A 56,636-nucleotide genomic window follows, 5' to 3' on the forward strand; every position below is an offset into this window, starting at 1 on the left:
TGGTCGTTGCGGTCACCCAGGTGACCCAGGTTCTCCAACTTCGACTCCTGCAACGCCGTCGCGATCGACACCACCGCGGCCCGCTCGTCCATACCAGCCTTCTTCGTCGCCGCGATGATCGCCTTCACATTGCCGACCTGCTCGTCGTTGAGGTCGACGTGGGACTGGTTGCTCGGGGTGCCGTGCGGCAGCAGCTTGCTGGTGTCGGGCTTGTCGGCCTGGATGGCGGCGATGGGGGTGGCCGGGGTGGGCTCGCCGACGGTGTGGTTGAGGGGGCCGGCGGCGAGTCCGGCGGCGGCGGTGAGGCCGGCGATGCCGAGGATGCTCTTGCGCAGGGTGGTGTTCATGAGGACTCCTTCGCGGTGGGGGAGGTCCCGGGCCTGCCTGGACAGGGGGTGGCGGGTGGGACCGTGCGCGGTGGGGTGCCACAAGACGTGGTGGACCGTCGGCCGCAGGGGTCGGGCCGGGCGGGGTGTCGGGGTGGGGTGTGCTGCCCCGGAGGGGGTGGCGCGCGGGGCGGGCGGGCGCTTCCATCACGCGCCGGACCATGTCCAACGACCCGGCGGGGCGGATCATTCCCGGGCCCGCCGACCCACCAAGGGTGGGTGGGTGCTGCTTGGTCAGCCACCGTCTACAACGCCGACCGACCGCCGACGATTCCCCCCGACCACCCTCCATTGGTTCTTCAGAACCGGACACCCCGCAATCTTGGTCCCGAACCGCCCACCAGAGGGCCGAACTGCAACAAGATCCGAACGGACGTTCCGGTTGCTGTCGGGGAGTTCGGCACCGCCCTGAGGGGTGTGGGGTGAGGGCCTAGGGTGGTGCGAGTGGCGACACTTCTGCTCCTGCGGCACGGACGGACCACCGCGAACGCCGACGGTGGCCTCGCCGGTCGGCAGCCCGTCGAGCTGGACGAGACCGGCCGCGCCCAGGCCACCGCGGTCGGTGAACGGTTGCGGGCGGTGCCACTGACGGCCGTGGTGACCAGCCCGCTGATCCGTTGCCGGCAAACCCTGGAACTGGCGCTGCCCCAGGCGTCGCCGGTGGTGGACGACGGTCTGATCGAGTGCGGGTACGGCAGTTGGGAGGGTCAGCCACTGAAGAAGCTGGCCAAGGAGCCGCTCTGGCCGGTGGTGCAGCAGCACCCCAGCGCGGCGGTCTTTCCCGACGGGGAGGCGATGGCGCAGATGGCGACCCGGGCGGTCGCGGCGGTACGCGCCTGGGACGCCCGGCTGACCGCCCAGCACGGCCCCGAGGCGGTCTGGCTGGCGTGCAGCCACGGAGATGTGATCAAGGCCATCGTCGCCGACGCGCTCGGCGTACACCTGGATCTTTTTCAGCGGATCGTGGTGGACCCGGCGTCGGTGACCGCGATCCGCTACACCCCCCTGCGGCCCTTCCTGGTACGCCTCAACGACGTGGGCGGTGACCTCGCCGGCCTGGTGCCACCACCCGGTAAACGGCGACGGCGGGCCAGCCGGTCGACGGACTCGGACGCCGCGGTCGGCGGTGGCGCGGGGGCGTCCCGATGAGCCGCCCGACCCGGCGTCCCGCCGTGCCTGGGTGCGTCGCCATTCGGGTCGGTGGGGTGCGCGCTGCGTGGGACCGCCGGATAGGGTCGTGGGTATGACCCACCAGGTGCACGCCTTCGAACCGCCGGAGCGGTTCGTCGCCGGGACCGTCGGGCCGCCGGGGGAGCGCACGTTCTTCCTCCAGGCGCGCGGCGGTGGCCGGCTGGTCAGCGTCGCGCTGGAGAAGGTCCAGGTCTCCCTGCTCGCCGAGAAGCTGGAGGAACTGCTCACCGAGGCCCAGCGTCGGTTCGGTGTGGAACTGCCCGAGGCCGCTGCCGTCCCGGTCGGTGACAACGACCCGCTGGAGACGCCTGTCGACGAGGAGTTCCGGGTCGGCACGCTGGGACTGGCCTTCGACGCGGACACCGCGACCGTGGTGATCGAGGCGATCGCGGTCGGCGATGCGGAGACCGAGATCGAGCTTGGCGAGTCGGAGGAGGAGGACGAGCCCGACGACGTCGAGCCCGACGAGGATCTCGACCGGCTCCGGGTCCGGTTGACCCCCGAGGCGACCCGCGAGTTCATCGAGCGGGCCCGGCGCGTGGTCAACGCCGGCCGGCCGCCCTGCCCGCTGTGCGGCCAGCCCCTCGACCCGGCCGGCCACCTCTGCCCCCGGAACAACGGCTACCACCGGTGACCTCGTCCGGCGTGGCACCCCGGCAGGACGGGGGTGCGGCGCTGCGCCTGTTGCGGGACGGTGAACTGACCGTCGAGGGGCGACTCGTCGACGCGTCGAACACCACCCTGCGAGGTGTGCTGACCCTCGACGACATGTCGGCGCGGTGTGTGTACAAGCCGGTGCGCGGGGAGCGGCCGCTGTGGGACTTCCCGGACGGCACCCTCGCGGGCCGTGAGGTGGCCGCCTACCTGGTCTCCGAGGCCACCGGTTGGGACCTGGTACCGCCGACGGTGCTGCGGGACGGGCCGTTCGGGCCCGGTTCCTGCCAACTGTGGATCGACGAGCCGCCCGACGCCGAGCCACTTGTCGGGTTCGTGCCGGCCGCCGCGGTGCCGCCGCGCTGGTTCCCGATCGCGGCGGCCCGCGACGACGACGGCACCGCGTACGCCCTGGCCCACGCCGACGACCCGCGACTGGCCCGACTCGCGGTGCTCGACGCGGTGATCAACAACGCGGACCGCAAGGGTGGCCACGTCCTGGTCGGCCCGGACGACCGGATCCACGGGGTCGACCACGGGGTGAGTTTCCACGTGGAGGAGAAGCTCCGCACGGTGCTCTGGGGTTGGGCCGGCCGGCCGCTGCCGGCCGACGCGGTCGAGATGCTCGGCCGCCTGACCCGTCAGATCGCCGGCCCGCTCGGCGAGGAACTGGCCGAGCACCTCACCCTCGGTGAGATCAGCGAGTTGGCCGCCCGGGTTGACCGGCTGTGCGGGAGCTGTCGCTTTCCGCAGCCTTCCCAGGACTGGCCGGCGGTGCCCTGGCCGCCGATCTGAGCCTGTCGCGTTGATCACTCGCGGGCCGGCGTGACGTCGCCCAACGGCTGGTTAGGCTGACGGTCATGGAGTCTTGGGTGGGGCACGAGGTGCCGCGGCTGCCTGGCAGGAGCGAGCCGTTGAGGTTGTTCGACTCGGCGCGCGGCGGCGTGCAGCCGAGCGAGCCGGACGGCACTGCGACCATGTACGTCTGTGGCATCACCCCGTACGACGCCACCCATCTCGGTCACGCCGCCACCATGATCACGTTCGACCTGGTGCAGCGGATGTGGCGGGACGCCGGCCACGAGGTCCGGTACGTACAGAACGTCACCGACATCGACGACCCGTTGCTGGAGCGGGCCGAACGCGACCGCGAGGACTGGAAGGTCCTGGCGATGCGGGAGACGGCGCTGTTCCGGGAGGACATGGAGGCGTTGCGGATCATCCCGCCGGCCCACTACGTCGGTGCGGTGGAGTCGATCCCGGACATCGCCGAGAAGGTGTTGGTGCTGCTCAAGGACGGCGCCGCGTACCGTCTCGACGACGGCACCGGCGACGTCTACTTCGACATCTCGGCCGCGCCGAGCTTCGGTTACGAGTCCAACCTCTCCCGCGAGGAGATGCTGGAGATCTTCCCCGAGCGCGGCGGTGACCCGGACCGCGCCGGCAAGCGCGACCCGCTGGACCCGTTGCTGTGGCGCGGCGCCCGGGACGACGAGCCCTGCTGGCCCGGCGGGGACCTCGGCCCGGGCCGTCCCGGCTGGCACATCGAGTGCGCGGTGATCGCCCTCGGTCTGCTCGGCTCCACCATCGACGTGCAGGGCGGCGGCAACGACCTGCTCTTCCCGCACCACGAGTGTTCCGCCGCGCACGCCGAGCGGCTGACCGGCATGGCTCCCTTCGCCGGTCACTACGTGCACGCCGGCATGATCGGGCTGGACGGCGAGAAGATGTCCAAGTCCCGAGGCAACCTGGTCTTCGTCTCCCGGCTGCGGGCCGACCGGGTGGATCCGATGGCGGTGCGGCTGGCGCTGCTCTCCGGGCACTACCGCGCCGACCGGTCCTGGACCGACGACCTGCTCGACGCCGCGCAGCAGCGGCTGGGCCGGTGGCGGCGGGCCGCCGCCGCGACCGCCGGGCCGTCCGGCGAGGCCTTTCTGGCGGGGCTGCGCGAGCGTCTCGCCGACGATCTCGACACTCCCGGTGCCCTCGCCCTCACCGACGCCTGGGCCGGCGCCACCCTGGCGGAGCGGGGCGACGACCCGGCCGCCCCGCCGCTGTTCGCAACGGCGGTGGACGCCCTGCTCGGCGTCCGACTCTGACGGCGTGACGCTCCGGCGCCCGGTGAGCGCCGGCGGCCCGCACGGCCGGCTCGTCGGCAGCGCCGAGGGCACCGGCGCTCAGCGGGGCCGGCCGTAGACGTCCAGGTCGCCGTTGTCGTCGCCGGGTACCAGGTTCGTGGCGAGCGAGGTGAACACCAGGTACCGGCCGTCGGCGCTGAGCCGCGGGTCGCCGGAGGGCTCGTCCGTCTGGCCGCCCGTGATCGTCACGCTGAGCCGCTCGACCCGGTCGGTGAGCCGGTCCCGGACGAACACGTCCTCGACGTGGTTGGTGTCGCCGGGGAGCAGGTTCGTGGCGGCGGAGTAGAAGCCGACGAACCGGCCGTCCGCGCTGATCGTCGGCCGGTCGCTCGCCCCGCCGCCCGGTGCGCTGCCCGGGCGCGCGCTGACCCGCTCGGTCCGGCCGGTGAGCCGGTCCCGGACGAACACGTCGGTGACCCGGTTGGTATCGCCGGGCACCAGGTTGGTCGCGGCGGAGGCGAACGCCACGTACCGGCCGTCCGCGCTGATCGCCGGGGAGATGCTGTAATCGTCCGCCGACCCGCCGTGCCGGGCCACACTGACCCGCTCGGTCCGGCCGGTGGCGCGGTCGCGGACGAACACGTCCTGCTGGCCGTTGGTGTCGCCGGGTACCAGGTCGGCCGCGGGGGAGGTGAACGCCACGTACCGGCCGTCGGCGCTGATCGCCGGGTCGTTGCCGCCGCCACCGGCCGGTCCGCCCGTGGCGGAGACGCTGATCCGGCCGGTGGTGCCGGTGACCCGGTCCCGGACGAACACGTCGGACGTGGCGTTGGTGTCGTCCGACACCAGGGGCGCGGTGGAGACGAAGGCGACGTACCGGCCGTCGGCGCTGATCGCCGGGGTGCCCGCGCCGGCTTCGGCCTCGGTGCCGTCCGCCGCGAGGCTGACCCGGGTGGTCACCCCGGTCGCCCGGTCCCGGACGAACACGTCCTCGGCGTGGTTGGCGTCACCGGGGACCAGGTTCGTGGCGGTGGAGGCGAAGGCGACGTACCGGCCGTCGGCGCTGATCGCCGGCAGGTAACTGTCCCCGTCACCCGCCCCGCCCCCGGTGGCGAGGCTGACCCGGGCGATGGCCCCGGTCGCCCGGTCCCGGACGAACACGTCGTCGGCGTGGTTGGTGTCACCGGGGACCAGGTTCGTGGCGGTCGAGGTGAAGGCGACGTACCGGCCGTCGGCGCTCGGCACGGCAGCGAAGCTGGCCCCGTCGCCGGCATGGCCTCCGAGCGCCGTGCTCAACCACTCGGTGCCCGCCGCTGTGGCGGCAGCCGGCCGGGCCACCGCCGGCGGCGTCACGAGGATCGCGGCGACCACCGCGACCGTTGCGTACTGTCGTCCACCCATGGCGTCGCTCCCTCGGACCGGCTGTCCCCCGCACATCCTCGCCGGGCCGGCGCCGCCGGAAACGTCGAGTGTCGCGGACACGACCATGCGTGGTCGTCGACCGGTGTCGGAGGACGCAGGGCCCGCCAACCGGAACCGACCGGCCCGGGCGGAGTCGCCGGAGCATCGCAGGGTCAGCCGAGGACGAGGCCGGGGTCCGGGTCGGGGTGCTCGGCCGGGGCGGGGATCTGGTACTCCTCGGTCAGCGTGGTGACCGGGCCGGGCCAGGTGGCCTGGGCGACCTCGATCGGTTTGCGCTGCGGGTCGTACGCCACGTGCAGCAGGTGCAGCACCGGCGTGTCCGGTCGGATCTGCAAGGTCTCCGACTCCTCGCGGCTGGGCTGGCGTGCGGTGATCGTGTCGGTGGCGGTCGCGTACCGCCGGCCGGTGGCTTCCTCGGCCTCCTGGTAGAGCGGGCGGCCGAACGCCTCGGCCCGCTCCAGTGTGGTGCCGGCGGTGTCGGCGGGCAGGAACCAGGAGGCGCCCACCTCCACCGGTGAGTCCTCGGTGCGGACGAGGTGACGGCGGCAGAGCAGTTCGGTGCCGTCGGGTACGCCGAACGCGTCGGCCACCTCGGGCGGCGCGGGGGAGCGGCCGACGGAGACGAGCTGTTGGCGGTAACGGGCCGCCAGGTCGGTGTGGTAGCCGCGGAAACCGCCGTAGCGGCCTCGGGAGAGCCGGTTGAGCCGTCGTCGGGTGCCCCGTACGTACGTACCGGAACCGGGTTTGGTGATCAGGACGCCCTCGACCCGCAGCTGGTCGACGGCGCGCTGCACGGTCTGCTTGGCCACGCCGAACATCTCGGCGATCGCCGGGATGGACGGCAGTCGCTCGCCCGGTGCCCAGTCGCCGCGCCGGATCTGGCTCTTGAGCTGCGCGGCGATCTGCCGGTGCGGAAACTCCGCCGCCCCCGGGTTGATCTGCATCCCCCGCCTCCTCGTTTCAGCTAGGTTCCTAGGATGCCGTACGCGGAGTGGGCTTCGCCACCCCGACCCGCACGACGAGACCCCGGGCAGGTCATGCCCGGGGTCTCGGAAGCGGAACTGGGGGAGGAGTTACCAGGAACCGGCGGTGGGGCCGGCGGATCCGCCCCGGCGGCGCAGGTACTTCTCGAACTCCTGGGCGATCTCGTCCCCGGTCAACGGGGTGATGCCCGCGTCGCCAACGCGTTCCTCCAGCTCGCGAACGTACTCGCCCAGCTCGGCGTCCTGCTCGGCGGCGCTGCGGACCCGCTGCTCCCACTCGGCGGCCTCCTCGGCCAGGTCGGCCATCGGCACCGGCAGGTCGAGCACCTCCTCGACCCGGTGCAGCAGGGCGAGAGTGGCCTTCGGGCAGGGCGGGTTGTTCGCGTAGTGCGGCACGTGGACCCAGAACGAGACGGCGTCGACCTCGGCGCGGGTGCACGCGTCGTGCAGGACGCCGACGATGCCTGTCGGCCCGTCGTAGCGGGTCGGGGTGAGCTGGTAGCGGCGCGCGGCGTCGGCGTCGGAGGCGCTGCCGCTGATCGGCAGCGGCCGGGTGTACGGCACGTCGGCAAGCAGGGCACCGAGCAGCACCACCCGCTCGACCTCCAGGCTGTGGCAGATCTCCAGCACCTGTTCGCAGAAGGTGCGCCACCGCATGCTCGGCTCGATGCCGCGGATCAGCACCACGTCCCGCTCGGTGCCGGCGGGGCTGGCGACAGTGAACCGGGTGGTGGGCCACTCCACCCGGCGGGTGGCGCCGTCGGACATGGCGATGGTGGGCCGGCTGACCTGGAAGTCGTAGAAGTCCTCCGGGTCCAGCTCGGTGATCGGCCGGGCCTCCCACACCTGTTCCAGGTGCTCGACCGCCGCGGTGGACGCGTCCGCCGCGTCGTTCCACCCCTCGAAGGCGCAGATGGCGACCGGGGACCGCAGCACCGGCAGCCCGTCGAACTCGGTCACGCCGTCACCTCCTGCTCGTCACCGGCGGTCCGGGGCGCGGGCCCGGTCGTCCGCCCACGGTGCGTGGTGGTGTCGCTGTAGTCCTTCACGTCAGTCAGCCTACGTGCCGTGCCCGGACCCGGCCCGTCGGCCGCGCCGGATCGGCCGAGCGTCGGCACCGCCGTCGGGGGCCGCCGACACCGAACGGTGGTGCACGGTCTGGGGCATTGACCACCAAAACGGGCAACGTGATCCCGATGACACAATGTGGGATCGGACGGTACGCCGGGGCGCGGGCCCGCCTCGCCGCACTAACCTGAGGTCGTGCGGACTTCGTTGCTCGACGCGCTGGCAGACCGGATCCTCGTCACCGACGGGGCGATGGGCACGATGTTGCAGGCTGCTGACCTGACCCTTGACGACTTCGACGGTCTGGAGGGGTGCAACGAGATCCTCAACGTCACCCGGCCGGACGTCGTACGCGGGGTGCACGAGGCGTACCTGGCGGCGGGCGCGGACTGTGTGGAGACGAACACCTTCGGTGCGAACCTGCCGAACCTCGCCGAGTACGACATCCCCGACCGGATCTGGGAGCTGTCCGAGGTGGGGGCGCGGCTGGCCCGGGAGGCCGCCGACGCGTACTCGACCCCGGAGCGGCCCCGCTGGGTGCTCGGTTCGATCGGCCCGGGTACGAAGCTGCCGACCCTCGGCCACGCCTCCTACGCCAGCCTCCGCGACGCGTACCAGCAGAACGCCGGCGGTCTGATCGCCGGTGGCGCGGACGCGTTGATCATCGAGACCTGCCAGGACCTGCTCCAGGTCAAGGCGGCGGTGATCGGATCCAAGCGGGCGATGGCCGAGGCGGGCCGCCCGGTGCCGATCATCTGTCACGTGGCGGTCGAGACCACCGGAACGATGCTGCTGGGCAGCGAGATCGGTGCGGCGCTGACCGCCATCGAGCCGCTCGGCGTGGACCTGATCGGCCTCAACTGCTCGACCGGGCCGGCCGAGATGGGCGAGCACCTGCGCTACCTCTCGCAGCACTCCCGCATTCCCGTGTCGGTGATGCCCAACGCCGGCCTGCCGGTGCTCACCCCCGACGGCGCGTACTTCCCGCTCGGCCCCGAGGAGATGGCCGACGCTCTGGAACGGTTCGTCGTCGACTACGGCGTCGCGCTGGTCGGCGGCTGCTGCGGCACGACCCCCGAGCACATCCGGGTGCTCGCCGAACGGATGCGCGACGTGCGGCCGGTGGCCCGCGAGCCGCGTACCGACCCGGGTGTCTCCTCGATCTACCACCATGTGCCCTTCGCGCAGGACGCCAGCGTGCTGATGGTGGGGGAGCGGACAAACGCCAACGGCAGCAAGGCGTTCCGCGAGGCGATGCTCGCCGCCGACTGGCAGTCCTGCGTGGAGATCGCCCGTGGCCAGGCCCGCGACGGCTCGCACCTGCTGGACCTCTGCATCGACTACGTCGGCCGGGACGGCACCACCGACATGCGCGAGCTGGCCGGCCGGTTCGCCACCGCCTCCACCCTGCCGATCATGCTGGACTCCACCGAGCCGGCGGTGATCGAGGCCGGGCTGGAGATGCTCGGCGGGCGCTGCGTGGTCAACTCGGTCAACTACGAGGACGGCGACGGCCCGGAGTCCCGCTTCGGCCGGGTGATGCCAGTGATCATGGAACACGGCGCGGCCGTCGTGGTGATGTGCATCGACGAGGAGGGACAGGCCCGCACCGCCGCGGACAAGGTCCGTATCGCCTCCCGGATCGTCGACGACCTGACCGGACGCTGGGGGATGCGGCTGCCGGACATCATGGTCGACGCGCTTACCTTCCCGATCTCCACAGGTCAGGAGGAAACCCGCCGCGACGCCATGGAAACCATCGACGCGATCCGTGAGATCGCCCGGCGCTACCCGGGGATCAACTTCACCCTGGGCATCTCCAACGTCTCCTTCGGACTCAACGCCGCCGCCCGGCAGGTGCTCAACTCCGTCTTCCTGCACGAGTGCGTGCAGGCCGGGCTGACCTCGGCGATCGTGCACGCCAGCAAGATCCTGCCGATGTCGAAGATCCCCGACGAGCAGCGCGAGGTCGCTCTCGACATGGTCTACGACCGCCGCCGCGACGGCTACGACCCGTTGCAGCGGTTCATCGAGTTGTACGAAGGTGTTGACGCGGCCTCGGCGCGTGCCACCCGGGCGGAGGAGTTGGCGGCCCTGCCGCTCAACGAGCGGCTCAAGCGGCGGATCATCGACGGGGAGCGCAACGGTCTGGAGGCCGACCTCGACGCGGCGATGGCGGCCGGTACCGCCCCGCTGCTCATCATCAACGACATCCTGCTGGACGGCATGAAGGTCGTCGGTGAGTTGTTCGGCTCGGGGCAGATGCAGCTGCCGTTCGTGCTCCAGTCCGCCGAGGTGATGAAGACCGCGGTGGCGTACCTCGAACCGCACATGGAGAAGGCCGACGACGGCGGCAAGGGTCGCATCGTGCTGGCCACCGTCAAGGGCGACGTGCACGACATCGGCAAGAACCTGGTGGACATCATCCTGTCCAACAACGGCTACGAGGTGGTGAACATCGGCATCAAGCAGCCGATCTCCGCCATCCTCGACGCCGCCGAGCAGCACCGCGCCGACGCCATCGGCATGTCGGGCCTGCTGGTCAAGAGCACCGTCATCATGAAGGAGAATCTGGTCGAGATGGCGTCGCGCGGGGTCGCGGAGCGCTGGCCGGTCCTGCTCGGCGGCGCGGCGCTGACCCGGGCGTACGTCGAGGACGACCTGCGGTCGATGTTCCCCGGCCAGGTGCACTACGCCCGCGACGCCTTCGAAGGGCTGTCCCTGATGGACCGGGTGATGGCCGCCAAGCGCGGCGGTGCCCCGGTGGTGGACGCCGAGCGGGAGGCGGCCCTGGCGGCGCGGCGGGCCCGCCGGGAACGGCAGCGCGCGGTGGTCGCCGAGTCGCTGCCGGAGTTGCACGACGCCTCGGTACGCTCCGACGTCGCGGCCGACGTGCCGGTGCCGATCGCGCCGTTCCACGGCACCCGGGTGGTCAAGGGGGTGCCGCTGGCCGACTACGCGGCGCTGCTGGACGAGCGGGCCACCTTCATGGGCCAGTGGGGGCTTCGTGGCGCGCGCGGCGGCAAGGGCCCGTCGTACGAGGAACTTGTGGAGACCGAGGGCCGGCCGAGGCTGCGTTACTGGCTGGACCGGCTCATCGCCGACCAGGTGTTGGAGGCGGCCGTGGTCTACGGCTACTTCCCGGCCTACTCCGAGGGCAACGACCTGGTGCTCCTGGACGAGAACGGGCACGCCGAACGGGCCCGGTTCACCTTCCCCCGGCAGCGGCAGGAGCGGCGGCTGTGCCTGGCCGACTTCTTCCGCCCGCGCGGCGAGGAACTGGACGTGGTCGCGTTGCAGCTGGTCACTGTGGGCCAGCCGGTGAGCGAGTACGCGGCGAAGCTGTTCGCCCGCAACGAGTACCGCGACTACCTGGAGGTGCACGGCCTGTCGGTGCAGCTCACCGAGGCCCTCGCGGAGTACTGGCACAAGCGGGTCCGGGCCGAGCTGAGGCTGCCCGACGGCCGTACCGTCGCCGACGACGACCCGGCGGACCTGGCCGGTCTGCTGCGCACCGACTACCGGGGCTGCCGGTACGCGTTCGGCTACCCGGCCTGCCCGGACCTGGAGGACCGGGCGAAGATCGTGGAGCTGCTCGGTGCCGAGCGGATCGGTGTGCAACTGTCGGAGGAGTTCCAGCTGATGCCGGAGCAGGCCACCGACGCCATCGTCGTCCACCACCCCGAGGCCAGCTACTTCAACGCCAAATGATCACCGCGACTGGGTGGAGGGATCGAACACCCAGTGGCTGGTCTGGAAGATGCGCCCTGCGAAGGCCGTCTCTTCCTGGCCGACGAGGGAGAATCCGGCCGAGCGGCAGATGGCGTTGGATGCTGCGTTCGTCGTGCTGGGGAACGCGTGGATCAGCCCCCAACGCCCGTCCGCGCGGGCCAGGTCGAGAAGCGTGCGTACGGCTCGGCTCGCCAGGCCTCTGCCCTGGAACTCCGGCAGGACCATCCAACCGATCTCGGAGATGCCTCCGTGGGGGTACAGCGTCACGGTTCCGGCCACCTGCGGGCAGTCACCGGGAACGATCATCTTGATCCAGGCGCTGTCCTCGCGGACCGTCTCGAGGTCCCGCGTCAGCTCACCGGCGATACGCTCGCGCGGCTGCGGTCCGCCGAGTTCCGACATCATCACCGGATCGCCGCGCATCCGGACGTACGCATCGAGGTCAGCGGGCTCCAAGTCGCGCAGCAGCATCTCGGGAGCCTACCGGTCCGAGGTGGTCGGTCGGGCTCGGTGGACCGTGGCTTGCGGGTGGTCTTGCCCAAATTATCTTAGCGATTAAGATAACTACATGAACGCATCGACCGACTTCTCGGTGGCAATCGCCGGTGCCGGCCTCTCCGGCCTCTGCCTCGCCCAGTACCTGATGCGCGCCGGCGTCGACGTGCATGTCTACGAGCGGGATCCGGGCCCCTTCGTCAGACGGCAGGGCTACCGGATCATTCTCAACAGGTACGGGCTGGAGGCCCTGCGCGAGAGTCTGCCCCGCCCGCTGTACCGCCTGGCGCTGACCACCGGTGACGAGCCCGGCGGGCACCTGCGCTTCACCGACAGCCGGCTGCGGGACGCATTCACCATCAACTTCAAGGACGAGCCACACGCGACCCGCCAGGTCGACCGGCTGACCCTGCGGTCGATCCTGCAGTCCGGACTGGACGGGCGTATCCATTACGGCAAGGCCGCAGTCGCGGTGGACAGCGGCGGCCCGGCAGGGGTGCGGCTGCGGTTCGCCGACGGCGGGGCCGCCCCGGCAACAGTCGTCGTGGGCGCCGACGGCGTCGGCTCGGCGCTGCGCCGGCAGATCATGCCGGATGCGGACCCGGCGAGCACCCCGATGGTGGGCATCTACGGCCGGTCACCCCTGTGGCGCAACGGTGCGAGCGTCATTCCGGAGGCACTGCGTACCAGCGGGGTCCTGGCCATCGCCGACCGGCCGGGCCGTGCCTTCTTCTTCACCTCCATGCGGTTCGGCGAGAGCCCGGGGCGGGCGTTCGCCCGGTTGGCCCCGGGCAGCTACGCGCCCACCGGCGACGACTACGTCATGTGGGCACTGCTGCTCCGCCAGGAGGAGGTGCCCATCGACGTACGCGGCAGCCTGCTGGCGCTCTGGAAACAGGCTGCGGTGATGAGCGCGGACTTCCATCCGCTCATCCGACGGCTTGTCGACACGGCCGAACTGGACGCCACGGTGCTCAATGTCTTCGCCACCGGCCAACGCCCGCACCGGTGGGCGGTACCCCGGGCGACGATGATGGGTGACGCCGTGCACGTCATGCCGCCGTTCGGCGCTCACGGCGGCAACACCGCGCTCCGCGACGCCGCCCTGCTCGGCCACAAGCTGGTCGAGGCCCGGGGAAACGGCACGCCGGTGGAGGAGGCGATCGCCGGCTACCAGGACGAGATGGTGCCCTACGCCTTCCACGCCGTCGACACCGCCGCCAAGCTGATGCGGCGCCTCACCGGAGGCGCGGCCGCACCCCACTGGGTGCTGACCCGGTTGTTACCTCGGCTGCACCGGGTCACCGTGCCGGAGGCATGATTGCCGACATGTCCCACGAGCTGGCCCGTACGTCCGCGATCGCCGACCTCATGCGTGCCGGGCGGGAAACCTCGCGGCTGTCCATGGTGTTCCGGTACGCCATCGCGGAACGGCTGGGCCTCACGGTGAGCGACCTGGAGTGCCTGGACTACCTGGCGGACGTCGGATCCGCCACCGCGGGACAGGTCGCCGAGCGCACCAACCTCACCACGGGGGCGGTGACCAGCATGCTCCGCCGGCTCCAGCAGGCCGGCTACGTGACGGCCGAACGGGATCCGGCGGACCGGCGACGAGTGATCGTCACCCTGCGGCCGGAAAGGGTCGCCGAGTTGACGCGACCGTACGAGCGGTTCGCCGAGCGGGCGGAGCGGCTCGTCGAGGGCTACCGCGTCGAGGAGATCATGCTGCTGGTCCGGCACTACGACCGCATGCAGGAGATGTACCTCGCCGAGTTGGACCGCCTACGCAGCGGCGACGCGCAGCGGTCTGCCTGAGCGTAGGCCGGTACTCCCGAGGTGCTTGTGTGACCAAGAGGTCGGGCGGAAGTCCGGAGGCCGGGTCGAGGGAACGTACGAAACTCTGCTCGATGCGTCGCGGCGCGTGGGCGAGGATCTCTTGGGCGAGTCGGTCTTGCTCTCCTGGGATCCTCTCCAGGTTGGGTTTCACCCGGCCAGGATGGCAGAACCGCGCGAGGTCAGCACTCGGCCCTGCCGAGGCGCGCGAACTCGTCGAGGGAAACGTACTTCGGTACCTCGTCGTTGTTCACGATGGCGGTGATCATGACCGATCCTGGTTGCAGGCCGGCGAGTTCGGGCAGCCGGAAGGTCACCGAGTGGGTGGTGAAGCTGTTGTTGCCGGCGACGCCGTACATGCGGAAGGTGGCGCGCCGATCAGGAGCGGGATCGGGCGGAAATCCCGGCAGTTGGACGCTGGCCGGCGAGGTCACGTCCCCGGGTACGTCATAGTCCCGGCCCGGCCAACTCGGCCAGTTCGCGGACGGTGCCGGAGCGCCGGACGGAGTGGGCGAGACCGCGTCTTCGGTGGCAAGGACAATCACGTCCGGCGGCTTGTCCGCGCACCAGGTCAGTGCCGCGAGCGGCCGGCCGTCAGCATCCACGGTCAGGCCGGTGATGCCCTTGATCTCTGGCGTGCAGGAGGTCAGGCCGGTCAGGACGAGCAGCGCGGCGGCCAGCGTGGCGACGATCCGCCGTGTCCTCGCGCGCGTCGGGGCGACCATGCTCTGACGATCGCAGAGCAGGGTCGACCTCCGAGCTCGGTTGAGTCTCGGGCCGATGACGATGACGCGGCGTCGTGCCTCCGCCGATGACCGGATTCGACAGGTCTGCGCGAGCCGCCATGTCGCCGACACGGGCCTGGCTCGTCTGACGTTTGCTGCCGCTGCATGTCGGAGCCGGGTACCGTCGATTGTGGCGGCTCGCGGGTGTGGGGGCCAGCGGATCGCCGCACAGTCCTCCACCTGGGAGCTTCGCCATGCCGCCGAGCGCGCGCACCATCGTTGACCCACGGTTCCCCGCTGAGCTTGCCCGACTTCGACGTGTCCGTGGCCTGTCACTGCGCGATCTGGCTCGCCTTGCGTACGTCGGGAAGAGCTACGTGCACGACCTCGAGACGGGTCGTACTCGACCGTCCCGGGAACTCGCCGCACACCTTGACGACACCCTGCAGGCCGGCGGGAAGCTGGCCGCGATGGTGGTCGATGCCCCGACCGTGACCACCCCCGACGACGATGACCGCCTGGCGTACGTGCTCGCCGAACCGACCCGCCTCGACGCCGCTGCGGTGCGGTCGCTCGCCGAGGTGCTGGCTGCGCAACGCCGCCTTGACGACGTTCTGCCGGCTCCGGTGACGCTGCCGGCCATGGTGGCGCAGCAGTCCGCTGTGCAGCAACTCGCCGAGCGGGCCGCCGGGCCGTACGTCGGCCAGCTGCACGAGTTGGTGGCGGAGTGGACGCAGTTCGTCGGCTGGTTGCATGCCGAAGCCCGCAACGATGGCGAGGCGATACAGGTGCTGACCGAGGCCGCCAGGCAGGCCGACGCCGTTGACAGTGGCCCGCTCGCGGCGCAGGTGGAGAACTTCCGAGGCTACCTGGAGCGGCAGCGGGGCAACCCGCGCGGCATCGTGCGACACTTCCTCGCCGCGTACCACACACCCGGGGCGACGGCCCTGCAACGCGTCGGCGACGCGGTCCAGGCCGCCCACGGGTTCGCGCTACTCGGCGATCGGCACTCAGCGGCAGGGCTCCTCGGTGCGGCGAGTGACCTCACCGAGGCGGCCGAGCGCGAGCAGGCACCGGTCCTGGCCTACTGGCTGACGCCCACGTTCAGCAGGATGGGCCTCGGGCTGGCCTATCTGGCGCTCGGCGACACGTCGGCCGGCATCGACAATCTGCGCGCCGGGTTGGCTGGGTTGCCGCCTGACCAGCGGGACGCCGCATGGACGCAGGAGTATCGGCAGGCACTCGCGGTCGCTACCGGCTGAGCTGTCCGTCAACCGTCCCGGACAGGACGCCGGACGCCTCGCACCTGCCCTGAGTGCCCACGGCCATCGCACGATTCTTGTGGGTGGTGGCGGTGCGCCCCCACGTACCGCCGCCCCCGTCCTCGAACTTCGGCGGAGGTGATGGCGTGAGCAGGTGGCACAGGTTCTGGTGGTGGCTGCGGCAGCGGCCGATACCGCTGGCTGACGGCGGGCAGCGGCGGGAGACCGTCGAGCAGGAGGCCGCCCGGCAACGCCTGCTCGACCAGGCCCGGCGCAAAGCCCGGTGGCCGGCATGACTGGGCGTGCCGTCAGCTATCGGGACGCGATGGCCGCCGAGGCGGTGCGAATCGGCCGGGCCGTCGACGCCCTGCCCGCCCGGCTCGCCGACGAGCACCTGCCCCGCCGGCCGGAGTGGACGTGCGCCAGTTGCGAGGGCGAACCGTCGTGGCCGTGCGCCCCAGCGCGGGTGCGGCTTGCCGAGGCGTACGGCCGGGACCGGGTGGGCCTGTCGATGTACGCGGGTGCCTTGTTGACGGCGGCGTTGGACGACCTGCCGCGTGAGGACCCCGGCGAGCTGACGACCCGGTTTCTCGCGTGGCTGCGGTGTACCTGCGGGGCGGGTAGCCACGCCGGGGCGTGGCCGACGATCAGGACCCCGTCGCATCCGCCGTCCTCTTCGTACGCCCGCCTGCCTGCGACCGGTCAAGCACGCACCGGCCGGACGGCGTAGCCGGATGTGACATCTGTTGCAGGACTCGCCGACACACCATCTGGTGTCTTGCGTTCGTGGGTGACCCATATATGGTGTCACCTGTAGCTGGTTCGGGCGCCCATCCGGGGCGGCCGAGGCAAGAGGGAACCCGGTGCGAATCCGGGACTGCCCCGCAGCGGTGAGTGGGAACGACAGCCGTCACAACGCACTGGGCCCCGGCCTGGGAAGCGACGGCCAGTAGGAGCGCGTGAGCACGCCCACGAGTCCGAAGACCTGCCAGCACGCCGCCCGCACTCGTGGGCGGCGGCCGCAGGCCGCGTGGGACGGCCGACGCCATCAACGGCCGCGCCCTCGGCGCGGGTCCGTGGCGTCCTCCCGCGTGTCCGAGGCCCTCAGCAGACGGCGCGAGGAGAGAGACGTGACGGTCGTGCGGGAGATGCCGGCCTCCGACGCAGGTGTGTCGGAGCAGCGCCGGCATGTGATGCAGGTCCGCAAACGCGACGGCGCCACGGAACCGGTGGACGTCAACAAGATCGTCCGGGCGGTGGAGCGGTGGGTGACCGACCTCGACGAGGTCGATCCGCTGCGGGTGGCCACGAAGACCATCAGCGGCCTGTACGACGGTGCCACCACCGCCGAGCTGGACAAGCTGTCCATCCAGACGGCCGCCGAGCTGATCGGTGCGGAGCCGCAGTACTCGAAGCTGGCGGCGCGGCTGCTGGCCGCGTACGTGGACAAGGAGGTCCGGGGACAGCAGGTGGCCAGCTTCAGCCAGTCCATCCGGTACGCGCACGACCTGGGGCTGATCGGGGACGCGACTGCGGCGTTCGTGGCCCGCAACTCGCGCAAGCTGGACGACGCGGTCGACCCGGACGGCGACCTGCGGTTCGAGTACTTCGGCCTGCGTACGGTCGCGGACCGTTACCTGCTGCGGCATCCGCAGACCCGCCTGGTGGTGGAGACGCCGCAGTACTGGCTGCTGCGCGTCGCCTGCGGGCTGTCGCAGACACCGGGCGAGGCGATCGGGTTCTACCGGCTGATGTCGAGCCTGGCGTACCTGCCGAGTTCACCGACGCTGTTCAACTCGGGCACCCGGCACACCCAGATGTCGTCGTGTTTCCTTGTCGACTCGCCGCGCGACGAACTCGACTCGATCTACGAGCGCTACCACCAGGTGGCGAAGCTGTCGAAGTTCTCCGGCGGTATCGGCATCTCCTGGTCGAGGGTCCGGGGTCGGGGCGCGCTGATCCGGGGCACCAACGGCAGGTCCAACGGCATCGTGCCGTTCCTCAAGACCCTCGACGCGGGGGTGGCGGCGGTCAACCAGGGCGGCCGTCGTAAGGGCGCGGCCTGCGTGTACCTGGAACCGTGGCACCCGGACATCGAGGAGTTCCTGGAGCTGCGGGACAACACCGGCGAGGAGTCCCGGCGTACCCACAACCTGAACCTGGCCAACTGGATTCCCGACGAGTTCATGCGGCGGGTGGAGGCGGACGGCGACTGGTCGCTGATCGACCCGTCGGACGCGCCCGAGCTGCCGGACCTTTTCGGCGAGGCGTTCGACGAGGCGTACCGGGCGGCGGAGAAGAAGGCCGTGCGGACGGTGAAGGCCCGGGACCTGTACGGCCGGATGATGCGTACGCTCGCGCAGACCGGCAACGGCTGGATGACGTTCAAGGACGCGGCGAACCGACTGTCCAACCAGACCGGTGCGCCCGGCAACACGATCCACCTGTCGAACCTGTGCACGGAGATCCTGGAGGTCAACAGCGACACCGAGACGGCGGTGTGCAACCTCGGGTCGGTGAACCTGGGCGCGCACGTCACCGCCGACGGCGTCGACTGGGAGAAGCTGCGCGCCACGGTACGCACGGCTGTGGTGTTCCTCGACCGGGTGATCGACATCAACTACTACCCGGCCGAGCAGACGGCGGTGTCGAACCCGCGCTGGCGTCCGGTCGGGCTCGGGCTGATGGGCCTGCAGGACGCGTTGTTCACGTTGCGTCTGCCGTTCGACTCGGTGCCGGCACGGGAGCTGTCGACCCGGGTACAGGAGGAGATCTTCCTGACCGCGCTGGAAACGTCGGTCGGGCTCGCCGAACGGTTCGGCCCGCACCCCGCGTACGCCGAAACCCGGGCCGCGAAGGGTGAGTTGCATCCCGACCTGTGGGGCGCGGAGGTGACGCAGGCCCAGCGGTGGACGGAGTTGCGGGAGCGGATCTCGCGCCACGGACTGCGGAACTCGCTGCTAGTCGCGATCGCGCCGACCGCCACGATCGCCTCGATCGCCGGATGTTACGAGTGCATCGAGCCGCAGGTGTCCAACCTGTTCAAACGCGAGACGATGTCCGGTGAGTTCCTTCAGATCAACACCTACCTGGTGCGGGAGCTGAAGACGCGCGGACTGTGGACCGCGCCGATCCGGGAACAGATCAAGCGGGCCGAGGGGTCGGTGCAGGGCATCGGCGAGCTGCCGGCGGACGTGCGGGAGCTGTTCCGGACCGCGTGGGAGCTGCCGCAGCGGGCGCTCATCGACCTGGCCGCCGCCCGTGCCCCGTTCATCGACCAGTCACAGTCGCTCAACCTGTTCCTGAGCGCGCCGACCATCGGCAAGCTCTCCTCGATGTACCTGTACGCCTGGAAAGCCGGGCTCAAGACCACCTACTACCTGCGGTCGCGTCCGGCGACCCGGATCCAGCAGGCCACCGTCGCCATCAAGCCGGTCGTCGCGGTGAGCGACGACGAGGCGTTGGCCTGCTCCCTGGAGAATCCCGAGAGCTGCGAGGCATGCCAGTGACCACCCTTTCCGAGACCAGCACCGACAAGCGGCAGATGCTGCTCGACCCCGGCATGGACCTGACCCTGCGGCCGATGCGTTACCCGCAGTTCTTCGACAGGTTCAAGGACGCCATCAAGAACACCTGGACCGTCGAGGAGGTCGACCTGCATTCCGACCTCGCCGACCTGGCCAAGCTGTCCCCGGCGGAGCAGCACCTGGTGTCCCGGCTGGTCGCGTTCTTCGCCACCGGCGACACCATCGTCGCCAACAACCTCGTGCTCAACCTCTACCAGCACGTCAACTCGCCGGAGGGTCGGCTCTACCTGTCGCGGCAACTGTTCGAGGAGGCGGTGCACGTCCAGTTCTACCTGAACCTCCTCGACACCTACGTGCCGGACGAGCGGGAACGGTTCGCGGCGTTCGCGGCGGTGGAGAACATCCCGTCGATCGCCCGCAAGGCCGAGTTCTGCTTCAAGTGGATCGACTCCATCTTCGAGCTACGGGAGCTGGAGACCCGCGAGGACCGGCGGGCGTTCCTGCTGAACCTGATCTGCTTCGCCGCCTGCATCGAGGGACTGTTCTTCTACGGCGCCTTCGCCTACGTGTACTTCCTGCGGTCCCGGGGCCTGCTGCACGGCCTGGCCTCGGGCACCAACTGGGTGTTCCGGGACGAGTCGATGCACATGGCCTTCGCCTTCGACGTGGTCGACACCGTACGCGCCGAGGAGCCGGACCTGTTCGACGCCGAGATGGCACAGCAGGTCCGGGACATGCTGGCCGAAGCCGTCGAGTGCGAGGTGCAGTTCGCGGCCGACCTGCTCGAACAGGGCGTGTCCGGGCTCTCCCTGGTCGACATGCGCGAGTACCTCCAGCACGTCGCCGACCGCCGGCTGGCGCAGTTGGAGATCGAACCGCTGTACGGGTCGAAGAACCCGTTCGCTTTCATGGAGTTGCAGGACGTGCAGGAGTTGTCCAACTTCTTCGAGCGGCGGGTGTCGGCCTACCAGGTCGGGGTCTCCGGCACTGTCGCGTTCGACGACGACTTCTGACGGCGGCCCAGCCGCAACCCGCTGACCCGGTCCGGCCCGGCGATGATCCTGCCGATCACCGCCGGGCCGCCCGGTTCGCGGGTCTGCCTCAGACCCGACCGGCGATCAGGTACTGCATCCGGTGCTCGTGGTTCGGGGCGACGCCGAACCGCCGGTCCAGCTCGAAGATCGACGTCAGCGACGTGGCGGTGACCCCGGTGATTCCCGCCCGTTCGAGCACTGCCACGGTCTGGTCGATGGAGGTCGCGGCGGCCAGCGGCAACACCGCTCGGACCTGACCGTCGTAGTGGTCGGCGAAGTTCTCCGAGGCGTTGTCCAGGCCCTCGGGGAACCAGGTGCTGTCGACAACGGCGACCGTGCCACCGGGGCGCAGCAGGCGGGCCCAGTTCGCCACCGCGGTCTCCGGCTCGCGCAGCGTCCACATCAGGTAGCGGCTGACGACGGCGTCGAAGCTGGCGGATGGGAAGTCCGGGTGCACGGCATCGCCGTGCCGGATGACCGGACCGTCCGCGATCGTGGCGGCGTGGTGGCGGGCCTGGGCGAGCATGCCCTCGGCGAGGTCGATGCCGGTGACCCGGTGGCCGAGTCCGGCCAGCACCATGGCGACCTGCCCGGTGCCGGTGCCGACGTCGAGCACCTCCAGCGGTGCCGGGGGCAGCGCCTCGGCCCAGATCTGCGACCAGGCCCGGGTGTCGGCGGTCAGGCGGTCGGTGCGCTGCTGGTACTCGTCGTAGCCGGGCGCCCGGCCGGTCCAGTACGTGTTGATGCGGTCCTGTGCGCTCATGACGGCACTGAGTTGAGGATTCGCTCGCTGACGCTCGCTCATGCGGCGCTCCTTTCGACGGCGTGTTGACCGTGCGGGTGGTACAGCAGGTGAATGGCGCCGTCGAGGTCGAGACGCTGGATGCCGATGCCGTAGACGGGTTCGAGAACGGCGGGGTCGAGGACCTCGTCGGTGGTGCCGGCGGCGGCGACCCCGCCCTGACCGAGCAGCACCAGGTCGTCGCAGTAGCGGGCGGCGAGGTTCAGGTCGTGCAGCACGACGACGGCGCAGGTGCCGAGGTCGCGTACCAGCCGCAGGATCTCGTGCTGGTAGCGGATGTCGAGATGGTTCGTGGGTTCGTCGAGCAGCAGGTGAGTGGCCTGCTGGGCCAGCGCCCGGGCGATGAGCACGCGTTGGCGTTCACCGCCGGAGAGCCGGGCGAACGCGCGTGACCCCAGGTGGGCGGCACCGACCCGGATCAGGCACTCCGTCGCGATCTCGTGATCGGCCGGCCCGGTGCGCTGGAAGGCGTTCAGGTGCGGGCCGCGGCCCAGCAGCACCAGTTCCGCCACGGTGAGGGCGGTCTCGCCGCCGGTCTCCTGCACGACCACTGCCAACCGGCGCGCGGCCTCCCGCGACGGCAGCGCGGCAAGGTCGTCACCGTCCACGATGATCCGCCCGGTGCCGCTGCGCAGCGCGCCGTAGAGCAGCCGCAGCAGGGTGGTCTTACCACTGCCGTTGGGGCCGATCAGGCCGAGCACCCGGCCGGGGCGCGCCGTCACGCTGACTCCGTCGATCACCGGGTTGGCGCCGTAGCGCCAGGAAACCCGGGTCGCCTGGATCACGAGCCGACCCGGAACCGTTGCACGATCCGCGCCAGGCCGTCGATGGACAGCGGGGTCGGCGGCTCGGTGAAGTTGAACAGCTGGGTCATCACCGTGCCGTTGCGGACCGCCTTGAGCTTCTCCGCGCCGGGAAGACCGGTCAGGCCCTGCTCGACCGCAGCGGGGTCGCCGTCGCTGTAGAGCAGAATCAGCACGTCGGGGTCACGGCCGAGCAGTTCCTCGACGGTGACCTCGAAGACCCGTTCCGGTGTGTCGCCGAAGACGTTGCGGAAGCCGGCCGCCTCCAGTTGCGGGTGGGCCATGCTGGCGGAGCCGTACGCGTACGTGGTGCCGCCGCCGACAGTCGGGTACAGAACGGCGGCGGTACGACCGGACGCCGTACCCGCGGTGGCCCGGATCGCCGTCATCCGGTCCTGGAGCGCGCTGACCGCGGTGGCCGCCTCCGCCTCACGGCCGAACACCCGACCGTAGGTCTCCATCTGCCGGTAGATGTCGTCGAAGCTGGGGGTTGCGGTGTTGTCCGGGCACATGGCCGGTTCCTCCAGCAGCGGGATGTCCACCGCCGACAGGGTGTCGCGGGACAGGTTGTCGACCTCCCCGAGCACCAGGTCCGGCTCCTGGCTGATCACCACCTCCGTGGAGATCTGCAGGTGGCCACTGGTGTCGGTCTTGTCGGTCAGCAGAGGGATCCGGTCCAGCCCGGCGAGGGTCGCGGCGTCGTAGTAGTCCCTGGGGTACTGCCCGGCCCGGGCGGTGACCCGGTCCAGCACGCCGAGCGCGTGCAGGTACGGCACGGCCGCGCTCTTGAGCAGCACGACCCGCTCCGGCGCGGCGTCGAAGGTCACCTCGACGCCGCAGTTGGTGACGGTGACCGGATACCCGGGACCGGCCGCCGCCGGCTCGCCGGTGCCGCCGCCGCAGGCGGCGACCAGCAACACCAGGGCGGACGTGGTCGCCGTGACGGCGAGACGGGTTGCCTTCATCGGTGCTCCTCGGCTCATCGGGCGCTCAGGCGCCGGTGGCGTGCAGACGGCGGATCAGGACGAGCAGGAACGGGGCACCGAGCAGGGCGGTGATGATGCCGATCGGGATCTCCTGGGGGGCCAGCAGCACCCGGGCGAGCACATCGGCCCAGACCAGCAGGATGGCGCCGAGCAACGCGGCCACCGGCACCACGCGCACGTGTGGGGCGCCGACGATGCGGCGCGCCAGGTGCGGCACGACGAGGCCGACGAAACCGATGCTGCCGGCGGCGGAGACCAGCACGCCGACACTCAGCGACACCAGCACGAGCAGCCGGAGCCGGAACCGGTCGGGTGACACCCCCAGGGTCTGCGCGGTCTCGTCGCCGATGGCCAGCACGTCGAGCCGTCGCCCGACGATGGTCAGGTAGCCGATCATGCCGCCCAGCACGATCGCGGCGACCAGCAGCAGGACGTTCCACCGGGCCAGACCGAGGGAGCCGAGGAGCCAGAACATCACCGACCGGGCCCCCTCCGCGGACCCCGAGGCGAAGATCAGGAAACTGGTGGTGGCGTAGAGGGCGTATCCGACGGCGACGCCGGACAGCAGCAGCCGGATCGAGGTCACCCGTCCGCCGCTGCGGGCGATCAGGAAGACCAGCAGCGACGCGCCGAGCGCGCCGAGGAAGGCGCTGCTGGACAGGGCGTACTGCCCGAAGCCGGCGCCCGCGCCGAACAGGATCGCGGCGGCGGCCCCGCTGGAGGCGCCGGAGTTGATCCCCAGCAGGTACGGGTCGGCCAGCACGTTGCGCACCATGGCCTGCAAGGCCACCCCGCAGGCGGCCAGCCCGGCGCCGACAAGCATGCCGAGCAGCACCCGGGGCAGTCGGACCTGCCAGACGATGGCGTCCTGCGCTGCGGTCCAGGTCACCTCGCCGGGCAGGCCGACGAGGTGATGCCCGATGATCCGGGCCACCGTGATCGGCGGGATGCCGACCGCGCCGGAGCCGACGGCGGCCACGCCGGTGACGATCAGCCCGACCGTCAGCGCGAGCAACCAGATCCCGGTGCGGCGGCGCTGCGCCGCGACGCCGAGCAGGTCCGCCCGGCTCTCGGGCAGGGCGGTGGTGGTCACCGCACCTCCATCTGCACTCACTTCGCTCTTGCAAAGTCTTGGCAAAAGCTACCAGCAAGATCAGAGCAGCGGAAAGCGGATGAGTCGTTGTTCACCACGTGGCCGCCGGCCGACCCGAAAGCTGCACCCCTGGACGGTGGTGGTGCCGAGGGTCGTCGCACCGAGGGTCGGCCCTGTCGAGCTGAGGGCGTCAGCGGATCACGGCGATCAACGACCCCAGTCATGGGCGACGGCGAGTGGATCTCCGACTCGGAAGTCTGGCGGGTCGTGCATGAGGAAGTCGCGGTGGCTGATGTTCCAGGCGTAGGCGCCGGCCATCGCGAACACCAGCACGTCGCCGACCGCAACGGCGGGGCCGTCGCTGGTGTGCGCGAGGACGTCCTTCGGGGTGCAGAGCTGCCCGACGACAGTGACCGGGCCCCCGTCGGTGCGTGGCCCGTCGCCGCCCCGGGGCACCACCGCGTACGGCTGCGAGTGCCCCTTCGCCGCCGGGGTACGCAGCTGGTGGGTGCCGCCGGCGACGATCACGAACCACTGCCCCTGGGACCGCTTCACGTCGACCACCTCGGTGACGTACGACCCGCAGTAGACCGCCACGGCGCGGCCGGGTTCGATCCGGAGCCGGACCGTCGGGTAGGCCGCCGACACCTCGCCGAGCAGCCGACCGTAGCTCGGCCAGTCGAAGCGGCGCTCCGGGCGGCGGTAGTCGACGGCCATGCCACCGCCGACGTTCACCTCCTCGGCCCGTACCTGCCGTACCGCCCAGTCGGTCACCTCGCGTGCCACCACGGCGGCGGTCGCCGCGTCGAGCCCGCTGGCCAGGTGGGCGTGCACCCCCCGGATCCGGACCCCGGCCGGCGGGTCGGCGGCGAGCCGGACCGCCTCCTGCGGGTCCATCCCGAACGGGCTCGGCTGCCCGCCCATCACCAGGACCGCGCCGGGCGTCGCGACCGGCAGGTTCACCCGCAGCAGCACGTCGACGGTACGCCCGGCGGCCCGGGCCAGGGCGGCCAGCCGGTGCAGTTCGGCGGTGGACTCGACGTGGACCCGGCCCACGTCGGCGGCCAACGCCGCCGCGAGATCCGCGTCGGTCTTGCCTGGTCCGGCGAAGGCGGCCACCCGCCGGTCGGGCAGCACCGCAGCGAGGTGCCGCAGTTCGCCCCGACTGGCCGCCTCGAAACCGTCGACAACGGCCGCGAGGGTGCGCAGCATCCCCGGGTCGGGATTGGCCTTGACCGCGTAGAGCAGCTCGACCCGCTCCGGTAGGGCCGCCCGGACGGCGGCGGCGTGGGTGGCGAGGGCGGCGAGGTCGTAGACGTACGTCGGTCGGGTCACCCGGCGCCGCCCAGCGGGTTGGGCACCGCGACGTAGGGTGCCTGCTGGTCGGCTGCCCGGTGCCAGCGGACCAGCAGGTTCGCCTTCGCGGCGAGCGGAGCGCCGTCGAGCAGCGCGGTCACTTCGGTCGGCTCGCCCAGGTCCGCGTACGTCGCTTCGACGACTCGCCGGACCGTCTGCCACAGTCGAGGCTCGGTGCCGGGGTGGCCGTCGGCGAGCGCACCGGCGAGACCGGCGAGATGGTTGACGAACAGGCAGTAGACGACGCGCCGGGCCGCCTGGGCGGGGGTGTAGGCGGCCTGCCGGGGGATCCGGTCGGGCCAGGCCGCCAACCGACCGAGATCCAGCTTCAGTCCTTCAAGATCACGCAGGATCAGGCGCACCGGGCGGCCGTCCACGTCCAGCACCACGAGCACGTTCTGCAGGTGTGCCTCGTGAATCACGCCGTGACCGAGCCACAGTCGCAGAACTGTGGGGACCAGCAGCTCGACGTACGCCCGCCACCAGTCGAACGGGTCCGGCACGGTCAGTGGCGCGGTGGCCAGCGCCGCCGCCAGCACCACCCGTTCGCCCGGCCGCAGATGCTCGCGCACCCCGGTCCGCAGGATCGTGCCGTACGCCTCGTCCGGTCCCGGCAGGTCGACGGTGCGGTAGCCGGGCTCGCGGAGCAGTCCGATCCGCGTGGGGAGCGGCACGGTGGACAGGAAACGGGTGAGCGCCACCGCCCCGGCCAACTCGTAGCGGGCGTTCTTGCGCAGGCAGTTGGTGATGCGTACGTGCAGGCTGGTCTTGAGGAACAGGTCCGCCGAGGGGGCGTAGAGCGTACGCACGCTCGCGGTCGGGCGGATCGGCACGCCGGCCGGGCCGAGCTGACGCAACCTCGGCTCGGTCGGCGGCATCAGGCTGAGCTGCCACGGGTGCACCGGCAGCAGGTGGTGCCCGGGTGGCGCGGCCGGCGGGTCCAGCGGCGCGATCAGCTCGTCGACCGGCCCGTCGCCGGCCACCAACTCGGCGGGCACGGCGAGCCAGCTCAGCCGGAAGGTGCTGCGCAGCTCCGGGGCGTAGCGACGCCAACTCGCCGGATCACCACTGCGCCACTTCGGGCTGGGGTGGTGCGGGTGCCCGTGCACCAGGGACTGTTCGGAGTCGACGTAGCTGTCCACCACCGGGTCACCGGTGGGGGTGGGGTCGCTCGACGGGCGTAACCGCAGCAGGGTGGCCAGCGCGTCCCGGCTACCGAGCACCTGTTCGACGAACTCGTCGTTGGCCAGCCCGGTGCGGGCGGTCAGCTCCGCGGCGAGCAGCCGGGCGAGCTGACCGCCGTCGACTGGTGTGTCGGTGGTCGGCGGCTCCGGGAGGGCCGGATGACGGCGGATCGTCGTCCCCGCTGTCTGCCGGCATCGGACCGGTCCGACGTAGCGGTGCGCCAGCACGGGGGAGAGCCGCGCCAGTCGGCAGGTGAGCGTCAGTCCGAGGTGCGGCAACCGGATCCGGAGGATTTCGCCGAGGGTCTCGGCGGCGCCGTCGGGTGCGGCGACCTCCCGCAGGTAGCAGGAGAGCAGGGTGTGCGCGGCGGCCAGATCGGCGGCGTGCTCCGCGGGCGAGGTGGTGGTCTCGGCCGTCCGCGGCGTCACGCGGCGCTCCGCAGGTAGTTCGGGCCGGTGCGGCGGTAAAACTTGTTCACGTCGGTGCAGCCGATCCGGTGCTTGGGCAGCAGCGTGCCGGCGGTGAGCATCGCCTTGACCGGCAACCGGTCGGCGGTCAGGACGCCGTCGACGAGACGCCGCGCGGCGCGTGTGTCGCCCCACCGGTCACGGGCGGCGCGGAGCCGGGGCGCGAGCGCCTCGGTGGGGGAGGGCACGGTGACGCCCTGCTCCGCCAGGGCGAGCAGGGGTGCCGCCGCCGCCAGGTGGAGGGTGATCGTGACGAACATGTCGGCCAGCTCCCCGGGATGGCGGATCCACATCCGCTGGTCGCACAGCCGGACCGGACCCGCGTGCCGGGGATCCAGCCGGGCCCCGTCGTTGTCCTTGTACAGCAACCGGACCGGACCGTCGACCGGCAGGACCAGATGGATGTTCTGCGGATGTGCTTCCAACGCCACTCCGTACCGTAACCACAGGCACACGTGCCAGTCGAGCAAGAGATCCAGATAGGACCCGAGCAGTCGGGTCGGGTCGGCGCCGCCGATCCGCTGGGCGACAGTGCCGGCGGTGGGATCCGCAGCGGCGAGCGCGGCCACCGGCACCACTGTCGCCCGCTCCAGCCCGGCGGGCAGCCGGCGCAGCAGAAAGGACCGCAGTTCGTCGTCATCGCAGTGACCGAAGGTGCTCTCGTCGGCGTGCATGATCCGGTCGGCGAAGTGCGGTTGTGCCGCGGCGATGCGGCCGAGCAGCGCGGCCACCGACGCACCGTCGGACAGCGAATCCGGCGCGAGGGTGCGGCGGTTGCGGGCACCCAGGCTCGCGGTCGACAGCGGCAGCTTCAGGTGGCTCGTCGGATCGTCGTCCAGCGCTACGGTCCGCATCGACAGCGTGGGCCGAACGGTGGGGCCAGGTAGGTCGAGCACCGGCAGGGCCGACCGCTCGGCGGTGAGCGGATGAACCGGCAGCAGCACCTCCCCGGCCTGGCGCGGCGCCGGCCACCAGGCGGGCAACCGGCCGTTGAGCCGCAGCGTCCGGGCCGGTACGGGCAGCCAACGCAGGGTGAAGGCAGGGGCGTGCTCCGGTGCGTACCGGAGCAGCTCGGCACCGTCCAGTCCGTGCCGGCACCTGTCGGTGGGGTAGACGGCATGGCCGGCATGGGCGGCGAGCACGTCGTCGAGGAGGGCACCGCCGAAGCCGGTGGGCGTACTGACCCGGGCGGCGGCGACCCGGGCGTAGGTGTGCGCCCGGGTGGCCGTGGCCAGCCGGCGGGCCAGCAGATCCTGTCGACATTCGTCGACGAAGGCCCGCCACCCCTGCTCGGCTTCGGTGTCGTCGTGCGGCGCGAGCAGCTCCAACAGGCCTGCCAGCGTGCCCACCCGACGGGTGGCTGCCCGACCGGGCGGCTGCACGTGCAGCTCGGCGCGGGCGAGCCGGACGGCGTGCTGGAAGCCGTCGGGACGGACCGGAAGGCGTAACCGGCCGGCGCGGTGCGGTGCCTCCCACCAGCCGCAACCGTCGGGACCACCACCGCTGGCCAGGCCGAGATGGTCCTCTCGCAGCAGGGCGTCCAGCACCCGGCGGAACAGCTCCTGCTCTACCGGGTCGGTCACCTGGTGATCACCCAGTCGAGTCCGGCGCGGAACTCGACAAGCGCGCGACCGACGGCGACCGGATCCGACCCGATGGCGTGCAGGACGGCCAGGTAGTCGCGGTTGGTGCCGGTCCTCTCGGCGGTGGTCCCGACCGTCCGCAGCGGGCGACAGCCGAGTCGTATCCCGTCGCGTACCGCGTCCACCGGCCCGGGTGCGGCGCGGAGGGTGCCGCCACGGTCGGCACAGACGTACTCCACCCGGGCGGTCCGCCGGATCGCGGCCGGGTCGGGCAGATCGAGGTCGGCCACCGGCTCGCCGAGGTGCAGCCGGATGACGTACTCGAACAGTGGCACCCCGAGCAGCTCGGCGAGGACGAGGTCCATCCGGTCACCGATCAGCCGGTCGTTGACCTCGATGAGGCGGGGACGGCCCCGGTGTACGACGAACTCGGTGTGGCAGGCGCCGAACCGTACGCCGAGGGCGTCCAGTTGGACCCGCAGCTCGTCGGCTGTCGCCGGGGGCGCCGGTGCCCAGTCCAGGTACAGCTCGGTGAAGGTGGGCGGTGGGCCGAGCGTGGTACGCCAGCCGCCGAGCACGGTAAGCGTCCCGGCGTCACCCAGGGTGTCGTGGGTGCGTACCTCGCCGGGCAGGTACTCCTCCACCACCAACGGCGCGTCCGGCCGGCGGCGGCGGATCTCGGTCACCCGCCGGGTCAGGTCGTGCTCGTCGGTCACCAGGTAGGCGTCCTCACTGGCGACGCCGTCACGGGGCTTGACCACGGCGGGGAAGACGTCGAACGTCGGCGGCTGCTCCGGGGTGAGCATCCGGGCGCGGACCACGTCCAGACCGGCGTCGGCGACTGCCTGCCGGGTGGCGGCCTTGTCCTTGCAGCGCCGGGCCGCCTCGGGGTCCTTACCGGGCAGGCCGAGGCGGCGGGCGGCCAGCGCCGTCGCGGCCTGTAGGTGATCGCTGTTGGAGAACAGGCCCGCCGCGGCGGGCCCTTCCCGGAGCACCTCGACGACGGCGAGCGGATCCCGTACCGGGCAGCCCCGCACCCGCAGCGTCCCGGGCCAGTCGTCGGGCCGGTCGGTGAGCACGGTGACCGGCAGGCCGAGGGCATCAGCGGCCGGCAGCAGACCGTCCAGCACGGAGTCGGTCGGATTGAGGGCGGTCAGGTACAGCATCACGAACCGGCTCGGCGGTGGGCCGTCACCGGGCGCGCCGGTAGGCCAACGACGCCACCTGCTCCTTGCCGCCGCCCAGCCCTCGGCGCAGGTGCCTGACGGTGCTGCGGGTGCTGGCCGCCTCGCAGGCCACCCGGTACAGCCCGTCCTTGTGGCCGATGGTCAGGGCGGAGGTGACGGTGTCCACCAGATGCTGATCCTCCTCGCGGGTCGCTGACGACAGTGGACCACCCGGCACCGTTCCCGCCAGGCGGCCGTCGACGTAGCCGAGGGCTGCCTGGAAGCCGATGGTCACGGCCGCAGCGACAGACGACGACATCGAACCTCCCCCCGACAGTTTGGTTAGGCATACCTAATCAGGAGGGCGTCGGTCGGGCAAGTCCCGCTGCGGGTGTCACCAGAGGGCCGACCGGCACGTCCGGCGATGTGGGCACCGTTCGTCGTCCGCTTCCGGGGCTATTCTCAACAGCACGGACACGAGGCAGGGGACCAACGTGGAGACCGGACACACGTTCCTCAAGGACCTGCGCGACTTTCTCCAGTTCCTGCGTAGCCTCTGGGGTGTTCTCGCTGGAATATCGGTGCTGTTCCCGCTGTCCAACGCATTCCTCGCCGTCATCCCGGTCGACGACGGTGGCCGGCCCTTTCAGGACCTGCCGCCGGCTGTGGTGAGCGCGGTGACGATGCTGACCTGCATCTTCCTGACATTTGCCACCTTCGGTCGCCGGGACCGTTTCGCCGATCCGAGATCTCGCGGACGCTATGCCCGGTCCGCGCGCATCTGTTTCGCAGCTGCGCTCGCCGCGCTGGCCGGCTACGTTCTGGCGCCCAGCGGCCTTTACCGGGCACTGATCACCGACAGTCCCGACAGCGCGATCGGCCTGGCCCTCTACGACGGCCTTTTCGCCGCGCTGTACGTCGTGACGTTCGCGTTGCTCACGAGGGCGTTCCTGCTCCTGGCCATGCTTGAGTACTTCGCCGAGGAGAGCACGGCGCCGGGTGCCGTGGCGACCGCGTCCGGCGTTCCGGGGCCGAAAGCCGACGGCGGTCAACGACAGGACGCCACGTGACCGCGCAGGCTGACCTGCGGCGACCAGGAACGTTCGTGGTGTTGGCCGACACGCCAGCTGACCCGGCGACGATCGGCCGCCACGGGGCAGGTTCGGCGAACAGCTGAGCGCGGCCTACGCTCCGGTGGTGGAATCCCCGCTGACAGTTCGGTCGGCCCGAGTCGAGGACGCCGCCCAGATGGCGTGGGTGCATGTTCGGTGCTGGCAGGAGACGTATCGCGGACTGATGTCGGATGCGGTGCTGGATGATCCGAGTTTCCCGGCTGCTCGGCAGCGGTTCTGGACCGCAGCTCTGACAGATGAGCGATATCACCGGAACCGGGCGGCTGTGGCCGAGCGGGACGGCAGGTTGATCGGGATCGCGATGTCGGGTCCGCCGCCGGATGCCGCCGTGCAGTGGGCGAGGCAGCTCCATCTGCTCTACGTGCGTGCGGCCGACCACGGTACGGGTGCCGGGCCAGCCCTGTTGCGGGCCGTCATCGATCCCACGGAGTCGGCGGTGCTGTGGGTCGCCGATCCCAATCCTCGCGCGCAGGCGTTCTACCGTAAGCACGGGTTCATCGCCGACGGGGCGGTCCAGGTCGAGGATGGGGTACGGGAGATCCGCATGGTCCGCCAGGTGCGACACCATGCGGATGCTGACCGGTAGGTGGGCGGCTGCCACAGTGGGTGAGGCCGACGGAGCCGTCAGGCGGTCACCGGCAGCTCGGTGAGCAGCCGTTCGACCCGGTGGCGGATCTCGTCGCGAATCGGACGCACCGCCTCGACGCCCTTACCGGCCGGGTCGTCCAGCTTCCAGTCCTCGTAGCGTTTGCCGGGAAAGACGGGGCAGGCGTCGCCGCAGCCCATGGTGACGATGACGTCGGAGGACTCGGCGGTGGCGTACTCAAGGAGTTTGGGGGTCTGATCGGTGATGTCGATGCCGACCTCCCGCATGGCCTCGACGGCGGCCGGGTTGATCGCCTCGGCGGGAGCGGAGCCGGCGGAGCGGACCTCGACGGTGTCGCCGGCGAGGTGGCGTAGCCAGCCGGCGGCCATCTGGGAGCGGCCGGCATTGTGTACGCAGACGAACAGGACGCTGGGCTTGCCGTTCATGAGGTGCCTCTCGTGACGTGCGATTCGTGACCATCGGTGGGGACGACGACCTGGTCGGCGGCCGTACCGGCGTCGGGATAGAGGCCGGCGAGCAGGCCGACACCCACCGCGAGGCCGACGAGCTGGGCCAGCACGAACCCCGGCACCGACGCGGGGGCGATGCCGGCGAACGTGTCGGTGAACGCGCGGCCGACGGTGACCGCCGGGTTGGCGAACGAGGTGGACGAGGTGAACCAGTACGCGGCTCCGATGTAGGCGCCCACAGCGGCCGGTGCCACCGTGGCGCGGCCGGACCGGGCCAGCGCGAAGATCAGCAGGACCAGGCCGGCGGTGGCGACGACCTCACCGAGCCACAGGTGCCCGCCGGTGCGGTCCGTGCCGGCGAAGCTGACGGCGGTGCGGCTGAACATCAGGTTCGCCAGGACAGCTCCGGCGATGCCACCCAGCACCTGTGCCGCGACGTAGCCGGCCAGGTCACGAGCGGTGAGACCGGTGCCCGATCGCCGGCCGAGCCACCAGTCGGCGACGGAGACGACCGGGTTGAAATGAGCGCCGGAGACCGGTCCGAACATCAGGATCAGCACCCCCAGAGCGAACGCCGTGGCGATCGAGTTCTCCAGCAGTTGCAGGCCGACGTCGTCCGGGGACAGGGCGGAGGCCATGATGCCGGAGCCGACCACGGCGGTGACCAGCAGGGCGGTGCCGGCGAACTCGGCCAGCAGGCGCCGGGGAAGTGCGATGGTCATCGGTTGTGCTTCTCCTCGGTGGGCGGGCTCGCTAGCGGGTGGGGACGTTCAACTCGTCCAGCAGGCGCCGTACCCGCCGTTCGATCTCGTCACGGATCGGCCGAACGTCGTCGACGTCGAGGCCGGCGGGGTCGGCGAGGTCCCAGTTCTCGTAGCGGGTGCCGGGGAAGACCGGGCAGGCGTCACCGCAGCCCATGGTGACCACCACGTCGGCGGCGCGGATCACCTCGTCGGTCCAGGGCTTGGGGAACTCGTCGGAGATGTCGATGCCGCGTTCGGCCATGGCCGCCACGGCGGCGGGGTTGACCTCGGTGCCCGGCTCACTGCCGCCGGACCAGGCCACGGCCCGGTCGCCGGCCAGGTGGGCGAGGAACCCGAGTGCCATCTGCGAGCGACCGGCGTTGTGGGTGCAGAGGAACAGGACGACGGGCAGGCCGTCACGGTGATGGCCCTCGACCCGGGCCAGTGCCTGTAGCCGCTGGCGGGCGAAGCGTTCGGCGAGCAGGGGCAGGTAGTGGGGGATCCGGCCGTCGACGGCGAACTGGTCGTAGCTGCTGTGCAGGAAGCGCTCGATCGTCTCGGCACCGTACGTGCCGTGGAACTCGGCGGCGAGCCGGGTCGCGGCGGTGCGCAGGGCGAGACGTTGATCGACGGAGAGGTCGGGGCGGGGGCTGCGGGCGAGGTGGGTCATCGTGTGTCTCCGGGTAGGACGGCGGGAGCGAGCCGGGCGACCCGGTCGGCGAGGTCGGCGTAGGCGGACTCGAACGCCTCGTCGGTGTCCACCCGGGCCGGGTCGGGAACCGACCAGTGCAGCCGGGGGCGTAGCTGATCGGTAAGTCCCTCGTGGGCGTTGTCGCAGACGGCGATGACAAGGTCGTCGCTGCGCACGACATCGGCGACGTGGGCGGTGCCGGCCGGGTCGAGATCGAGTTGGTGGCGGTGGGCGACGGCGATCGCGCGGGGGTGGACCCGGGCCGCGGGTTGTGTGCCGGCCGAGGCGGCGGCGCCTCGGGTGCGGTGTCGCCACAGCGCGGCGGCCAGCTGTGAGCGGGCCGAATTGTGGGTGCAGACGAAGACCACCCGGTCGAACCCGGTCAACCGGGGAGTGGCGAGAGCGGCGAGCGTGTCGGGGAGCAGCTGGAGGTAGGTGCGACGCCGGTCGCCCTCGGAACGGACCTTGATCACCAGGCCGGCCTGGGCGAGGACCTTGACGTGATGAGCGACCAGGTTTGTCGGCATGCCGAGGCGGCTGGCGACCTCGCCGGGAGAGGCGTCACCGAGGGTGAGCGCGTCCACGATCGCCAGGCGCGCCGGATCACCGAGCGCCGCGTGGGTACGCGCCCGCGCGGCCAACGAAGAAAGCTCAACCTCCATAGACTCAACTATTGCTGACTAAAAATCCCGCGTCAAGCCCGGCTGCGTGTCACACCGGGTGGTCAGCCGGGCCGGCCGCGTTCCCGGGGTGGGATCGGGTCGGCGTAGGCCCCGGGGGGCCCGGAGTAGCGCCTGCCGTCCAGGTACGGCATCGCGTTGGCCGTGCAGCCGTGCAGTCCGAGGGTCTGCTGCTGCATCACCGGTGCGGGTCTGCCGCGCCCCGGACACAACTCGTGTCCCAGGCCGAGCCGGTGCCCGACCTCGTGGTTGATCACGTACCGCCGGTAGACGGCAAGGCTCGCGCCGTAGCCCGGCACCCCCTTGACCCAGCGGGCCACGTTGATCACCACCCGATCGCCGTTGCGGCAGGAGGTGTAGCCGTCGGGGATGTCCTGGCACAGCTCATCCCGGGTACCGGGAGTCACCAGGTAGACGGTGAAGTCCGCCCGCTGGCGCGGCCCGACCCGACGCAGACGCCAGGTCCCGCCGGCGGTCCAGCCCCGAGCATCGGAGAGCGTCCGGGTGACCTCGGCGGCGAACTCGGCCACCGGAAGGCCCAGGATGTCGCGTTCCACCGCGACCCGGTAGCGCAACAGACGCCCAGGACCAGCCGCGGTCGGCGGCTCGCCGTCAGCGAACGCCCACCGCCCACCGCCCTCGGCGGGATAGCTCACCGGTCGCGGTGAGACCGGTGCCGAGGGCACCGGCGCGGTCGTGGTGACCGGCGACGACGTGACTGCTCCGGTCCCCGTCGCGCCCACCGACGGCGGATTCGACCCGGCGGTGGCCGGCGGGGCACAACCGGCGAGCAGCCCGGTGAGCAGCACCGCGGCCAGTGGCCGGGCCCGGCCGTCGCCGGCCCGGGCCCACGTAGTGTTCCGCGACATGATTCCTCCCTCAGCGCGCGCCGCCGACCGGTGGCGCGCAGGAGGAAGGACGGACGACCGGTCCGAAGAGTTGATCTATCGAGCGCTCAACCTTTTCGTCGTCTCACCCGTCCTGTCCGGCGTGAGGTACGCACGAGGTGGTCATGGCCCGGGGTGACACGGAGTTCGCCGAGTTCGCCCGGGTGGCGTCCGGACGGCTGGTGCACGCGGCGTTCCTGATGACCGGCGACCACCACCAGGCCGAGGACGCCGCGCAGACCGCCCTGGTCCGCACGTACGCGGCGTGGTCCCGGGTACGCGACGACGATGCCTACGGGTACGCCCGCACCGTGCTGGTCAATCACCTGGTCGATGGTTGGCGACGTCCGATTCGCGAGTACCCGAGCGACGACCTCCCGGAGCAGCGTGGCGGCGATGTCGCCGACGAGGTGACCACGCGGCGCTGGTTGCTCGGTGTCCTCGGCGCGCTCACCCCCCGGGAACGGGCCATCGTGGTGCTGCGGTACTACTTCGACCTCCCGGAGGCGCAGGTGGCCCGCGAGCTCGACGTCTCGCTGGGCACGGTGAAGAGCACCAGTTCCCGGGCCCTCGAAAAGCTGCGCACCGCTGGCGTACCGCCGCAGGCCGTCGAGGGGAGGCACAGGTGAACGAGGTGGAGCGGCTGCGCGCGGCCATGCGGGCGACGGAACCGGACCGCTGGGAATCGCTCGACCTCGACGCGGTGATGCGTCAGGGCCGGTCGCTGCGGCGCCGTCGCCGGGCCGCGGCCGGCGGTGCGGCCGTGCTGTCGGTGACGCTTGTCGTCGTCGGTGTCACGGCCGGCGTGCGGTTCGTTAGTCCACCCGGGCAGCTTCCACCGCCGGCTCCGGCGGTCACCGCGCCGCCGACCTCCGCTCCGGTGACGTCCCCACCGGCTCACGACACCGAGAGTCGGACACCGATCGGCGAGGTGGTGTCGAGCGGCATCAGGTACGGCACCGAGGAACGGGTCTTCTATCTCGTGCCGGTGGACCTGCCCGCCGTGCCGGAGGTCACGATCGGGCTGGTCGCCGGCCGGCGGCTGGCCGACGGCACGTTGATCGCGGACTATCTGGTCAACGATGTGGAGGGCTCGGATCGCCGGCCCGGCTTTCACGAGATCGGTTATGAATCGTCCCCCGCCGCTCCGACGTACGCCCCGGTGCCCACCTTCGGGTACTTCGTCGGGCCGGCCGACCGGATCATCGGTACCGTCGACGGACGCCGGGTCACGGCCCGACTGGCGCGGTGGAGCGTGGACACCGATGTGGTGATCTTCTGGTTCGACCCGCAGACGGTGAAACCGGGGCGGCGCCTGGACGGCATCGTGGCGCGTGACGTACGCGGCCGGCTGCTCTGAGCCGGTGACGGACCGGGATGGTCAACGCAGCCGACGACGTCCGCTGAACCAGTCCCGCGAGACCCGGGTGTTGAGGGCCAGGACCACCCAGGTCAGCAGACCCAGGCCGACGATCGTGATCGCGCCGAAGAGGCCCAGCGAGGCGGCGGCCAACAGGCCCGCCAGGGCGTACGCGGGGTAGGGGGCCCAGCGACGGCGGGCGGCCAGGCTGACCGCGACCAGCCCGCACGCGACGGCCATCACGGCGAAGAAGACGACGGCGCCGAGCGAGCCGGTCGTGGCCAGCGCCCGGTGCAGGGTCGCGAGGGCGAACAGCAGCGACAGCAGGGCGAAGGCGAGCACGGTGACCCGTACCGGGGTCGGCGTCGTGGGGGGTCGGAGCATGTCCCCGTAGCCGCCGCCGGGTGCGCGTACGACCATAGAGACAACGATGAACGTCGAAGTCCGTCCGGGCGTGCCACTGTCGGTAACGCGACACCGGACTCGACCGCTCTAAGCTTCGGCCCATGGCGAGGTACTTCGACGTGCACCCGGACAACCCGCAACCGCGCACCATCAGCCAGGTGGTCGAGATCATCCGTGCGGACGGGTTGATCGCCTACCCCACGGATTCCTGCTTCGCCCTGGGCAGCCGGCTGGGCAACAAGGACGGCATGGACCGGATCCGGGAGATCCGCCACCTCGACAGCGGCCACCACTTCACGCTCGTGTGCCGCGACTTCGCCCAGCTCGGGCAGTTCGTGCAGCTGGACAACGCGGTGTTCCGGGCGGTGAAGGCGGCCACCCCCGGCCGCTACACCTTCATTCTGCCCGCCACGAAGGAGGTGCCCCGGCGGCTGTGGCATCCCCGCAAGAAGACCGTCGGGGTACGCATCCCCGCGCATCCGGTCACCCGCGCGTTGCTCGACGCGCTCGGTGAGCCGTTGCTGTCGAGCACCCTGCTGCTGCCCGAGGACGAGGAGCCGATGACCCAGGGTTGGGAGATCAAGGAGCGCCTCGACCATGCTGTCGACGCGGTGGTCGACGCCGGTGACTGCGGTACCGAACCGACCACGGTCGTCGACTTCTCCGACGGTGAGCCCGAGATCATCCGGGTGGGGGCCGGCGACCCGGCCCGGTTCGCCTGACGGCCCGCCCGGCCGCGCCGACGACGACCGGACGATGGCTGGCCGCCACGCCCCCGTACCCCGTGGCGGCCGTCACCCCGCCTGATCCCAACACGACGGTCTTCCCGCCAGGTGAAGTCCAAACGATTCCGTACGGGGTGGCGTGACATCGATTGTTATCGTCGCACTTCGTGGGTGTCATGAAGGCTGCCGTGTCCGATGGGCCACCCGACCCGGGCTCGGCCCACAGCCTCGACGAGCTGATCGGCCGCCTGCGCGCACTCAAGCTGTGGGCCGGTGACCCCTCCTACGAGACGATCACCCGGCGGGTCAACGAGCGGTGGCAGGCCGACGGTCGTCCCGCCGACGAGATGGCCCGTCGGGGCACCGTCGTGGACTGCTTCAAGACCGGACGACGGAGGATCAACGCCGACCTGGTGCTCGCCGTCGTGCAGGCGTTGCACGACGAGACGGGTTACCTCGCGCACTGGCGACAGGCCCTGCGGGTCAGTCTCGCCGAGACGACCGCGGCCGCCCAGGTGCGGGTGCTCGACCGGCTGCCCGACGACGCGGGCGCCTTCACCGGCCGCCAGGCGGAGTTGACCCGGCTGCGGGAGCTGGCCGCGCTGACCGGGCAACAGGACCCGGCGGACCGCGGGAACGGGCGCGGCGCGCAGGTCTGCGTGCTCGCCGGGATGGCCGGGATCGGTAAGACCCACCTCGCGGTCCACGCCGGTCAGTCGCTTGTCGAGGACTGTCGCTTCGACACGACTCTCTTCGTCGACCTGCGTGGCTACCATCCGGATCCGGGGCAGCCGCCGGCCGAGCCGGGTGCGGTGCTCGACGGGTTCCTGCGCCTGCTGGGCATGTCCGGCCACGAGATCCCGTACGGCCTGGCGGAGCGCGCCGCGGCGTTCGAAGAGCGGCTCGCGGGCCGACGGGTGCTGCTGGTGCTCGACAACGCGGCCGGTGCCGAGCAGGTGCGCCCGCTCCTGGCGCGGTCGGCCGGCACCCTGACACTGATCACCTCCCGCCGTCGGCTCGCCGAGCTGGAGCAGGCGGTCCATCTCGACCTCGACCTGTTCACCCCGGAGGAGGCGGAGCGGCTGCTCGTCCGGTCGAACCCCGACGTGGCGGTGGGCAGCGACCCGGCGGCGCACCGGCGGGTCGCGCTGCGCTGCGGGTACCTGCCGTTGGCGCTGAGCGTGGTCGTCGGACAGATGGCGAGCCGGCCCGGTTGGACGGTCACCGACCACGCCGACCGGCTGGACGAGCGTCACCGGCACCGCCGGCTCGACAGCGGTGTGGAGTTGGCGCTGCACCTGTCGTACCAGCATCTGCCGGAGCGGCGGCAGAGGCTGCTGCGACTGATGGCCGCGCATCCGGGCGCGGACCTGGACGAGCACGGTGCCGCCGCCCTGCTGGACACCCACGCGGCCACCGCCGCGGCCGACCTGCGTCATCTCGCCGCCGAGTATCTGGTCCAGCAGCCAGTCGTCGAGCGCTACGCGTTGCACGACCTCGTGCGCGCCTACGCGGGGGAGCGCGGCCGCGAGGAGGACCGACCGGCGGAACGCCGGGCCGCCCTGACCCGTCTGCTCGATCACTACCTGTACAGCGCGGCCGCGGCGATGGAGGCGCTGTATCCGGCCGAGCGACACCGTCGGCCGCCCCTGCCGCCGCGGCCCCCGGCCGTTCCGCTGCTGGACAAGCCCAGAACCGCACTACGCTGGCTGGACGCGGAGCGCGCGACACTCGTGGCGGTGTGCGTGCACGCGGCCCGCAACGGCTGGCCGCAGCACGCCGTGTGGCTCGCCGGCACCCTGTACGTCTATCTCGACAACGGCGGGTATCCGGCCGACGCGATCACGGTGCACACCGAGGCCGAGCGCGCGGCGCGGCTGCTCGGCGACACCGTCGCCGAAGCCACCGCCCTGACCAATCTGGGTGTGGTGTGCTGGCAGTTGGGTCGCTATCCGGAGGGAATCGGGCATCTGGAACGCGCCCTGCCGCTGTTCCGCGCGGCCGGTGACGGTCGCGGCGAGGCCCGGGTACTGGGCAACCTCGGCGTCGTGCACAGCGCTGCCGGGTACTGGGAGCGCGCCGGCGGGTACCACGAGTTGGCGCTCGACCGCTTCATCCAGATCGGCGACCGGGTCGGCGAGGCCAACACCCTGACGAACCTGGGTGCGGTCCACGAACGGTTGGGCCGTCCCGGTACCGCTGTGGAGCAGAACAGCCGCGCCCTGGAGATCTTCCGTGAGCTGCGGCATCTCGGCGGCGAGGCGACCGCGCTGAACAACCTGGGCGACGCCTACGTCGCGCTGGGCAGATTCGCCGACGCCGTCGAGTGCTACGAGCCGGCCCTCGCCCTCTTCCGCGACATCGGCGAACGGTACGGCGAGGCGTGCGTCCTCAACGGCCTGGGGCGGGCGCTCACCGGGCAGGGTGCCCGGGACGAGGCGGTCGCGCGGCACGTCGAGGCGTTGGCCCTGGCCACCGAGATCGACAGGCCCGAGGAGCAGGCCCGGGCCCGTGGTGCGCTCGCCCGGCTGGGTGCCCCGGTCGACGGGTAGGCCGAGCGGCAGGTCCCCACCAAGGCCTCGGCGCCGGCGACGCCGGGCGGCCCGGCATTCCCCGGTCCGGTCGACCCACCCGGGCGGTACGTGCTGGTCGCCCGCGACGGCGGGACGGCGGTGTTAGCGTGCGACGGTGGACGTGCGGCAGCCGGCTGGGTTGATCCTCGCCGCCGGTGCCGGCCGTCGTTACGGGCACCCCAAGGCCCTTGTCGAGTTCGGCGGCCGGCTGCTCGTGGAGCGGGCGGTCGACACCGCCCGCGCCGGCGGCTGCCGGCCGGTCTGCGTGGTCCTCGGTGCGCAGTCGTCGGTGGTGCGGGTCCGAGCCGCCCTCGCCGCTGCCGTGCTCGTCGACAATCCCGACTGGGCGGCCGGCATGGGCTCGTCGTTGCGGGTCGGTCTCACCGCGCTGCGGGCGACCGGGGCGGTCGCCGCGGTGGTGCTGCTTGTCGACATGCCGGGCGTCACCCCGACTGCGGTACGCCGGCTGGCCGCGCTCGCTGCGCCGGAGGCGCTCGCCACGGCGGGCTACGGTGCCGGGCGTGGGCACCCGGTCCTGCTCGGTCGGGCACACTGGACAGCTGTCGCGGCCTCGGCCGTCGGTGACACGGGGGCCCGGGACTATCTGCGGCAGCGGGCGGCGGAGCTGCGGGTCGTGCCGTGCGACGACATCGCCGTCGGCGGCGACGTCGACACCGAAGCCGACCGCGACAGCTTTCCGCCCGGTGCCGGGATCACCCGGCACTCACCCTGATCGGCTTTCGCTGCTCCAGGCGAAAGTTCGGTCTGCGGTTCTGAAACTATCGACGTTGCTGGGTGTAAGGGCTACGCTCCCAGGCAACAACCGTCGATGCGAGGGGTGTCATGTCCCGTCGAACCGGAAAGCCCTCCTATCTGGTTGCTCCGCCCGCGCGGCAGAACCGGACAAGGACGTGGATGGTCGCGGTCGCAGCGGCGGCGGTCCTGGTGGCGGCCCCGGTCGGCGGGTTGGTCGGGCACGCTGTCGGTCGGCCGGACCCGACCGAGGATGCCGTGGCGCAGCTGCGTCAGGCCGATGCCGAGCGGGACGCGCAGCAGATCGTCGAGCTCACCGAGATGGCCCACCGGACGGGCGAGGAACTCGCGCCGATCATCCGTGCTGTCAGGCAGGAGGCCGAGGCGGGGCGCACGCCCGAGCAGGCGCAGGTCGACCAGTGGCAGCAGACCATGCGGCGGCTGACCGCCCAGTTCGCCGACCCGCCGTCGGGCATGACCGCGACCAACGTCGCCCGTGGCGGTCTGCGCAGCGCCGTCGACCAGGTGGCCGTCGCTGTCGATTCCGTGGCTCTCGCGCTGGGCGGACCGACCGCCGGACGCGCGGAGCGGATGCAGCTGGCGGCGCGGCAGGCGACCCTCGCCGTCACCACCTGGTCGGTCGCGGCGACCCAGCTCGACCAGATCAACATTGACGCCGGACAAGGCCACCAGCATGTCCACCTGGATGTGGGCGAGGTGGAGGGCGCGCTCGGTCCGGACGGCTCGGCCGAAGGTGCCGGCGGCTGACCGCTTCCACCCTCCACACCGGCCGACGGTGGCCCAGCGCGGCTGCCGGAACCGTCGGTGGTCGATACGGATCAATCGTCGTGGGCGACGAGACGTCCTGACTCGATGATCGCGTTCGCAGCTTCGTCGGCACTTGCGAATCGGTATCGCATCCGATGCATAATGGGCAACGGGCTGGGTGCGTCGGGGCAAGGACCAAAGTGATCTGCCGACTTCAATGGAGGCACCTCCATGGCATTGATTCCGGCGGCTGGTGCAGGTTGTAGTGGGCCGTCGACCCCGCCGCCACGAGTTGAGTCCCCGGGAACGGTCAATTCCGAGGTCGAGTGGGACGGCTTCGACCCGCGCGCCTACGTTCAGCACAACTACTCGGTCCTGCGCGACGATGATCGCGAAATTCTCTGTCGGATAAGAGACTTCTTCGCGGGCGCGAAGATTGCTGGCGCGCACTGCGTCGACGTGGGATCGGGCGCAAACCTCTACCCGGCGCTGTCGCTTCTGCCATTCGCGCGCAGCGTGGAACTCTGCGAATATTCCACGGCGAATGTGCGCTGGTTGCGTAACCAGATCAGTGGCTATGACGAGTGCTGGGACGCGTACTGGCAGGTGTGTGCGGAGCACTCGGCGTACGCGGCGCTGGCCGACCCCCGTGGCCACCTGGCCCGGGTGGGTCGGGTGTCACAGCTCAGCGTCTTCGAACTGCCCAGGCGCGCCTGGGGGGCGGGCACCATGTTCTTCGTGGCCTGCTCGATCTCGGCGGACCGGGCCGAGGCGGAGCACGCGATCGGCCGCTTCCTGGGGGCGCTGCGCCCCGGCTCGCCCTTCGCCGCGGCGTTCATGCTGGGCTCGAACGGTTACCGCGTCGGGCAGCACTGGTTTCCGGCGGTGCAGCTGCACCGTGCGGAAGTGGTGGCGAGCATCGCTGCCGGAGCGTACGACGTGGACATGCACGAGGTGCGGCCCACGCCGTCGCTGCGTGACGGTTATCTGGGCATGTTGCTGGTCACCGGACGTAGCCGCGGCTGACGTCGCGCATTGTCCGCCCCGGATCCCCGCATCGCTCTCACCTGGACGCTTGGGTCACCTGGTTTCTCCGGGAGATCGGTACGCACGGCCGTTCAGGTCACGCTCCGACAGGGATACGATGATGGGTGCACGTCATCGTGGATCATCGTGGGCCAGGCAACATCAGCAGCTCCGTTTCGGCGACTACAGCAGACGGTGGTGGACCATGCGCATGCAGCCGCGCCAGGAGGTTCTCGACATCTGGCGGGCCACGGTGCGTAGCTGTCTACGCAACGGCGAATGGGATTGGGGCGGCCGGAGCGGGTCCAATTCCATCAGCGACGCGGAGCAACTGCTGACCCTGCTGCTGCCGGCGACCAAGATCCCGGTGCTGTCGCTTGACGATCCGGACCGGATCGACGAGGAGGTCATCGAGGCTCTCGGCGCGATCGGCGGGGCGATAGAGATTCCCCGCCGGCTGGTCCGGATCATGAGCGAGTACTTCGTCCGCTACACGGACGACACAGGCGCGCCGACCTTCGGCGGTGGCAGCTACCTCACCCCGGTCGAGGGCGGGCCGGACCTCACCGAGGAGCAGCGCTCCATGGACGTGGTCGACTCGTTCGCGGTGTCGGTCACGCTCACCCTGGCGACAATCGGTTTCGTCAAGATCTACCGCCCCTCCACCCAGCGGGCCGACCTGCGCGCCCAGCTGGACAAGCTGGAGGAGATGGCCAGCGTACGACTCACCGCCGCCATGGTCGGATTGCTCCGCAGCTTCAGCACCTCGGTATTCGCCGCGACCGACGAGTTCGGCATCCGGCTGTGCGACATGGTCAACCAGGACGAGGTGCCGCGCCGTGAGGTCGTTGCCGCGTTGCGGACGCAGCTGCGGGACACCATGGCGAGCCTGCGCAACGTCGTGGTCGGATCGGGTCAGGTCACCGAGGACCTGGACAACAGCGAGATGCTCTTCGAGTGCGGCTGGTCGTGGGGGACCATCGCGGGTGCCGACGAGGTCGCCACGACCGATCCGATCGGCCCGCAGCGCGAGGGCTCCGCAGAGAACGCCCCCTACCTCTACTTCACCGTCATCGCGGTGGACGCCATCGACGATCTCAATTCCGAACGGACCCGCCTGCTCGGTCTGCTCAACGAGGAACAGCAGCGACTCTTCCGGATCCTCCAGCTGCGCTGGGAGTTGACCCGGCGGTACTGGGCCACGGTGGCGACCTTCGGCAACCGGCGCCGGTGGCCGATCGAGGACATTCCCTGGCGCACCACCGACGGCGACCGGACCGACTACTACACGTTGCAGGCCACCTCGCTGGCGGTGAAGGGACTTGTCGCCAGCGGGCGCGGCGGTGACGAGGAGTTCGGGCGGATCGCGAACGTGCTTGTGGAGCTGGCGCAACGGGGCCGGATCACCCGGCGCGCCTCGCCCAACGAACCCGCGCTGGTGGTGCACGCCCCGGGCAAGCAGGTGACCCTGAACGACGCCACGTCGAAGCCGATCATGACGTGGAACGTCAATGAGTTCTCCACGGTGCTGCTCCAGCGGGCCACCACCGTCGCCGGCCTGCTGAACAATGCCCGGCGCCGTAGCGAGCTGCTCGAACTCGCGGACGAGGTGTGGGAGCACCTGCTGCTGCGACGCATCCCCGAGGGCCGGCACCGAGGGTTGTGGGATCATGCCGGGGGCGCTTTCCCCGACCTGGCCCCGCTGCCCGAGGCGCCCTCCTGGTACCTGACCGAGCGTGTGGTGCAGGCCCTGGTCAACGCCGGTCAGCTGCTCTGGGAGCGGCAGTTCCCCCGGGCCGTGAACCTCGCCACCTACGCCCAGGACCTCATCGACGAGGCCGAGTACGTGTTCGACCGTGAGCTGATGAGCGGCACGTTCGCCGGTGAGGCCATGCAGCGCAGCATGCGGAGCATCCGGGCGACGCTACGCCGCGCGCAGTCGCTCGTGGACGACCAGCCGGGTACGGCCGCCGCGCTGGCGAGCACCCTGCTGCTACAGCTCAACGACATCACCACCGGCCAACAGAAGGCCAGCGAGGGGATCTGAATGCTGGTCTTCGTCACGTCGCACAAGGGTGGCACCGGACGCTCGGTGACCGCGGCGAACATCGCCTACCGCAGCGCGCTCTCCGGCCGCTCCACCTGCTACCTGGACTACGACTTCGGCTCGCCGACGGCCGGTATCACGTTCCAGATTCCTCAGGCGACAAACGGCATCGAGGGCGCCGGCCCGAACGGCGGCGGCCTGCACCGGTACCTGCGTGGCGAGATCCCGTCACCGGAGCAGTTGGACGTGTGGGGCACCTCGGAACGGGTCAGCCTGCGCCAACGACCGACCGGCTCGGGCTCGCTGGTGCTGCTACCCGGGCAGCGCAACGGCAGCGAGTTCGGCTTCACCGACGACATCGGCCGACGCTGCGCCGAGCTTTTCCTCCGGCTGGAGGAGGAGTTCGACCTGACCCTTGTGGATCTGAGCGCCGGTCGGTCGTACGCCAGCCAGATCGCGCTGGCGGCCACCGCCAACCGGACGCTGCGCAAGGTGACGGTGCGGTGGCTGGTCTTCCACCGCTGGACGCCGCAGCACGTGATGGCGGCGGCGGACCTGGCCTTCGAAGCCGGCGGGATCCTGGCCATGGGCAAGGAGTACGGCCACGAGCCGGACCGGCTACGGGAGTCACTGCGGTTCGTACGGACCGCGGTGATCGATTCACGCGGCCCCGAGGTGGGCCATCTCGACCTGGCGCAGCAGGCGTTCCTGCGCAGATGCGACGCGGAACTGGCGGAGCTGGCCCGTAGGCGGGGGACCGGCCGGACCACCCTGCTCGGCGCGGTGCCGTTGGACCCGCTGCTGCAATGGCGCGAGCAGCTGATCTCGGACAACGACGTGCAGGCCAAGATCGCCAACGCCAGGACCGTGGACGCCTTCGTGGAGCTGACCGAGAAGCTCTTCGACGAGACCGCATGGGAGACCGTGTGATGAGCGTGGATGTCAGGTTTCAGGAGGCAGCCGCGGTGCGTCGTACGGAGAGCGTGCCGTACTCGCATCTGTCGGTGGAGTTGGGGCACGTCTACGCCGAGGACTTCGGCGACGGATGCCGGGACCTGCGGCGCAAGTTCGCCCGGATCGCGGACTGGGCGCAGGCGGTCCCGGCACTGGCCCGCCGGGGGCTGCGCCCACACCGGCAACCCAGGATCAGCACGTGCTTCCTCGTCGACGACTACTTCCACCGGTTCGCCACGCCGCGCGAGGTGATTCCGCAGGTGCAGCAGGCCGCGGCGGAGCACGGGCTGGTGCTCGACTACGTGGCCCGCGAGTCCAGCTTCGCCCGCTACGACGACGTCGAACTGGCCCGGCTGGTGGTGGACACGCTTGTCGTGGAACCGCCCCGGCACACCACGGGAAGCCGCCCACCGCTCAGTGAGTCGGGCTGGCTGTCGAACGGCAAGCGGTCACCCGGGCATGCCGACGCACCCGCGATGACACTGCCGATGCCGTGGTCCCCGCCCTTGCAGTCCGGCGACGCGCCGCACTCCATCTTCGTCGACATCGAACTGTGGTCCGACGAGCCGGACCGTCGGGTGTGGGCCTGCGCGCTGCTCGCCTCGGTGTGGCAGATGACCCGGCTGGGTGTACTGCGGCACCGGGGCCAGACGATCACCCAGCCGTACCGACTCCCGCCCGACGAGCCGCTGCCGACCGACTGGGATCGGCTGCCCGCGATCGTCCAGCTCAACCCGGACGCCACGCCGTTCTGCGGGTACCGCACGGTGACCCTGATGGACACCCGGTATCTCCCTGTCGAGTTGGCCGTGCGGACCATTCTCGGGCAGGTGGCGGTGCCACCCGCGGTCGCCCGGCAGGTCGCCAAGCGGGCCGGCAGCGAGGGCCTGGAACTGCCCGACGAACTTGTCGACCGGTTGAGTTACGTGTTCATCGGGGAGTGAAGCGGGTCGGCCTCAACCGCGTGGCGCCTGCGCACCGCGACCGAAGCGGCGGTCCGTCGGGCCGTTGCCGGCGGGCGGGAACGGCTCGGCCAGCGGGGCGTGCCCGCACGACTGGCTGACCGACGCCCGGCCGGCCAGGTCGCGCAGGATGGCCATGTTGCCGACGGTGATCTGATCCCGGATCCAGTTGACCGACGACTGCCACTGCCGGCTGAAACCCGGTACCTGCTCCAACCGGTCCCAGATCGGCCGCAGTCGCGGGTCGACCCGGGCACCTGGTAGCCAAAGGTGCAGCAGGTGCTCCAGCACCGGCCGCAACCGTTCGATGTGCTCCTGCGTCGAGCCGGCGCGGGTCACCGCCGCCTCGACCAGCGCGGACAACATGGTGAGCAGCCAGTCGTGCAGGGCGAGGTCCTCACAGAGGCCGGCCACCGCCGCCGGTACGTCCTGCGGGTTCACCGTGAGTCGTACGGTGCGTAGCGTCGGTGAGTCCACCGCGACGTCGGCCGTGGCGTTCTCGCCCGGCTGCTGGTGCACCTGTGCGGTCCACCGCAGTCGGGTGCGCGCCGCGCGTAGTGGTGGGCGCCGGTCCAACAGGTCGGACATCTGCACGCTGTCGAGCACCCGGCCGGTGATCGCGTCCAGGTTGAGCACGTCGGCGGCGTTGCCGTGCAGGAAGCCGTTCGTCAGGTCGTCGGCGTCCAGTTTGCCGACCGTCTCCAGCACACCCGAGTTGGCCAGGTAGTGCGACCACGGCCGGCGACGTTCCCCGGCGACGACCTGGATGATGGAGGAGGCCTGCACGATCCGGCCGCCGGTGATGACGGCCCTGGTCACCACCGCGCCCACCCCACGCAGTTGGCGGTTCTTCGCGCTCGGCAACCAGCAGTCCACACCGGTGCGGACGTCGGGTGACACCGCGTACAGCGACGGGCGCCGCGAGGTCAGCACCGCCTCGCCCTCCACCAGGCTGAGCACCTCGGCGCTCTGGTCCTGTGCCAGCGCCGTGCTGTGCTGCAGCAGGCTGGTGTGCACCTCGCCCACCGTGAGCATGGTTCCTCCGCATCGGCACCACGGGGGACACCGGCGGGCATGGGCCTGCGGCCGGTGACCGGACCGAATCCGTCCCGCGGCCATCATAGGCCCATCCGTGGTGGGAAAGCCGAAATGTGCCCGGGGGTGGGAACTTCACGGGACCGATGGATGTGACAACGACTGATATTTTGAAGAATGCGGTCGCCAGCCACCCCTGGAGTTTGCCGTCGATGAAGGTCTACATTTCAGCCACCCAAAAGGACCTGCTGGAATACCGTGCGGCCGTGCACGCGGTGGCGCGTCGCCTGGAGATCGAGGACGTCGCCATGGAGGCGTACGGGGCCGACGTCCGCCCACCCCTGGAACGCTGCCTGACCGACGTACGCCGATGCGATCTCTACGTGGGTCTCTTCGCCTGGCGCTACGGTTACCGGCCACCCGGCCAGGAGTCCTCGATCACCGAGCTGGAATATCGTGAGGCGCTCGCGGCCGGCAAACCGTGCCTGATCTTTCTGCTCGCCGAGGACACGCCCTGGCCGGTGGACATGATCGACCGCAACGGCGACTGGCAGCAGATCGTGGCGTTGCGCCACGAATTGAAGGAGCGTCACCTGTGCGCCTTCTTCTCCAGCGTGGATGATCTGTCGGCGAAGGTCACAGTGGCGCTGGCCGACGTGCGCAGCGGCCGGTCACCGGCGCGTGAGCCCGGCGACCCCGACACCCACCTGCCGGAGGCGGCCCGCAGCCAGTACCACAAGCAACTCCGGCTGCGGTATCAGGCGGTGCCGCTGGACGCGGTGGCACCACGGCCCACCATCGGCTACCTCACCGTCGGGCTGTCCAACGTCTTCGTCGAGCCGAGGGTGCACGAGGACGCCCGGCCGGAGATGCCGCTGGCCTGGTGGCGCTGGGCAGGGTCGGGCCCGGACGGTGACGGCGGCGCGCTGCCCGGCGTGGTGGACCCGAGGGACGTGGAGCGGCTCTGGGAGGAGTACGCGGCCAAGGAGGCGTCGGCGCTGTTCGACGTGGTCTGCGACCCGGCCCGGCGGGCCATGGTGCTGCTCGGCGATCCGGGTTCCGGCAAGTCGGCGGCCGCACGTTATCTCGCTCTCGCGCTGGCCGGGGTCTGTGAGGAGCCGCGGTTGGCGGCCCTGGACCGTCACCTTCCCGTCCTGATCGAGCTGCGCTCGTACGCGGCACATCGTGGTGACGGCCGGTGCGACGGACTGCTGGACTACGTCGGCCACCGGCACCAGCAGGGGCTGGCCGGAATCGACCGGGACGTGCTGGAGGCGTACCTGCGGCAGGGCGGTCAGGCGCTGTTCCTCTTCGACGGGCTGGACGAGGTGTTCGATCCGGCGCAACGGGAGGAGATGGCCGCGCAGATCGCCACCTTCGCCAACGAGTACCCCGGGGTGCGGACGGTGGTCACCTCGCGCGCGGCCGGGTACCTGCGGCACACCTTCGCCAACGCCGGGTTCGACCACTTCACCCTGGAGGATCTCGACGACGAGCGGATCGCGCGGTTCCTCGGCAACTGGTACGAGTACGTGATGCCGACGCCGTCGGTCGAGGCGGACCGGCAGCGGCGGCAGATCCTCGACGTGGTGCGCCGGTCCCGGGCGATGCACGAGATCGCCGGCAACCCGTTGCTGCTGATGCTCATGGCGATCGTCGGTCGGGACCGCCCACTGCCGCGAAACCGTCGCCGGCTCTACGCGCATGTCACGGACGTGCTGATCTCCGAATGGGACGTGACCAAGCAGTTGCGGGAGAGCCACGGCGACGTGCCGCCGCTGGACCCGCAGGCGAAACTGCGGCTGCTGCGCCACCTGGCCTTCTGGATGCAGTGCCGGGAGTCGGGGCCGGCCGGCAATTACATCGAGGCAGATGAGCTGTCCCGGATCTTCCGGGACCACCTGGTCGAGTTCTACGGTTTCGAGAACGAACGCGCGCACGCCATGGCGTACTCGATGATCGACAAATTGCGCCAGCGCAGTTTCATCCTGGAACGGTACGGGCTGCGCCTGTTCGGGTTCGTGCACCGTACGTTTCTGGAGTTCTTCTGTGCCGAGGAGATCGTGGACAGGTTCGATCACGACCCGGACACCTGGGGGATCGACCAGTTGCGTGCGCTGTTCCGGGACAACTGGGCAGATCCCTCCTGGCGGGAGGTGCTGCGCCTGGTCGCCAGCGCACTGCCCGCCGAGGTCGCCAACGAACTGGTCACCCTGCTGGCCACCGAGGTCAACCGGCCGTGGCCGCCGCTGAACCTGCCCAGTCCACCGTGGAACCTGGTACTGGCCGCGCAGTGCGTTGCGGAGGCACCGCGGCCGGCCGGGCTGGCCGGTGCCGGCGAGGCGGTGTTACGTCAGGTCGTGCTGCTTGTCGAGCACGGCATCTCCGCCGACGACCCGAACCTCGTCGAGGTCACCGAGCAGGAGCTGCTCTCGTCGATCCGGGCGCTCGGGCCGCAGTGGCCCGGCCGGGCCGTCTTCCTGCACTGGTACCGCCGCCGCGGGGTGCACACCAGCTGGCGCTCCGGTTCGACCTTCGCCACCCGGTCGGCGGCCGCGCTGTCCACCGCCGATGAGCAGCTGGAGGAACTGCTGGTCCGGGAGCTGGGGCAGGGCCGCGAGCGGCAGGCGCGGCTCGCGCTTGTCGCCGGCCTGGCCGAGGCCGCCGGGAGGTTGGACACCACCGGCCGCAGCCGCCGCCACTGCCAGGACCTGTTGCTGGTGCAGGCCCGGGCGGAAGGCTCGACAGCGGTTCGGCAGGCCGCGGTACGCGCGCTGGTCGCCAACTTCGGAGCCGGCAGCGACCTGGTCGAGGTGCTGCGCGACCTCGCCGATTCTCCCGACGCGGCGGTCCGGGCGCTCGCGGTGCAGTCCCTCGGCGGGCGAGCCGACGAGGCCGAGGACGTCCGACGACTGCTGCTGACGCGGTCGACGGAGGACCGGGACACCGGTGTGCGGCGGGCCGCCGTGACGGTGCTCGCCGCCCGCTGCCTCGACCTGCCCGACGTCACCGAGACGCTGCACCGTCTGCTGGCCACCGACAGCGATCCCGGTGTGGTGCTGTCCGCGCTGCGTTGCCTGCTCAGCCTCCCCGAGCAGAGTGAGACGGCCCACGGCCGGGCCCTGTCGCGGATCTCCGGTGACTCCCAGGACGAGGTGCGGCGTTGCCTGGTGTGCGAACTGCTGCCGGGACGGGGCGGCACGGACGGCACCGAGCTGCTGCTCAAGCTCGCCGGCTCGGACGCCTCGGCGCGGGTCCGCGCGGTCGCGGTCCAGCGACTCGTACTGGTCAACGACCCGGACGGACGGTGCCGGGACCGGCTGGTGGACCGGATCGAGCAGGACGAGGACGCGTCGGTCCGGGCGGCGGCGGTGGCGGCGTTGACCGACCGGTACCGCGTGGACGACAGCGGCTGGGTGGTGGCCGCGCAGGCGGCACGGACGGACGAGGACGCGACGGTGCGCCTCGCCGCGGTTCGTGCGCTGGCCGAGGCGTACCCGGATCACCGCACCGGCGAGCTGCTGCTGGAACGGGCTCGCCAGGACCCCACCGCCGGTGTCCGGCTCGCCGCCGTCGACCTGCTCACCGGCCGGCCGCTGCTCGGGCACGCCACGCGTGAGCTGCTCATCAGTCGGGCTGCCCGGGAACGGGACCCGATCGTCCGGCTCCGCGTCACCCGCAGCCTGGCCCGCCTCGGTGATCCGCTCGACGCGGCGGTGGTGGAGTGTCTCGCCGAGCAGGTCCGCCGGGATCCCGATCCGAACGTGCTGCGTGCCGCCGCGCAGGCGCTGGCCCGTCACGGTGGGACCGACGCGCTTGTGGAGACGCTGTCCCGGCGGGCCCGCCGGGACAGCTACGCCGGCATCCGGCTGGCCGCCGTGGAGACCCTCAGCGCGTACGGCGCCCCGGACGTGGTGACCGACGTGCTGCTGGAACGCATCGAGTCCGACACCGACCCGGCGGCGTTCGACGCGGCGGTGTGCTGCCTGATCGCGCGGGGCGAGACCGCGATGGCGGTGACGCTGCGGTTGATGCGTCGGCTTGCCGACCGGGATCCGGCGATTCGGGCCCGCATCGCGGCCGCGCTCGGCGAGCATTTCGGCGACGACCCGGAGGTTCGGGTGCTGCTGGTCGGCCTGGTGCGCGACGATCCGGCGCTGGAGGTGCGCCGCCGGGCCGCGGAGCAACTCGCGGCCAACCTGGCCGACCGGACCGGAGTGCGGGAGCTGCTGATGCGGCTGGTGGACGACGAGGACTGGGAGATCCGCCGCACCGCGCTGCTCGCGCTCGCCCGGCACTACGGTGAGGACAGCCGGACCCGCCCGATACTCGTCCGGCTGGCCGGTCAACCCGACCCCACGGTACGGAGTCTCGCCGGCCAGTTGCTGGCGACGTTACCCGGCACGGGCCCGGACGACTTCCCGTGAGCGACTGCCCCGATGGCGTCTGGCGACGCGGCGGGCGGTGTGCCGCGGCGGCTGCGACCGGTCGGTCTCAGGACTCGGCGTCGGCGTCGGCGTCGGCAGGTGCCGTCGCGGCCGGATAGACCCGGGTTTCGGCGGCCTTGACGGCGGCCCAGAGCGTCTGCCCGGGCGCCAGTTTCAGGTGGGCGGCGGCGGCCGGGGTGATGTCGGCCGCCACGGTGACCGGGCCGTCGAGTTGCACCCGCAGGTTGTCGCCGTGGCGTTGGATGCCGGTGATGGTGGCCGGCCAGGTGTTGCGGGGGCTGCCGTCGGGACGGCGGGGATGCAGCGCCACGGCCGACGGTGCGAAGGCGACGAAGACGCCACCGGCGTGCTGGTCGCCGGTGACGAGCTGGAATCCGCCGGTGAGCAGGACCCGGTGCCCGTCAGCGTGCCCTCGGTAGAGGTTGAGACCGACGAGCCTGGCGACGTAGTCGGTACGCGGCTGCGCGGTGACGGTGGCGACGTCGCCTTCCTGCACGACGCACCCGTGTTCGATGATGACGAGCCGGTCGGCGAGCACCACGGCGTCGATCGGGTCGTGGGTGACCAGCAGTGTGGCGCCGGAATGGCCGGCGAGGTGGTGTTGGAGCTGGGCGCGGGTGTCGAGCCGGGTGCGGGCGTCGAGGGCGGCGAGTGGCTCGTCGAGCAGCAGCAACGCTGGTTCGACGGCGAGGGCGCGAGCCAGGGCCACCCGTTGGGCCTGCCCGCCGGACAGGTGTCGGGGCTTGCGCCGGGCGTGTTCGGCGAGTCCGACCCGGGCCAGCCAGTCCGACGCCCGCCGTCGGGCCCGCTGCCGGTTGAGGCCCTGTCGACGTGGCCCGAACGCGATGTTGTCCAACGCGGTCAGGTGCGGGAAGAGCAGGTAGTCCTGGAAGACGACACCGATCGGGCGCTGCTCGGTCGGTGTCCAGCTGCCCCGGGCGGGATGATCCAGCTGGCGGCCGGCGAGACTGAGGTGGCCGCCGGTGAGGGGGATCAGGCCGGCGAGGGCGCGCAGCGCGGTGGTCTTGCCGGCACCGTTGGGTCCGAGGAGAGCGACGACCTCGCCGGGACCGATGGTCAACGGCAGATCGAGTCGGAAGGTGCCACGGTCCACGACGAGGTGCGCGTCGAGCACCGCACCGCCGGTCGGTGGGTCGGTGGTGGGCAGGCTCGGATCGGCGGTCACGGGCTGCTGAGCCAGCGGTCGCGAAGGCTGGCCAGAATCACCACCGAGACGGTGAGCAGGACGAGACTGAGCACGATCGCCGCCTCCAGGTCGGTTTCGAGGGCGAGGTACACCGCGAGTGGCATGGTCTGGGTACGGCCGGGAAAGTTGCCGGCGAAGGTGATGGTGGCACCGAACTCGCCGAGCGCCCGGGCCCAGCACAGCACCGCTCCGGCGGCGACACCCGGGGCGACCAGCGGGAGCGTGACGTGGGTGAAGGTGGTCCAGCGGCCGGCGCCGAGGGTCGCCGCCGCCTCCTCGTACCGGACGTCCGCGCCGCGCAGCGCGCCCTCGACGGCGATCACCAGGAACGGCATCGCGACGAAGGCTTCGGCGAGAACCACACCGGCCGTGGTGAACGGCAGGGTGACCCCGAACGTGCTGTCGAGCCAGCCACCGAGGATGCCCCGTCTGCCGAAGACGAGCAGCAGCGCCACGCCGCCGACCACCGGTGGCAGTACCAGCGGCACGGTGACCAGGGCCCGCACGAGGCGGCGGCCCGGGAAGTCGACGCGGGCGAGCAGCCAGGCCAGCGGCACCCCGAGGACGAGACAGAGCAGCGTGGCGAGGGTGGCGGCCTGCACCGACAGCCGCAGCGCGATGAGCACCCCGGGCTCGGTGAGTCGTTGGGGGAGGGTGCTCCACGGTGTACGGATCAGCAGACCGGCCAGCGGCAGCACCAGGAAGAGCAGCCCGAGGGTGGCGGGCAGCAGCAGCGCGACCGGTACCCGACCGGTTCGCCTGGGTCGTGGTACTGGCGTGGACCGGTCGGATCGCGCCACCACGACGTCACGCCGCGACATCGACTACGGGGCCTGGAAACCGGCGGCGGTGAGGACGGCCTGACCCGGGCCGGAGAGCACATGGTCGACGAACGCCTGGGCGGCCGGCCTGTTCGGGGCGTTCCTCAGTACGACTATCGGATAGTCGTTGATCGCCCCGGCCGACTCGGGAAACTCGATGCCGTCCACGTCGTCGTCGGCGGCCCGTGCGTCGGTGCGGTAGACAAGTGCCGCGTCGACCTCGCCCAGCCGCAGCTTGGACAGCGCCGCCTTGACGTCCTGCTCCAGGGTGACCGGGGTCAGCCCCACCCCGGCGGTGGCCAGGGCCCGCACCGCCGCCGCGCCACACGGGACCTGTTCGGCGCAGAGCGCCACCTTGACGTCCGGCCGGTTCAGGTCGGCCAGACCGGTCACCCCGTCCGGGTTGCCGTCGGGTACCGCGATCACGAGCTGGTTGCGGACGAAGACACTCGGGTTGCCGTCGCCGCTGCCGGCTTCGGTGACGGTCGTCATGTTCGCCGGAGAGGCGGAGGCGAACACGTCCGCTGGCGCACCCTGGTTGATCTGGGTCGCGAGGGCGGAACTGCCGGCGAAGCTGAAGGCGACCCGGACGCCTGGATTCGCCGCCTCGAAGGCCTCGCCGATCCGGGTGAACGACTCGGTGAGCGACGCGGCGGCGAACACCGTGACGTCGCCGGTCACGGCGCCGGCACTGCCCCCGGATCGCGGGTCGGTGCGCTGGCCACTGCCGCAGCCGACCAACGCGACAATCGTCATGGCGGTGAACAGGGCCAGCCGTCGTGCCGTCACGAGCCGTTCCTCCTGCCGTCCGGGTGGGCCGTGGGCCGCTCCACGACGACAGTTGTCGACTTGATCACCGCGATCGCCACCGAGCCGACCACCAGCCCCAGGTCGTCGACGGCCTCGCGGCTCATCAGCGACACCACCCGGAACGGACCGGCCTGGATGTCCACCTGGGCCATCACGGCGTCCTTGACCACGCCGGTGACGATGCCCCGTAGCCGGTTACGGGCCGAGGACTCGTCCGCCCGGTCGTCGGGATCGCCGGCCTGCGCCCGGACGAAAGCGGCCAGATCGACGCCGTCGATCACTCGATGTCCCTGGTCGTCGCGCTCGGCGGTGAGACGGCCGGCATCCACCCAGCGCCGCACCGTGTCCGCGCTGACGCCCAGCAGCTCCGCGGCCTCGCCCATGCGAAACATCGTCACGGCGCTCACCCTACGCCACGCATCCACGAGCCTGAAGTCGGGAGAGATCTCGAATCTGCGGCCCGGGTAGGGGTTGTCGAGTCGCATCTGCGACTCCGCCTCGCATGCTCGGTGGAACGGGTCGTCAGTGGTGGCCGCAGCGATTGTGGAACAGCACCGGGTGCAGCCGGTCCAGCGGCCGGACCGCTTCGGTCGGCCGACGGGCCACCGGTCGGTCCCTTCCGGACGCCGCAACGCCGCTGCGGTCGGCCCGACAACCGGGCGCTGTTTCACGAATATTTCGGATCGATCTCGGCCAAGGTCTTGACGATCTATGTTAGCGCTAACAGCATGGAGGCTCCCGTAACACTCGCGTCTGGAGCCCCTCCATGCAGGTGTCTGACGGCCCTCCCGCCCCACGCCCACTACGACGGATCCCACTCGTGACGGCCGGTGTGCTCCTCTGCGCTGCCACGATCTCCGCAGGTGGCGTCGCCCACGCGGCCGACGAGTGGTCACCTCCGTCGTCGTACACCTCGACCGACCGAGGGGACGGCACGTACCGCGTGCCGCTGCTGCGCTCCGACGTTCCGGACATCAGCGTGGAACGGGTGCCGGCCGCCGAGAACGACGAGGGCCGCGACGTCTACTACATGATCAGCACGACGATGCACCTCAGCCCCGGTGCGCCGATCATGAAGTCACACGACCTGGTGAACTGGGAGATCGTCAACTACGTGTTCAACCGGGCGAGCGTCGGTGACTCGTTCTCGTTGCGCAACGGGCAGAACTCGTACGGGCAGGGGCAGTGGGCCTCGTCGCTGCGCTACCACGACGGCGTCTTCTACGTCGTCTTCAACACCAACAACCTCGGCGGCGCGTACGTCTACCGCACGGACGACATCGAGCACGGCCCGTGGCAGCGCACCGCACTGGGCCGGGGCCTGCACGACCCCTCGCTCTTCTTCGACGTCGACGGCACGCCGTACATCTTCCACGGCTCCGGCGGGACCAGCGCGGTGCGGCTCAACGCCGACCTGACCGCGATCACCCAGGACTACCCGAACATCTTCACCGCGGGCGACTACGCCGGCCAGCCGTTCATCGGCGGGTTGTTCGAGGGGGCCCAGTTCTACCACATCGACGGCTGGTACTACGCGGTGATCATCACCTGGCCCTCCGGCCAGGGCCGGCAGGTCGTCATGTTCCGCTCCCGGGAACTGCTCGGCCGCTACACCGCAGCCGGTGGCGTGAACACCTACGAGGCGCGCGGGGTGCTCAACTCCAACGGCTTCGCGCAGGGCAGCCTGGTCCCGATCGCGCGCGACGGCGGGGCGACGGACT

51 protein-coding genes, 1 pseudogene and 1 riboswitch (1 of these 53 running past the window's edge) are annotated in these 56,636 nt (G+C 71.2%); of the genes and pseudogenes, 26 read left to right on the forward strand and 26 right to left on the reverse strand.

Annotated features, from left to right (window positions below; genetic code table 11):
* Positions 1-347 (reverse strand): annotated as a pseudogene (locus AB0I71_RS03305) (hypothetical protein); the annotation flags it as partial.
* 474 nt (positions 348-821) lie between these two features.
* Here AB0I71_RS03305 and AB0I71_RS03310 point away from each other — a divergent pair.
* The 4 genes from AB0I71_RS03310 to mshC all read left to right on the forward strand — a co-directional run bounded on the left by AB0I71_RS03310 (position 822) and on the right by mshC (position 4,330).
* Complete coding sequence (locus AB0I71_RS03310) at positions 822-1,535, forward strand: histidine phosphatase family protein (RefSeq protein WP_357581628.1); 714 nt, start codon at positions 822-824, stop codon at positions 1,533-1,535.
* Between the two features lie 94 nt (positions 1,536-1,629).
* Positions 1,630-2,211, forward strand: coding sequence for a DUF3090 domain-containing protein (locus tag AB0I71_RS03315; protein ID WP_357581629.1), 582 nt, complete (start codon positions 1,630-1,632; stop codon positions 2,209-2,211).
* Complete coding sequence (locus AB0I71_RS03320) at positions 2,208-3,026, forward strand: SCO1664 family protein (RefSeq protein WP_357581630.1); 819 nt, start codon at positions 2,208-2,210, stop codon at positions 3,024-3,026. The genes AB0I71_RS03315 and AB0I71_RS03320 overlap by 4 nt, the downstream gene beginning before the upstream one ends.
* A gap of 65 nt (positions 3,027-3,091) precedes the next feature.
* Positions 3,092-4,330 (forward strand): cysteine--1-D-myo-inosityl 2-amino-2-deoxy-alpha-D-glucopyranoside ligase, encoded by a 1,239-nt coding sequence (mshC, locus tag AB0I71_RS03325; RefSeq protein ID WP_357581631.1) that lies wholly within the window; start codon positions 3,092-3,094, stop codon positions 4,328-4,330.
* A 78-nt stretch (positions 4,331-4,408) separates the two neighbouring features.
* On the opposite strand, the gene AB0I71_RS03330 is transcribed toward mshC, so the two are convergent.
* From AB0I71_RS03330 to AB0I71_RS03340, 3 genes are all read right to left on the reverse strand, one after another.
* Positions 4,409-5,710, reverse strand: a complete 1,302-nt coding sequence (locus tag AB0I71_RS03330) for a hypothetical protein (RefSeq protein WP_357581632.1) — start codon at positions 5,708-5,710, stop codon at positions 4,409-4,411.
* A gap of 173 nt (positions 5,711-5,883) precedes the next feature.
* Entirely contained in the window at positions 5,884-6,675 is a 792-nt protein-coding gene (locus tag AB0I71_RS03335) for a GntR family transcriptional regulator (RefSeq protein ID WP_357581633.1), read from the reverse strand.
* A 129-nt stretch (positions 6,676-6,804) separates the two neighbouring features.
* Positions 6,805-7,674, reverse strand: coding sequence for a PAC2 family protein (locus AB0I71_RS03340; protein WP_357581634.1), 870 nt, complete (start codon positions 7,672-7,674; stop codon positions 6,805-6,807).
* Positions 7,675-7,977: 303 nt separating this feature from the next.
* Here AB0I71_RS03340 and metH point away from each other — a divergent pair, with 303 nt between their 5' ends.
* On the forward strand, positions 7,978-11,493 hold the full coding sequence (metH, locus tag AB0I71_RS03345) for a methionine synthase (RefSeq protein WP_357581635.1): 3,516 nt from the start codon (positions 7,978-7,980) through the stop codon (positions 11,491-11,493).
* Here metH and AB0I71_RS03350 read toward each other — a convergent pair whose 3' ends face one another.
* On the reverse strand, positions 11,494-11,985 hold the full coding sequence (locus tag AB0I71_RS03350) for a GNAT family N-acetyltransferase (RefSeq protein ID WP_357581636.1): 492 nt from the start codon (positions 11,983-11,985) through the stop codon (positions 11,494-11,496).
* Positions 11,986-12,082: 97 nt separating this feature from the next.
* Here AB0I71_RS03350 and AB0I71_RS03355 point away from each other — a divergent pair, with 97 nt between their 5' ends.
* Together AB0I71_RS03355 and AB0I71_RS03360 are read left to right on the forward strand one after the other, a co-directional pair.
* Positions 12,083-13,330, forward strand: coding sequence for an NAD(P)/FAD-dependent oxidoreductase (locus AB0I71_RS03355; RefSeq protein WP_357581637.1), 1,248 nt, complete (start codon positions 12,083-12,085; stop codon positions 13,328-13,330).
* Between the two features lie 8 nt (positions 13,331-13,338).
* A complete protein-coding gene (locus AB0I71_RS03360; RefSeq protein ID WP_357581638.1) occupies positions 13,339-13,824 on the forward strand; it encodes a MarR family transcriptional regulator in 486 nt (161 codons plus the stop codon).
* Between the two features lie 200 nt (positions 13,825-14,024).
* Here AB0I71_RS03360 and AB0I71_RS03365 read toward each other — a convergent pair whose 3' ends face one another.
* Positions 14,025-14,567 (reverse strand): hypothetical protein, encoded by a 543-nt coding sequence (locus tag AB0I71_RS03365; RefSeq protein ID WP_357581639.1) that lies wholly within the window; start codon positions 14,565-14,567, stop codon positions 14,025-14,027.
* Between the two features lie 254 nt (positions 14,568-14,821).
* Between AB0I71_RS03365 and AB0I71_RS03370 the strand changes: the two genes are divergently transcribed.
* From AB0I71_RS03370 to AB0I71_RS03390, 5 genes are all read left to right on the forward strand, one after another.
* Positions 14,822-15,829 (forward strand): helix-turn-helix domain-containing protein, encoded by a 1,008-nt coding sequence (locus tag AB0I71_RS03370; protein WP_357581640.1) that lies wholly within the window; start codon positions 14,822-14,824, stop codon positions 15,827-15,829.
* A 146-nt stretch (positions 15,830-15,975) separates the two neighbouring features.
* Positions 15,976-16,125: a hypothetical protein gene (locus AB0I71_RS03375; protein ID WP_357581641.1), complete on the forward strand. Its 150-nt coding sequence runs from the start codon at positions 15,976-15,978 to the stop codon at positions 16,123-16,125.
* Entirely contained in the window at positions 16,122-16,559 is a 438-nt protein-coding gene (locus AB0I71_RS03380) for a hypothetical protein (RefSeq protein WP_357581642.1), read from the forward strand. Before AB0I71_RS03375 ends, AB0I71_RS03380 begins: the two co-directional genes overlap by 4 nt.
* A 71-nt stretch (positions 16,560-16,630) precedes the next feature.
* A riboswitch (cobalamin riboswitch) is annotated at positions 16,631-16,837 on the forward strand.
* Positions 16,838-16,977: 140 nt separating this feature from the next.
* Positions 16,978-19,338 (forward strand): ribonucleoside-diphosphate reductase subunit alpha, encoded by a 2,361-nt coding sequence (locus tag AB0I71_RS03385; protein WP_357581998.1) that lies wholly within the window; start codon positions 16,978-16,980, stop codon positions 19,336-19,338.
* Positions 19,329-20,369, forward strand: a complete 1,041-nt coding sequence (locus AB0I71_RS03390; RefSeq protein ID WP_357581643.1) for a ribonucleotide-diphosphate reductase subunit beta — start codon at positions 19,329-19,331, stop codon at positions 20,367-20,369. Before AB0I71_RS03385 ends, AB0I71_RS03390 begins: the two co-directional genes overlap by 10 nt.
* Before the next feature lie 88 nt (positions 20,370-20,457).
* Here AB0I71_RS03390 and AB0I71_RS03395 read toward each other — a convergent pair whose 3' ends face one another.
* The 9 genes from AB0I71_RS03395 to AB0I71_RS03435 all read right to left on the reverse strand — a co-directional run bounded on the left by AB0I71_RS03395 (position 20,458) and on the right by AB0I71_RS03435 (position 30,150).
* Complete coding sequence (locus tag AB0I71_RS03395; RefSeq protein WP_357581644.1) at positions 20,458-21,195, reverse strand: methyltransferase domain-containing protein; 738 nt, start codon at positions 21,193-21,195, stop codon at positions 20,458-20,460.
* A complete protein-coding gene (locus tag AB0I71_RS03400) occupies positions 21,192-21,977 on the reverse strand; it encodes an ABC transporter ATP-binding protein (RefSeq protein ID WP_357581645.1) in 786 nt (261 codons plus the stop codon). The genes AB0I71_RS03395 and AB0I71_RS03400 overlap by 4 nt, the downstream gene beginning before the upstream one ends.
* Positions 21,974-22,960, reverse strand: a complete 987-nt coding sequence (locus AB0I71_RS03405; protein WP_357581646.1) for an ABC transporter substrate-binding protein — start codon at positions 22,958-22,960, stop codon at positions 21,974-21,976. The genes AB0I71_RS03400 and AB0I71_RS03405 overlap by 4 nt, the downstream gene beginning before the upstream one ends.
* Positions 22,961-22,985: 25 nt before the next feature.
* Positions 22,986-24,074: an iron ABC transporter permease gene (locus tag AB0I71_RS03410; RefSeq protein ID WP_357581647.1), complete on the reverse strand. Its 1,089-nt coding sequence runs from the start codon at positions 24,072-24,074 to the stop codon at positions 22,986-22,988.
* A gap of 207 nt (positions 24,075-24,281) precedes the next feature.
* Complete coding sequence (locus AB0I71_RS03415; protein ID WP_357581648.1) at positions 24,282-25,409, reverse strand: alanine racemase; 1,128 nt, start codon at positions 25,407-25,409, stop codon at positions 24,282-24,284.
* On the reverse strand, positions 25,406-27,043 hold the full coding sequence (locus AB0I71_RS03420) for an IucA/IucC family protein (protein WP_357581649.1): 1,638 nt from the start codon (positions 27,041-27,043) through the stop codon (positions 25,406-25,408). The genes AB0I71_RS03415 and AB0I71_RS03420 overlap by 4 nt, the downstream gene beginning before the upstream one ends.
* Positions 27,040-28,665 carry an IucA/IucC family protein gene (locus AB0I71_RS03425; RefSeq protein ID WP_357581650.1) on the reverse strand — a complete coding sequence of 542 codons (1,626 nt, stop codon included), beginning with the start codon at positions 28,663-28,665 and terminating at the stop codon, positions 27,040-27,042. Before AB0I71_RS03425 ends, AB0I71_RS03420 begins: the two co-directional genes overlap by 4 nt.
* Positions 28,662-29,831, reverse strand: a complete 1,170-nt coding sequence (locus tag AB0I71_RS03430; RefSeq protein ID WP_357581999.1) for a siderophore biosynthesis protein — start codon at positions 29,829-29,831, stop codon at positions 28,662-28,664. The genes AB0I71_RS03425 and AB0I71_RS03430 overlap by 4 nt, the downstream gene beginning before the upstream one ends.
* Before the next feature lie 25 nt (positions 29,832-29,856).
* Positions 29,857-30,150: a hypothetical protein gene (locus AB0I71_RS03435; protein WP_357581651.1), complete on the reverse strand. Its 294-nt coding sequence runs from the start codon at positions 30,148-30,150 to the stop codon at positions 29,857-29,859.
* A gap of 262 nt (positions 30,151-30,412) precedes the next feature.
* Between AB0I71_RS03435 and AB0I71_RS03440 the strand changes: the two genes are divergently transcribed.
* Positions 30,413-30,901: a hypothetical protein gene (locus tag AB0I71_RS03440; protein WP_357581652.1), complete on the forward strand. Its 489-nt coding sequence runs from the start codon at positions 30,413-30,415 to the stop codon at positions 30,899-30,901.
* Positions 30,902-31,127: 226 nt separating this feature from the next.
* Positions 31,128-31,550, forward strand: a complete 423-nt coding sequence (locus AB0I71_RS03445; protein WP_357582000.1) for a GNAT family N-acetyltransferase — start codon at positions 31,128-31,130, stop codon at positions 31,548-31,550.
* Positions 31,551-31,588: 38 nt separating this feature from the next.
* On the opposite strand, the gene AB0I71_RS03450 is transcribed toward AB0I71_RS03445, so the two are convergent.
* The 5 genes from AB0I71_RS03450 to AB0I71_RS03470 all read right to left on the reverse strand — a co-directional run bounded on the left by AB0I71_RS03450 (position 31,589) and on the right by AB0I71_RS03470 (position 35,003).
* Positions 31,589-31,996 carry an arsenate reductase ArsC gene (locus AB0I71_RS03450; protein WP_357581653.1) on the reverse strand — a complete coding sequence of 136 codons (408 nt, stop codon included), beginning with the start codon at positions 31,994-31,996 and terminating at the stop codon, positions 31,589-31,591.
* A complete protein-coding gene (locus tag AB0I71_RS03455) occupies positions 31,993-32,742 on the reverse strand; it encodes an MIP/aquaporin family protein (RefSeq protein WP_357581654.1) in 750 nt (249 codons plus the stop codon). The genes AB0I71_RS03450 and AB0I71_RS03455 overlap by 4 nt, the downstream gene beginning before the upstream one ends.
* 31 nt (positions 32,743-32,773) lie before the next feature.
* A complete protein-coding gene (locus tag AB0I71_RS03460) occupies positions 32,774-33,433 on the reverse strand; it encodes an arsenate reductase ArsC (RefSeq protein ID WP_357581655.1) in 660 nt (219 codons plus the stop codon).
* Positions 33,430-34,116, reverse strand: coding sequence for a helix-turn-helix domain-containing protein (locus tag AB0I71_RS03465; RefSeq protein ID WP_357581656.1), 687 nt, complete (start codon positions 34,114-34,116; stop codon positions 33,430-33,432). The genes AB0I71_RS03460 and AB0I71_RS03465 overlap by 4 nt, the downstream gene beginning before the upstream one ends.
* A 62-nt stretch (positions 34,117-34,178) precedes the next feature.
* Entirely contained in the window at positions 34,179-35,003 is an 825-nt protein-coding gene (locus tag AB0I71_RS03470) for a DUF3152 domain-containing protein (RefSeq protein WP_357581657.1), read from the reverse strand.
* 143 nt (positions 35,004-35,146) lie between these two features.
* Here AB0I71_RS03470 and AB0I71_RS03475 point away from each other — a divergent pair, with 143 nt between their 5' ends.
* The gene (locus tag AB0I71_RS03475; protein WP_357581658.1) at positions 35,147-35,650 is read left to right on the forward strand and encodes a SigE family RNA polymerase sigma factor; all 504 of its coding nucleotides are present in this window, start codon (positions 35,147-35,149) and stop codon (positions 35,648-35,650) included.
* On the forward strand, positions 35,647-36,381 hold the full coding sequence (locus AB0I71_RS03480; protein ID WP_357581659.1) for a hypothetical protein: 735 nt from the start codon (positions 35,647-35,649) through the stop codon (positions 36,379-36,381). Before AB0I71_RS03475 ends, AB0I71_RS03480 begins: the two co-directional genes overlap by 4 nt.
* Before the next feature lie 21 nt (positions 36,382-36,402).
* Here AB0I71_RS03480 and AB0I71_RS03485 read toward each other — a convergent pair whose 3' ends face one another.
* Positions 36,403-36,801 (reverse strand): hypothetical protein, encoded by a 399-nt coding sequence (locus AB0I71_RS03485; protein ID WP_357581660.1) that lies wholly within the window; start codon positions 36,799-36,801, stop codon positions 36,403-36,405.
* Between the two features lie 86 nt (positions 36,802-36,887).
* Here AB0I71_RS03485 and AB0I71_RS03490 point away from each other — a divergent pair, with 86 nt between their 5' ends.
* The 8 genes from AB0I71_RS03490 to AB0I71_RS03525 all read left to right on the forward strand — a co-directional run bounded on the left by AB0I71_RS03490 (position 36,888) and on the right by AB0I71_RS03525 (position 46,576).
* Entirely contained in the window at positions 36,888-37,508 is a 621-nt protein-coding gene (locus AB0I71_RS03490; protein ID WP_357581661.1) for an L-threonylcarbamoyladenylate synthase, read from the forward strand.
* Positions 37,509-37,687: 179 nt separating this feature from the next.
* Positions 37,688-40,063, forward strand: a complete 2,376-nt coding sequence (locus tag AB0I71_RS03495; protein WP_357582001.1) for a tetratricopeptide repeat protein — start codon at positions 37,688-37,690, stop codon at positions 40,061-40,063.
* 142 nt (positions 40,064-40,205) lie between these two features.
* Entirely contained in the window at positions 40,206-40,817 is a 612-nt protein-coding gene (locus AB0I71_RS03500; RefSeq protein ID WP_357582002.1) for a nucleotidyltransferase family protein, read from the forward strand.
* A 182-nt stretch (positions 40,818-40,999) separates the two neighbouring features.
* Positions 41,000-41,605, forward strand: a complete 606-nt coding sequence (locus AB0I71_RS03505; RefSeq protein WP_357581662.1) for a hypothetical protein — start codon at positions 41,000-41,002, stop codon at positions 41,603-41,605.
* 231 nt (positions 41,606-41,836) lie between these two features.
* Positions 41,837-42,631, forward strand: coding sequence for an SCO2525 family SAM-dependent methyltransferase (locus AB0I71_RS03510; protein WP_357581663.1), 795 nt, complete (start codon positions 41,837-41,839; stop codon positions 42,629-42,631).
* A 205-nt stretch (positions 42,632-42,836) separates the two neighbouring features.
* On the forward strand, positions 42,837-44,678 hold the full coding sequence (locus AB0I71_RS03515) for an SCO2524 family protein (RefSeq protein WP_357581664.1): 1,842 nt from the start codon (positions 42,837-42,839) through the stop codon (positions 44,676-44,678).
* The gene (locus AB0I71_RS03520; protein ID WP_357581665.1) at positions 44,679-45,608 is read left to right on the forward strand and encodes an SCO2523 family variant P-loop protein; all 930 of its coding nucleotides are present in this window, start codon (positions 44,679-44,681) and stop codon (positions 45,606-45,608) included.
* Complete coding sequence (locus AB0I71_RS03525; RefSeq protein WP_357581666.1) at positions 45,608-46,576, forward strand: SCO2522 family protein; 969 nt, start codon at positions 45,608-45,610, stop codon at positions 46,574-46,576. Before AB0I71_RS03520 ends, AB0I71_RS03525 begins: the two co-directional genes overlap by 1 nt.
* Before the next feature lie 12 nt (positions 46,577-46,588).
* On the opposite strand, the gene AB0I71_RS03530 is transcribed toward AB0I71_RS03525, so the two are convergent.
* Complete coding sequence (locus AB0I71_RS03530) at positions 46,589-47,629, reverse strand: SCO2521 family protein (RefSeq protein ID WP_357581667.1); 1,041 nt, start codon at positions 47,627-47,629, stop codon at positions 46,589-46,591.
* Between the two features lie 212 nt (positions 47,630-47,841).
* On the opposite strand from AB0I71_RS03530, the gene AB0I71_RS03535 reads away from it, so the two are divergent.
* Positions 47,842-52,056, forward strand: a complete 4,215-nt coding sequence (locus AB0I71_RS03535) for a HEAT repeat domain-containing protein (protein WP_357581668.1) — start codon at positions 47,842-47,844, stop codon at positions 52,054-52,056.
* Between the two features lie 67 nt (positions 52,057-52,123).
* On the opposite strand, the gene AB0I71_RS03540 is transcribed toward AB0I71_RS03535, so the two are convergent.
* From AB0I71_RS03540 to AB0I71_RS03555, 4 genes are read right to left on the reverse strand one after another with little or no spacing between them, the layout of a single operon-like run.
* Entirely contained in the window at positions 52,124-53,263 is a 1,140-nt protein-coding gene (locus tag AB0I71_RS03540) for an ABC transporter ATP-binding protein (protein WP_357581669.1), read from the reverse strand.
* Positions 53,260-54,087 carry an ABC transporter permease gene (locus AB0I71_RS03545; protein ID WP_357581670.1) on the reverse strand — a complete coding sequence of 276 codons (828 nt, stop codon included), beginning with the start codon at positions 54,085-54,087 and terminating at the stop codon, positions 53,260-53,262. Before AB0I71_RS03545 ends, AB0I71_RS03540 begins: the two co-directional genes overlap by 4 nt.
* A 21-nt stretch (positions 54,088-54,108) precedes the next feature.
* On the reverse strand, positions 54,109-54,861 hold the full coding sequence (gene modA / locus AB0I71_RS03550; protein ID WP_357582003.1) for a molybdate ABC transporter substrate-binding protein: 753 nt from the start codon (positions 54,859-54,861) through the stop codon (positions 54,109-54,111).
* 29 nt (positions 54,862-54,890) lie between these two features.
* Entirely contained in the window at positions 54,891-55,313 is a 423-nt protein-coding gene (locus AB0I71_RS03555; protein ID WP_357581671.1) for a MerR family DNA-binding transcriptional regulator, read from the reverse strand.
* 422 nt (positions 55,314-55,735) lie between these two features.
* Here AB0I71_RS03555 and AB0I71_RS03560 point away from each other — a divergent pair, with 422 nt between their 5' ends.
* A protein-coding gene (locus AB0I71_RS03560) for a glycoside hydrolase 43 family protein (RefSeq protein ID WP_357581672.1) crosses the window boundary here: on the forward strand, positions 55,736-56,636 show its beginning. 1,469 nt of this gene lie beyond the right edge of the window; the window shows 901 of its 2,370 coding nt (coding positions 1-901); the start codon lies at positions 55,736-55,738; its stop codon lies beyond the right edge, outside the window.

Origin of the sequence: Micromonospora sp. NPDC049891 (assembly GCF_040660295.1) — a bacterium.
GTDB lineage: Bacteria > Actinomycetota > Actinomycetes > Mycobacteriales > Micromonosporaceae > Micromonospora.

Excerpts from the sequence above, each read along its gene's own strand:
- AB0I71_RS03360 (WP_357581638.1), top strand. The coding sequence starts at position 13,339 with ATGTCCCACGAGCTGGCCCGTACGTCCGCGATCGCCGACCTCATGCGT.
- AB0I71_RS03380 (WP_357581642.1), top strand. The coding sequence starts at position 16,122 with ATGACTGGGCGTGCCGTCAGCTATCGGGACGCGATGGCCGCCGAGGCG.
- AB0I71_RS03530 (WP_357581667.1), bottom strand. The coding sequence starts at position 47,629 with ATGCTCACGGTGGGCGAGGTGCACACCAGCCTGCTGCAGCACAGCACG.
- AB0I71_RS03525 (WP_357581666.1), top strand. The coding sequence starts at position 45,608 with ATGAGCGTGGATGTCAGGTTTCAGGAGGCAGCCGCGGTGCGTCGTACG.
- AB0I71_RS03365 (WP_357581639.1), bottom strand. The coding sequence starts at position 14,567 with ATGGTCGCCCCGACGCGCGCGAGGACACGGCGGATCGTCGCCACGCTG.
- AB0I71_RS03465 (WP_357581656.1), bottom strand. The coding sequence starts at position 34,116 with ATGGAGGTTGAGCTTTCTTCGTTGGCCGCGCGGGCGCGTACCCACGCG.
- AB0I71_RS03515 (WP_357581664.1), top strand. The coding sequence starts at position 42,837 with ATGCGCATGCAGCCGCGCCAGGAGGTTCTCGACATCTGGCGGGCCACG.
- mshC (WP_357581631.1), top strand. The coding sequence starts at position 3,092 with ATGGAGTCTTGGGTGGGGCACGAGGTGCCGCGGCTGCCTGGCAGGAGC.
- AB0I71_RS03450 (WP_357581653.1), bottom strand. The coding sequence starts at position 31,996 with ATGAACGGCAAGCCCAGCGTCCTGTTCGTCTGCGTACACAATGCCGGC.
- AB0I71_RS03350 (WP_357581636.1), bottom strand. The coding sequence starts at position 11,985 with ATGCTGCTGCGCGACTTGGAGCCCGCTGACCTCGATGCGTACGTCCGG.
- AB0I71_RS03395 (WP_357581644.1), bottom strand. The coding sequence starts at position 21,195 with ATGAGCGAGCGTCAGCGAGCGAATCCTCAACTCAGTGCCGTCATGAGC.
- AB0I71_RS03435 (WP_357581651.1), bottom strand. The coding sequence starts at position 30,150 with ATGTCGTCGTCTGTCGCTGCGGCCGTGACCATCGGCTTCCAGGCAGCC.
- AB0I71_RS03430 (WP_357581999.1), bottom strand. The coding sequence starts at position 29,831 with ATGCTGTACCTGACCGCCCTCAATCCGACCGACTCCGTGCTGGACGGT.
- AB0I71_RS03455 (WP_357581654.1), bottom strand. The coding sequence starts at position 32,742 with ATGACCATCGCACTTCCCCGGCGCCTGCTGGCCGAGTTCGCCGGCACC.
- AB0I71_RS03445 (WP_357582000.1), top strand. The coding sequence starts at position 31,128 with ATGTCGGATGCGGTGCTGGATGATCCGAGTTTCCCGGCTGCTCGGCAG.
- AB0I71_RS03370 (WP_357581640.1), top strand. The coding sequence starts at position 14,822 with ATGCCGCCGAGCGCGCGCACCATCGTTGACCCACGGTTCCCCGCTGAG.
- AB0I71_RS03460 (WP_357581655.1), bottom strand. The coding sequence starts at position 33,433 with ATGACCCACCTCGCCCGCAGCCCCCGCCCCGACCTCTCCGTCGATCAA.
- AB0I71_RS03385 (WP_357581998.1), top strand. The coding sequence starts at position 16,978 with ATGCCGGCCTCCGACGCAGGTGTGTCGGAGCAGCGCCGGCATGTGATG.
- modA (WP_357582003.1), bottom strand. The coding sequence starts at position 54,861 with ATGACGATTGTCGCGTTGGTCGGCTGCGGCAGTGGCCAGCGCACCGAC.
- AB0I71_RS03485 (WP_357581660.1), bottom strand. The coding sequence starts at position 36,801 with ATGGTCGTACGCGCACCCGGCGGCGGCTACGGGGACATGCTCCGACCC.
- AB0I71_RS03520 (WP_357581665.1), top strand. The coding sequence starts at position 44,679 with ATGCTGGTCTTCGTCACGTCGCACAAGGGTGGCACCGGACGCTCGGTG.
- AB0I71_RS03475 (WP_357581658.1), top strand. The coding sequence starts at position 35,147 with ATGGCCCGGGGTGACACGGAGTTCGCCGAGTTCGCCCGGGTGGCGTCC.
- AB0I71_RS03405 (WP_357581646.1), bottom strand. The coding sequence starts at position 22,960 with ATGAAGGCAACCCGTCTCGCCGTCACGGCGACCACGTCCGCCCTGGTG.
- AB0I71_RS03355 (WP_357581637.1), top strand. The coding sequence starts at position 12,083 with ATGAACGCATCGACCGACTTCTCGGTGGCAATCGCCGGTGCCGGCCTC.
- AB0I71_RS03510 (WP_357581663.1), top strand. The coding sequence starts at position 41,837 with ATGGCATTGATTCCGGCGGCTGGTGCAGGTTGTAGTGGGCCGTCGACC.
- AB0I71_RS03505 (WP_357581662.1), top strand. The coding sequence starts at position 41,000 with ATGGTCGCGGTCGCAGCGGCGGCGGTCCTGGTGGCGGCCCCGGTCGGC.
- AB0I71_RS03490 (WP_357581661.1), top strand. The coding sequence starts at position 36,888 with ATGGCGAGGTACTTCGACGTGCACCCGGACAACCCGCAACCGCGCACC.
- AB0I71_RS03390 (WP_357581643.1), top strand. The coding sequence starts at position 19,329 with ATGCCAGTGACCACCCTTTCCGAGACCAGCACCGACAAGCGGCAGATG.
- AB0I71_RS03330 (WP_357581632.1), bottom strand. The coding sequence starts at position 5,710 with ATGGGTGGACGACAGTACGCAACGGTCGCGGTGGTCGCCGCGATCCTC.
- AB0I71_RS03495 (WP_357582001.1), top strand. The coding sequence starts at position 37,688 with ATGAAGGCTGCCGTGTCCGATGGGCCACCCGACCCGGGCTCGGCCCAC.
- AB0I71_RS03335 (WP_357581633.1), bottom strand. The coding sequence starts at position 6,675 with ATGCAGATCAACCCGGGGGCGGCGGAGTTTCCGCACCGGCAGATCGCC.
- AB0I71_RS03535 (WP_357581668.1), top strand. The coding sequence starts at position 47,842 with ATGAAGGTCTACATTTCAGCCACCCAAAAGGACCTGCTGGAATACCGT.
- AB0I71_RS03470 (WP_357581657.1), bottom strand. The coding sequence starts at position 35,003 with ATGTCGCGGAACACTACGTGGGCCCGGGCCGGCGACGGCCGGGCCCGG.
- AB0I71_RS03315 (WP_357581629.1), top strand. The coding sequence starts at position 1,630 with ATGACCCACCAGGTGCACGCCTTCGAACCGCCGGAGCGGTTCGTCGCC.